Consider the following 56096-nt stretch of genomic DNA (forward strand, 5'->3'; position numbering starts at 1 on the left):
AGGCCAGGAATGGCCCGCCGGATTGGCCGTGCACGACCGGGTAGGGCGTCACTGTCACTTCGCCGAAGCTTTGGCTTTGCCGAGGCGCGAGTTCGACGACGGAGAGCTCGAAACGTTGTTCTGTCTTCGAGGAGTGCTCGAACAGCGCTTCCATCACCTGCGTCAGTCGCATCTCGATGCCTTGCGGGCCCGCAATCGTCAGCGGCCGCGTCCGCCGCGAGAATTGGGCGTCGAGCAGGAAGAATGGCAGCCCGGCGAAATGATCGCCGTGGAAATGCGTGATGAGAATGAGATCGATGTCATTGCGCTCGATCTCCAGCCGTTTCAGGGCCGGCAGAGCCGACGCGCCGCAATCGATCAGGAAATTGGTCTCGCGCCCCGAGATGTGGAAGCAGGTGTTGAGCCTGCCACCGGAGCCGAAGGCGTCACCGCAGCCGACAAAGCGTAGTTGCATCGGCTGCGGGCCCCTAAATCCTTACCTGCCGCGCGGCGCGCCGAACACGCGCGACAGCAGCCAGATCGGAATAACGATGACCGCGCCCAGCAGGAAGTAGCGCCACAGCCAGTTCACGGCATCGAAGCCGAGATCCCACAGCCGCTGGAATAACAGGCGGATGCTGGTGATGATATTCCAGGGGTCGAAGCCGATCGCGGCCAGCACGACGCCGACCAGGATCGAGAGCAGGACCAGCCGAAACGCGACCGCCAGCGGCGTGCCGCCGAGAAAGCGGTTCAGGCCATCGCTGCGGCCAGCCGGCAAATCTCTGACGTCGTGGGCCATCGCAAGAAACTCCTCAACGGGGATTCGCCCCGATTATAGGTCACCGCGGGGCACATGGGGAACCCGCAACGGTGCGTCAATCAGCTTACCGCATTTTAATTCGGGCAGCGCCAGGGCCACGATTTGGGCGCGCCGCCCGCCGCGGGCGCGGTGCAAACCTCTTCCGCTTGCGGGAGAGGTCGGCGCGTAGCACCGGGAGATGGCTCTATCCTCCCAGGCAATCCCAATGCGGAGACACCCTCTCCCCAACCCTCTCCCGCAAGCGCCCGCAAGCGGGAGAGGGAGCGCACCTCTGCCTCGGCGAGAAACGAGCCTCGATTCAGCGCGCTTTCACGCCTCGATCTCCGCCGCCTCCGCCTTCAGCATCCTTTCCAACGTTTCCAGCCGGTCGGCCTCGCGCGGCGGCTTGTCCCAGCGCAAGCGGCTGATGCGGGGAAAGCGCATGGCGACGCCGGATTTGTGCCGCGGCGAGCGCTGGAGCCCTTCGAAAGCGACCTCCAGCACCAGCCCCTTGTCCGGCTCGTGCACGACATGGCGAACGGGGCCGAATTTTTCGGTGGTGTTGCGGCGGACGAAGCGGTCGATCTGCAACAGCTCCTCGTCGGTGAAGCCGAAATAGGCTTTCCCGACCGGCACCAGCTCGTCGCCGCCATCGCCTGCGGTCCAGACGCCAAACGTGTAGTCGGAATAATAGGACGAGCGCTTGCCATGACCGCGCTGCGCATACATCAGCACGGCGTCGATGATGTGCGGGTCGCGCTTCCACTTCCACCATTGTCCCTTCGGCCGCCCCGGCATATAGGGCGCATCGCGCCGCTTCAGCATCACGCCTTCGACCGCGTCCGCATCTTCGCCCGCGCCGGCGCTGGCAGGATCGGCGCGCGCAGCGGTCAGCGCCTCCCAGCTTGCGAACGGAATGGTGGGCGACAGGTCGATGCGGGGATCGTCAAGCTTTGCGATGAAGCTCTCCAGCCGCTCACGCCGTTCCGCGAACGGCAGCTCGCGCAGATCGTTCTCGTCGTCGCCCAACAAATCGTAGGCACGCAAGTGGATCGGAAATTCTTTGATCAACTTCGGCGAGACCACCTTGCGGTTCAGCCGCTGTTGCAGGACGTTGAAACTCTGCACGCGGCCCTCACGCAGGATCAGCAGCTCGCCGTCGATGGCGCCGGGCAAGCGCAGCGCCGGCACGAGGTCGGGAAAACTTCCCGTAATGTCCTCGCCGGTGCGCGAGTAGAGGCGCGCCGTGATGTCGCCGCGATCATCGCGCCCTGCCACCGCCTGCACGCGGATGCCGTCCCATTTCCATTCGGCGATGTAATCGGCGGGATCGAGTGCGGCGAAATCCGTGTCCTCGATCGCATGCGCCAACATCACGGGCCGAAACGGCGCCGGATCGCGATTGACCGGCTTTTCGGCGCGCCCCTCGAGCCACGCGAAGAGGTCGAGATACGGCGGGGCGAGCACCGGCCAGATCAGCTCGATCTCGTGCGGATCCTTGTCACCGAGCGCCGCTACCGCGGTCTTGGCAAGACGCGCGGAGATGCCGATGCGAAGCCCACCGGTGACGAGCTTCAGCAGTGCCCAGCGGCCGGTCTCATCGAGCTCGTCAAGCCAGCGTTCGAGTTGCCTTGGCAGCTCGGTCTTGCCGAGCGTGCGCAGTGTGGTGACGACTTCGGTGAGGCTCGGCGGGGGTGGGTTGTTGTGGGCGGCGAGCGCGGCCTTCGGCCACATCAGCGCCACCGTCTCGGAGAGATCGCCGACGTAATCGTAGCTCAACCCGAACAGCACCTCATCCGTGCGCGAGGCAATCAAATCGCGGATCAGGGCCGGCTTGGCGTGCTTGAAGCTCAGCGCGCCGGTCAGCGCGGCCAGCGCGTAGCCGCGGTCGGGATCGCCGACCTCGCGAAAATAGCCGGTGATCAGCCGCAGCTTGTTGTTGCGGCCGGGCTCGTAGGCGAGACGGTCCAGAAGCTCGGCGAAGCGGTTCATGCCTCCGCCTCGCCTTCAATTGGCGTCTCGCTCTCCTCCTCGTCGCCATAGCCGACGAGATCAAGCGGCCGCGCCTTCAGGCCCTTGCTTTGGCACCAATGCACCAGCGCGTCTTCCTGGCCGTGGGTGACCCAGATCTCGCCGGCACCTGTCGCACCGATCGTGGAGGTGAGGCCATCCCAGTCGGCATGGTCGGAGATCACCAGCGGCAGCTCGACGCCGCGCTGCCGCGCTCGGGCGCGCACGCGCATCCACCCGGAGGCGAAGGCGGTGAGGGGATCGGGGAAGCGCCGTGTCCAGAGATCGGACGTTGCCGACGGCGGTGCCAGCGTGATGGTGCCGGCGAGCGCCGCTTTCTTCACGCCTTTCGCGGGCCTGAGCTCGCCGAGTTCGATGCCGCGGCTCTGATAGTAATGCGTGATCGTCTCCATCGCGCCATGTAGGTAGATCGGCGCGTCGTAGCCGGCTTGGCGCAAGAGCGCGATCACGCGCTGGGCCTTGCCGAGCGAATAGGCGCCGACGAGATGCGCGCGCTCCGGAAACAGTGCGACGGAGGCGAGCAGCTTCTTCACCTCGTCGGCGGCGTCGCCATGACGGAATACCGGCAGCCCGAAGGTCGCCTCAGTAATGAAAACGTCGCAGGGCACGAGCTCGAACGGCGGGCAGGTCGGATCGGGTGCGTCCTTGTAATCGCCGGAGGCGACGATGCAGGTGTCTTTGCAGGTCACCGCGATCTGCGCCGAGCCCAAGACGTGTCCGGCCGGGTGAAATTTGACGGTGACGTCGCCGAGCCGGATCTCCTCGCCATAGCGGATCGCTTGCGTCGAGCCTGCAAATTGATCGCCATAGCGCAGCCGCATCATGTCGAGCGTTTCCTGCGTCGCCAGCACCGCGCCATGGCCGGCGCGGGCATGATCGGAATGGCCGTGGGTGATCACCGCCCGCTCAACCGGGCGCACGGGGTCGATATGGAAGCCGCCGGGCTTGCAGCACAGGCCGGCAGCAACTGGCAGCAGGATGTCTTGCGGGCGCATGGAGACGATATAGGAGGCAGGCGCCCCGAATTCATCTGTCATGCGCGGGCTTGCCGTCTCCGCAAGGCTTCGCCGGCCCGGCGGCGTAAAAGCCCGCCGAAGCCAATGAGCGGAGGCTTGACCCGCGCATCCATCCACTTAAACAGTCTTTTTTTGATGGATTGCCGGGTCCGCCGGCAATGACGAGCCGAGTTCCTATGCCCCTGCGCTTGTTCCTGACCTCCGGCGATCTCATGGCCGACCGCCGCTTCGAGTTCGCGCGCGACCTCCAACTCAAGGGCGATCTGGCCGCGGCCGCGGACCTGCTGGAGCAGGCGATCGAGCTCGCGCCGAACTTCACCTCGGCCTGGTTCACCCTCGGTGAAATCCGTCAGCAGCTCGGCGAGCGCGACAAGGCCATCGCGGCGTTTCGTGAAGCGCTCAGGTCCGATCCCGCGGATCAGCACGGCGCCGGCCTGCATCTGATGCGGCTCGGTGACGCCGAGATGGCGGAGATGCCGAAGGCCTATGTGCAGGCCCTGTTCGATCAATATGCGCCGCGCTTCGAGCACACGCTGATCAACGATCTCGGCTATCGCGCCCCGAGCCTGATCTTCAAGGCGGTGCTGGCCTCACGCGCGGCCGCCAAGAAGCCCGCTTTCTTCAAGCGCACCATCGATCTCGGCTGCGGCACCGGGCTCGCGGCCGCCGCCTTCGCCAAGCAGGTCGATCATTTCGTCGGCATCGATCTGTCGGCCGGCATGATCAAGCAGGCGCGCGCCACCAATCTCTATGCCGAGCTCGAAGTCGCCGACATGATCGAAGGCCTGCGCGGCAAGAGTGATGCGAGCGCGAACCTCGTCGTCGCCGCCGATGCCTTCGTCTATCTCTCTGATCTTGCGCCGGTGCTCACCGAGGCAAAACGCGTGCTCGCAGCCGGCGGCGTGTTGGCCTTCACGCTGGAGACGCATGACGGCAGCGGCATCGTGCTCGGCGAAGGCCTGCGCTATGCCCATTCCGCGGAATATGTGCGCGGCGCCATCGCGAAAGCCGGGCTCAAGCTGCTGACACTGGAGCCGGCCTCGCCGCGCAACGAGAACAACGAGCCGGTGCGCGGCCTCGTTGTCGTTGCCGAGAAAACTTGAGTCTAGGCGCTAATCGCCGGGCGATTTGAGCGTCATTGCGTCGCAAAGCTGCGACTTCCCACTTGCGAGCCGCGCGGCGGTGCCAGCACAATGCGCGCACAGGGAGAAACAAACATGACCAAGAATCCATCGCGGCGCGACTTCAGCGCCGCCGCGCTCGCCACAATCGCCGCATCCACTTTGCCTGCGCCCTATGTCTGGGCCGCGGAGAAGAAATACGATGCGGGCGCCAGCGATACCGAGATCAAGATCGGGCAGACCGTGCCGCATTCCGGCCCCGGCTCGCTCTACGGCGTGCTCGGCCGTATTGGCGAGGCTTATTTCCAGATGCTGAACGAGAAAGGCGGCATCAACGGGCGCAAGATCAAGTTCCTCACCATGGACGATGCCTACAGCGCGCCGAAATGCGTCGAGGCGACGCGGCGCCTGGTCGAGCAGGAGGAGGTGCTGGCGCTCTACGGCTCGCTCGGCACCGCGCCGCAGACCGCCGTGCACAAATACCTGAACTCCAAGGGCGTGCCGCAGCTCCTGCTCAACACCGGCGCGTCGAAATGGAATAACCCGAAAGAGTTCAAATGGACCATGGCGGGCCTGCCGCTCTATCCGACCGAGGCGCGCATCCTGGCCCGGCACGTCGTCAGCGTGAAGCCGAACGCCAAGATCGGCATCCTCTACCAGAACGACGATTTCGGCCGCGACTTCCTGGGTCCCTTCAAGAAGGTGCTGACTGACGCCGGCGGCACCGCGCAGGTGATCATGGAGCAGACCTACGATCTCACCGAGCCGACTGTCGATTCCCAGCTCATCAACCTGTCGAAGTCGGGCGCCGATGTCTTCTACAACATCTCCACTGGCAAGGCGTCGTCGCAGTCGATTCGGAAAGTAGCCGAGCTCGGCTGGAAGCCGCTGCAACTGCTGTCGGCCGGCTCGACCGGCCGCTCCATCCTCAGCGCCGCGGGCCTCGAGAACGCCGCCGGCATCGTCGCCATCCGCTACAACAAGGAGGTCGGTCTGCCGAAATGGGAGAAGGACCCCGACGTGATGGCGTTCGAGGAGCTGCGCAAGAAATACACGCCGGCGATCGATCCCGACAACACCATTGCCTTCGCCGGCTACGGCCAGGCGGTGACCATGGGCGAGATCCTGCGCCGCTGCGGCGACGAGCTCACACGCGCCAACGTGCTGAAGCAGGCATCAAACCTCAACGGTTTCCACTCGCCCTATTTCCTCGACGGCGTCACCTACAGTTACACGCCCGAGAATTACACGCCAATGAAGACGCTGTTCATCTCGACGTTCACCGGCAAGGACTGGGACATCTCCGACAAGCCGATGTCGGAGTAGGTCTGTTTTCTTCCCTTCTCCCCTTGTGGGAGAAGGTGGCGCGAAGCGCCGGATGAGGGGTCCTCTCCGCGTTCTCGAGAGAGAATGACGTGCTGAGAGAAACCCCTCACCCGTCTCGCCGCTAGCGCGGCGATCCACCCTCTCCCACAAGGGGCTACCGTATTCACACATCTCTGTCGGAGCCATTCGCCGATTAAGCCCAAAAAGTGAGTCATCCGAGTCACTTGTCTCGATTCTGCAGCGCGTGAGCGTCCAAAACCTGGCTTTTGCTAACTCATTGAAGATGATTCCATTTTCGAGATGTGTGAATCTGGTAGCCCACAAGGGGAGAGGGGACAGCGGTGTCCCGCCATTGGCAGCACTGCACCCCTCGACGAACCCGCGCGCACGGCTTACCTCTTATGCCGTGCCGCCCCGCATCCTCAAATCCCCGGCCGAGCCGCCTGCGCTGCTGCCGGACCGCTTCAACGCGTGGTTCGCAGCCCGCGGCTGGTCGCCGCGCGCCCATCAATTGGCGCTCTTGGAGAAGGCACGCGAGGACCGCTCGGCGCTGCTGATCGCGCCGACCGGTGCCGGCAAGACGCTGGCGGGATTTCTGCCGACGCTGGTGGAGTTGTCTTCTGATGCAGCTCGGCGGGAGGCTAGCGCGAAGAAGAGCCTCGTCTCCACCGGACGCAGCCTGCAGCGCAGCGGCGGTCTCCACACGCTCTACATCTCGCCGCTGAAAGCGCTCGCCGTCGACATCGCGCGCAATCTGGAGCGGCCGATCGCCGAGATGGCGCTGCCGATCAAAGTCGAGACCCGCACCGGCGACACGCCGGTGTCGCGCCGGCAGCGGCAGCGGCGCTACCCGCCTGACGTTCTGCTGACCACGCCCGAGCAGCTTGCGCTGTTGCTGTCCTCCGACGACGCGCCATTCCTGTTCTCCTCCTTGAATCGCATCGTGCTCGACGAGCTGCATGCGCTGGTGACGTCGAAGCGTGGCGATTTGCTCTCACTCGGGCTGGCGCGGCTATGGCGGCTGGCGCCGCAGCTGCGTGCGATCGGCCTGTCGGCGACTGTCGCCGAACCGGAGCAGCTCGCGCGCTTCCTGGTGCCGCAGCCCGAAGGCAGGGAAGCTGCCGCCGACATCGTCGTCGCCGGTGGCGCCGCGCCGCCTTTGGTCGAGATGCTGGATACGCGCGAGCGATTGCCCTGGGCCGGTCACAGCGCGCGGCACGCGCTCCCTGAGATCTACGAGCTGATCAAGGCGAACAAGACCACGCTGGTTTTCGTCAACACCCGCAGCCAGGCCGAGATGCTGTTCCAGAATCTCTGGAGCATGAACGATGACGGCCTCGCCATCGCCCTGCATCACGGCTCGCTGGACGTCGCCCAGCGCCGCAAGGTCGAGGACGCGATGTCGACGGGCAGGCTGCGTGGCGTGGTCTGCACCTCCTCGCTCGACCTCGGCGTCGACTGGGGCGACGTCGATCTCGTCGTTAATATCGGCGCTCCCAAGGGATCCTCGCGCCTGATGCAGCGCATCGGCCGCGCCAACCACCGCCTCGACGAAGCCTCGCGCGCGGTGCTGGTGCCCGCCAACCGCTTCGAGGTGCTGGAGTGCCGCGTCGCGATCGATGCCATTGCGGAGAATGCGCAGGACACGCCGCCGCTGCGCACTGGCGCGCTCGATGTGCTCGCCCAGCACGTGCTCGGCTGCGCCTGCGCCGAACCGTTCTTCAGCGACGAGCTCTACGGCGAGGTTCGCACCGCCGCGCCCTACGCAAACCTGTCGCGGCAGGATTTCGACGACGTGGTCGATTTCCTCGCTTCCGGCGGCTATGCGCTGAAGACCTATGAGCGCTTCGCCCGTATCAAGCAGGACAAGGAAGGGCGCTGGCGCGTCGCCAACCCAAAAGTGCGGCAGAGCTACCGCATGAATGTCGGCACTATCGTCGAGGACGACATGCTGAAGGTGCGGCTGGTGCGCTCGCGCGGCGGTCAAGGAACAGCAGGCGGCTCGACAGGGGTGATCGCGCGCGGCGGCAGGCTGCTTGGCGAGATTGAGGAAGCCTTCATCGAGGGCTTGAGCCCCGGCGACACCTTCGTGTTCAGCGGCGAGGTGGTGCGCTACGAGACCCTGGTCGAGGACCAGGTTTATGTCTCGCGCGCGCATGACAAGGATCCGAAGGTGCCGTCCTATATGGGCGGCAAATTCCCGCTCTCGACCTATCTCGCCGAGCGCGTGCGCCGGCTGCTCGATGACGGGCGCGCATGGGCTGGCTTGCCCGAGCAGGTGCGCGATTGGCTGTCGCTGCAAAAGGATGTCTCCCGCGTGCCCGCGGTGCGCGAGCTCCTGGTCGAGAGCTTTCCACGCGCCAACAAGCATTATCTCGTCTGTTATCCGTTCGAGGGCCGTCTCGCGCACCAGACCCTCGGCATGCTGCTGACGCGTCGTCTCGAACGCGCCCGCGCCCGGCCGCTCGGCTTCGTTGCCAACGAATATGCGATCGCGGTCTGGGCGCTTGGCGACATGTCGTTCATGATCCGGGACGGCCGGATCGATCTCGATGCCCTGTTCGACCCCGACATGCTCGGCGACGATCTCGAAGCCTGGCTGGCCGAATCGGCGCTCATGAAGCGCACCTTCCGCAATTGCGCGATCATCTCCGGCCTGATCGCGCGACGCCATACCGGCGAAGAGAAAAGCCGCCGCCAGGTGCTGTTCTCCACCGATCTGGTCTACGACGTGCTGCGCAAGCACCAGGCCGATCACGTGCTCTTGCGCGCCGCCCGCGCCGATGCCGCCACCGGCCTGCTCGACCTGCGCCGTCTCAGCGACATGCTGATGCGTATTCAGGGCCGGATCACGCTTCGGGAACTCGACCGCGTTTCTCCGCTCGCCGTCCCCGTGATGCTGGAAATCGGCCGCGAGTCAGTTTATGGCGAAGCTGGCGACGAGCTGTTGGCCGAAGCCGCCGACGAGCTGGTCAAAGAGGCGATGGGATAAGAGCAGGTTCGGACGTGACGGCAGGCGCGCAGGTTTCAGGAGATGTCGAGGACATGCGCGTTTCGAAGGTTACCATCAGCGGTGTGACGTTCGCGGCCGACCTCGCCGGTGCATTGTTCTGGGAGGAGCAGCGCCTGCTCGTCGTCTCCGACCTGCATCTGGAAAAAGGCTCCAGCTTCGCCACCCGCGGCGTGCTGCTGCCGCCCTACGACACGCTGGCGACGCTCAGCCGCCTTGCTGCTGTCATGTCCCGCCATGATCCACGCATTGTCATCGCGCTCGGCGACAGTTTTCACGACCGCACCGCGCATGAGCGTTTGTCGCCGGAAGATCGCGAAGCTGTCGCCGCACTCCAGACCGGCCGCGACTGGATCTGGATCTCGGGCAATCACGATCCCATGCTGCCGCGTGATCTCGGCGGCACCGTCGCCGACGAAGTCGCGATTGGCCCGATCGCCTTCCGCCACGAGCCGACCGGCGCAAGCGGCGAGATTGCCGGCCATCTGCATCCGAAGGCCCGCGTCTCCACCCGCGGCCGCTCGATGGAGCGCCGCTGCTTTGCCAGCGACGGGATGCGCGCCGTGATGCCGGCCTTCGGCGCCTATACCGGCGGCCTCAGCATTCGCGATGCCGCCTTCGCAAAGGTCTTTCCGACCAACGGCTTTGTCGCCCATCTGCTCGGCGACCGCCGCGTCCACGCGATCGCCGCGTCGCGGTGTTATTAGGCCGCCTTCGCCTGCACATCATCGCAGAACTCGGCGAGCCGATCGGCCAGCCGCAGCGTCGCGGGGCTGGCGCCGGGCGCGGCCATCAATGCCACCTCCGTGCGGTTGATCGGCGCAAAGCCGTCCTTGGCGGTCAGCACGCGGTGGTCGGACTGGATGGCCATCTCCGACAGGATGCTCAGCCCCATGCCGGCGGCGACCGCGGCCTGGATGCCGGCGAGACTGGATGACGTGTAGGCGGTGTGCCAGGCGCGGCCCGCGCTTTCCAGCGCGTGGATGGCGCCGGCGCGATAGATGCAGCCGAGCGGAAACCCGATCAGCGGCACCGAGGGCACGTTGACGTCGACCGGATGGCTCTTGCTGGTGACCCAGTGCACCCGCTCGGGCCACACCGCGATGGCGTCCTTGGCGCCGGCCTCGCGCTTGTACAGCGCAAGATCGAGTTCGCCGCGTTCGAGATCGCGGGCCAGATGCTTGCTCTGGTCGGCGCGCACGTCGAGCCGCAGGCGCGGATGCGAGCGTGAGAACGCACCCAGCAGTTTCGCCAGTCGGTACGCCGCGAAATCCTCGGGAATGCCGAGCCGGATCGCGCCTTCGCCCTCGGGCTGGCGCAGCACGTCGCGCGCCTCCTCGGCCAGCGAGAGCAGCCGCCGCGCGTAGGACAGCAGCCGCTCGCCGGCCTCCGTGGGGCGGACATCTTTGCCGTCGCGGTGCAGCAGCACCTGGCCGACGTCCTCCTCCAGCCGCTTGATCTGCTGGCTCACGGTCGACTGCGTGCGGTGAACGCGCTCGCCGGCGCGGGTGAAGCCGCCGGCCTCGACCACCGAGACGAAGCTGCGCAGCAGCTCGAGATCGAGCATGCCGGCCTCCATTCGAAAATCCACTGAATTGAAGTTAATCATTTAATTTCCAAATGGCAAGCTGCGTTCTTAGATCGAGGGCTCAGGAGAATGTCATGTCGCTCGCCCCATCGATCGCCGTCCCCCGCAGCCGTTTCAATCCGCTGCCGCTCTATATCGGCCTGTTCTGCCTGCTCTGGAGCTACGCCTTCGTCGCCGGCAAGATCGGCGTCACCTATTGCCCGCCGCTGATCCTGCTCGCCGCGCGCTTCTCGCTCGCCGGCGTTCTGATCCTGGGCGCGACCTGGATCCGCGGCGACGGCTGGTCGCTGTCCTGGCGCGACGCCGCGATCTTCGCCGTGCTCGGCATCGCCAACAACGCGCTCTATCTCGGCCTCGGCTATACCGGCCTGCAATCGGTCTCCGCCGGCCTCGGCGGGCTGATCGTCTCGGCCAATCCGGTGTTCACGGCTGCGCTCGCCGCGCTGCTGCTCGACGAAGGCATGACCTGGCGCAAGGCGGCGGGCCTGCTGCTCGGCATCATCGGCGTCACCTTCATCGTCTGGCATCGTTTGTCGGTCGGCACCGACAGCCTGCACGGCATCCTGTTCACGCTGGCCTCACTGGCCTCGATCGTCGCCGGCACCATTCTGTTCAAGCTGCTGGCGCCGAAGGGCTCGTTGTGGATCGGCAACGGCATCCAGAATCTCGCCGCCGGCATCGTGCTGGCGCCGGTCGCGCTCACCTTCGCCGACGTTCACGCGATCGTGGTCACCCCGAGCCTGATCGGGGCCTTTGCCTTCCTCGTGCTCGGCGGCTCGATCCTCGCCTACCTGCTCTGGTTTCATCTCCTGAAAGTGTGTGGCGCCACCGCCGCCAGCGCCTATCATTTCCTGATGCCGCCACTGGGCATGCTGTTCGCGTTCCTCGTGCTCGGCGAGCATGTCGAGGCCCGCGATTTGCTCGGGATCATTCCAGTCGCGCTCGGCATCTATCTGGTGACGCGTCCTGCAAAGCCCGTCTCGTAAACAGGAGTTCATCATGCCCGTTTCCATCACCCTGATCGGCGGCCCCACCGCGCTGATCGAGATCGACGGCTTTCGCCTGCTCACCGATCCCACCTTCGATGCGCCCGGTGCCTATCAACTGCCGCATGTGAAGCTGGAGAAGACGATCGGACCTGCCGTCAGGCCTGACGCAATCGGTCCGATCGACGCCGTGTTGCTCAGCCACGACCAACACTCCGACAATCTCGACAATTCCGGCCGTGAATATCTCTTCAAGGTCAAGCGCGTGCTGACGACCGAAGCCGGCGCAAAGCGCCTCGGCGGCCATGTCGAGGGCCTTGCGCCCTGGAGCGCCGCGCATCTCAGGGACGGCGACGGCAATGCGCTGACCATCACCGCAACGCCCGCGCGCCATGGCCCGGCCGGCATCGAGCCCCTGTCCGGCGACGTCATCGGATTCGTGGTGTCGTCGAGCCGGAAGGACACACGTCCGGTCTATATCAGCGGCGACACCACCTGGTTCGACGGCGTCGCCGAAGTCGCGCGCCGCTTCAAATGCGGTGTGGTGCTGCCCTTCGCAGGCGCGGCGCAAACGCGCGGACCGTTCCATCTCACCATGGACACCAACGACACCATCGAGACCGCGCGTGCCTTTCCCGAGGCAACGATCGTGCCGCTGCACACCGAAGGCTGGGCGCATTTCCGCCAGGGCAGCGAGGATCTGCGCAAGACCTTCGACGTGCTCGGCTTCGGGACGCGCTTGCGCCTGCTGGAGCCAGGCGTGCCGACGGTGATCGAGGCGCCGTAGTCTCAAACTGTCATGCCCCGCCACCGGGTCTCGCCTCCGGCGAGCCCGATGACAGGCTCCGGCGGGGCATCCAGTACGCCGCAGCAGTTGTCGTGAGAGCGAGACACCTAACGCCGGTCTCTGGAATACTGGATCGCCGGTCAAGCCGGGCGATGACGAGCGGCGAGAGCGGCGCGCCCAACTGCCCCTCAATCCTTCCGAAACACGATCGACGCCATCCAGCCCGTCATCAGCGCCATCGCTGCGGTGGCGAGGCCATAGAGAAGCCCATGTTGTCGCGCGCTGGTGGCGACGAACTGCTCGAAGCCGACCTTGATGATCTCGAACGCGGTCTCGGTTTTGCCAATGAACGCACCGTTCGCAAACAGCTTGATCTCCACCTCATAGGTGCCGATCGGTACCTCCGCCGGCAGCGGAATGCCGGTGCGGAACAGCGTCGGCGTCAGGAATGTCACCGCGCTCGCATCCTCGCGATAGAGCCCGTCCTGGGTGCGCAGGCGGATGAAGGCGGAGCGGAACGCATCGTTCGGCACCACGTCGGCATAGTCGCCGCTGACCCGCTGGGTCAGCAGCACGTTGTTGAGCCCGATCTGCTGCCGCCGCGCGATTTCGGGCGAGGTGATCACATCGAAGGGGCGGTTGGCGAACAGCGCCAGATAGCTCGGCACCTCCAGGAATTGCCGGTAGTCGGTGTTGATCCAGATGCCGAAGGTGCGCTCCTTGCGCCGCGTCACCATGTCGGCGCGCGGGCCCAGCACGGTGACGACGAGATCGTAACTCGTGCGATCGGCCGGGGTCGTCGCATCCTTTTCGACCGAGCCGAACAGCACCAGCTCCTCGCCTGAATAATTCGGCGTCACGGTGACGCGGTGGTTGGAGACCGACACGATCAGCCGCTCGGCGCGCGCGCCGCCGACGAGCAGCAGGACGAGAAGCAGTGCGACAATCGCGCGCGTCATCCGCTCACTCCCAGCTCACGGATGGTGAAGAGGTCCGCAGGTTGGATCACCAGCTCGATCGCGAAGCGGATGCCGACCGAGAGGATCAAAAGGCCGAGCAGCAGCCGCAGCTGCTCGCCGCGGATCTTCTGGCCGGCGCGGGCGCCGAACTGCGCGCCGGTGACGCCGCCGACCATCAGGATCAGCGCCAGCACGGCGTCGACGAGGTGATTGGTCACCGCGTGCAGCATGGTCGCGAACAGCATCGTGACCAGCGTGAGGACCATCGAGGTGCCGATCACGGTCGAGGTCGGCACCCGCAACAGATAGATCATGATCGGCACCAGGATGAAGCCGCCGCCGATGCCCATGATGGCGCCGATGAAGCCGATCATGATGCCGACGACCACGACGGGAATCACCGAGAGGTAGATCTTCGAGCGCTTGAACCGCATCTTCAGCGGCAGGCCGTGGATCCAGTTGTGCGTCCGGCGTGGCGGCACCGCGCCGCGTCGGGTCCGCATCAGGGCGCGCAGGCCCTCGGAGAACATCAGGCTGCCGACGGTGCTGAGCAGCACGACGTAAGAGAGCGCGATCATCAAGTCGAGCTGGCCGAGCGCACGGAGCTGGGTGAAGGTCCACACGCCGAGCGCCGTGCCGGTCACGCCGCCGCAGAGCAGGACGCTCGCAAGTGCCGGATCAATCGCGCGCCGCCGCCAATAGGACAGTGCGCCGGAAAAGGAGGAGGCCGCGATGTGGCTCGCGACGGAGGCGACCGCGACCGCCGGCGTGATGCCGATGAAGATCAGCAGCGGCGTCATCAGGAAGCCGCCGCCGATCCCGAACATGCCGGACACGAAGCCGACCGCGGCGCCCATCGCGAGCACCAGGAAGACGTTGACCGGAAGATCGGCGATCGGAAGGTAGAGCTGCATTGAACCACGCGCCGGGCGGGACGGATCGATTGCCGCGGAATGCTCGAGGGAAGGTCGGAAACGATTGCCGCGCCCCTCCATAGCGGAATTCGCCGGCGTGCGGGACCGGGAATTTCGCGCGTGGTGAATGGGCATGACGAGAGCGTGGTGATATCCGCGATCGTCGCCATAATGGAGATGCGCTCCCTCCCCCGCCCGCGGGGGAGGGTTGGGGAGAGGGTGTCTCCGCAGTGGGACTCCCCCAGAGGAGAAAACCCTCACCCGGCGCTCGGGGTCGATGCTTCGCATCGCCCGGGAGCGCCGACCTCTCCCGCAAGCGGGAGAGGTGCACCGAGCTCGTGGCTCGCTTGGTCTGATCAAATGCTGCGCGGCTTAATGCGCCGCCGACGCCGACTTCCTGGTCGCGACCGGCTTCGGCGCCGGCTTGGCGCTCGCCTGCGGCGCGCTGTCCCAGCCGCCGGCGGGCGTCGCGACATTGACGGCATCGTCGGGCTGCGGTTCGGCGCTGAAGGTCTGGATTGCGAGCTTGGCGGCGGCGAGCGATTGCGGGTCGAGACGTTTGGCGACGTCATCGCGCTTGCCGGCCGCATCGGCATCGCCCTGGGCGGCGGCCAGGCTGAACCATTTGTAGGATTCGGCGAGGTTCTGTTCGACGCCGATGCCGCGTGCATAGAGAATGCCGAGGTTGAACTGGCTGTCGGCAACGCCGCGGTCGGCCGCTTTGCGGAACCACAGCGCCGCGCTCTTGTAATTGGCGCCACGTCCGCCGCCATCGGCATCGAGCACCGCGAGATTGTGCATCGCCTTGGCGTTGCCGCGCTCGGCGGCCTGGGTGTAGTAGCGGCGGGCAATATCGGCGTCCTTCTTCACGCCAAGGCCCTTCTCGTAGAGCGTGCCGAGACGGAAGGTCGCGGGCACCACGCCGGCCTGCGCCGCGCGGTCGTACCATTTGGCGGCTTCGTCGTAGTTCGCAGCGACACTCTTTCCTTCCGCAAAGCGCACGCCGATCTCGTAGGCCGCGGTCGCATCGCCCTTCATCGCGGCGGTGCGCAGGCCCGGGCCGCCGATGCCGTCGGGCAGCTTCTCGCTCGGCGGCACCTGGATGAGGCCGAGCTTGCCCCGGCTCGTGCCCGACAGCGCGCCGGTGACGTCGCTGGAGACAGGCGGGGCCGCGGCAGGCGCCGGCGGAATATCGACCGAGGCCGAGCTGCCCGGGTTGGCGGCGGGAGCCGGCGCGGCATTGTTCTGGGATTGTCGTCCGATCGGCGTCGGCGAGGTCATCGAGGGTGTGACCTGCTCGGGCGTCGCGGGCTTGGTCTCGACCGAGGGCGGCGGGGCCAGCGGTGTGGGCTGGCTCGACGAATTCTCCATCGTTTGCGGCGCCGGCGGCGCGCTGCCGCCTTCGAGCAGGCCCATCGCCATCTTGAAGGTGCCGAGCACGATCACGACCACGCTCGCGCCGACCAGCAGCGAGCGGATCTTCGACGTGATGGTCGAACCGCCGTCCTTGCCCTTGTCCTTGGAGCGATCGGCCCCCGCCTTGGCGGCGCGGCCGGTCTTTTCCGGCTGCGCGGCGGCGGCCTGGGCGGCGCGGCGCGCCGCGGCGATGAAGCTGGACGATGACACCGGCTCTTTCGGAGCGGTGGGAATTCCGCTGATTGCGCTCTCGGAGGCGGCGATGCGCTCCGACGGCGTGGCGACGCGTCCACCCGGCCGTGTGCCCGGCTCGAGCGGATGATCCGGCGGCAATTCCGGCGCGAGTGCAGCGCGCGCGGGCGCGGTGTGCGGCTCCAGGATTTCGCTGATCGCACGCGGCGGAACGGGCGGTGCCGACGGCACCGGCGGCGCGGCATGGAATTCGCGCGGCGCGGCGGCGAAGGCGGCCTGCGCCTGCGCGGCGGCCGGGTTCGGCAGCTCCGGCTTCAGATCGTATTTCGGCTGCTGCTGCGGCGGCCGCGGCTCGCGCGCCACTGGCGCGGGCTCCATCGGGGCGACCACCATCGGAGCGGCCATGGGCATCAGCGGTGCCGGCGCGGTGCGCACGGCGCGCAGATCGCCCTCGATCATGGAGAGGCGATCGACGACATGGCCGAGCGTGTTGTGAACGGCTTCGAGCGAATCCTGTGTATTCCGGTTGGTCTCGGCCTGGCTGAAGCGGATGTCGGAGAGCTCGCGCTTGACGAGATCGACCACGCCCGAATCGGGCGGCGGCGGCGAATTGCGGCTCTCGGCCAGCGCGGAATAGGTCGCCTGCTGCCGCTCCAGGTGCCGCAGGATGTCGTGCAGCCCATCCTCGACGCGGCTCAGATTGCCGCTGCGTGGATCGGAAGCGGCCTCGATCCGCTCCAGCAGATAGGAGACTCGCTGCTCGAGATGGGCGAAGGTCGAGGCCGAATCGTTGCCGACATGCATGCGATCGAAGCGGTCCGACAGCGCGCGGATCGCAGCTTCCAGATGCTCGGTGCTCTCGGACGGCTGGGGCCGCTCGCGGGTTTCCAGCGCCGCCGTGAGCGCCGCGATGCGCTGCTCCAGCACCGCAAAGCTGTCACTCGGGCCGGTGGCGCGGGTGATCTGGTCGACCTTGGACGACAGCAGCTGCACGTCTTCGGACAAACGCGCCAGCGCTTCGTTGGAGGCCACGTTGGAGACGATGCTGCGCAGCGCCGAGATCGCGTCTTCGAGCTGGCGCACTGTCGAGGGATCGTCATTGGCGCGCAGGATCAGATCGAGCTTGGCGCCGAGATTGCGGATCGCCTCGTCATAGCCGGTGAGTTGCTCGGCCGGCGTCAGCGTGCGCAGCACCTGCTTGATGTCGGACAGCGCGCGCTCGATGCCTGATAGGACCTGGCCGTCGGTGCCGTTGGAGCGGGTCTCGTCGATGCGACGGTGCAGCGAGCGGATCTCGTTCTCGATCGATTCGATCGCGCGCCGCGGCATCGCCTCGGTGATGGCGTGACGGATCTCGGCAAGCTCGCTGCGGAAGGCGGTGATCGCCTGCTCGGTATTGTCGGGGCGCTGGAGCGACTCGATCTGGCTCGTGATCTTGAGCAGATGGCGCTCGAGCGAGGAGAAATCCGGCCCCGACGGTTGCGGCGGCGGCGCGTAGGCGGGGGCGGGTGGCGCCGCCATCGGCGCGATCGGCGGCGCGGCGCGCGGCGGCATTGGCCGCGGTGCAAAGCCATCGAGCTCGCTCTGCCGCGCCGTGATCTCGGCGACCGCGACGTCGAACGACGCCGGGCTCAGGGGAGGCGAGCTGCGATAGACCTGGGCTGCCGCGCGCTCGACCGCATCGGCATGGCGCTGGCGCGTCTCGACCGGTGACGGTGGCGGCCGCTGGGTCTGAGGCTGCTGCTGCGGCTTCGAGATTTGCGACAGCCGTGCATCGAGCCGCGAGATCGCATCATTGAGCTGGCGCGCGACGCCCTGCTCGCGCGAGATGTCCTGCCGCGAAGGGTCCTGGCGCGAAGGGTCCTGGCGCTGGGCGGGTTTTGAAATCCGTTCGATCTGCTGGGTGATCGCGTCGAGCCGCTGGTGGATGTCGGCGACTTCGCGGCTTTCCTGGCTCGGTCCGTGCGGCTGGCTCGGTCCTTGCGGAATGTGCTGCGAACGCTGCTCGTAAGGTGCGCGAAAGTTCGGCGCGGCAGTCTCGCCGAGCGTGGAGTTCAGCCAATCGTTGAGTGACATGCCGGCTCTGCGCGCAGCAGCTTCGGCCCGCTCCCGGACGGATGGATCGATGCCGTCAACACTCCACGATACGCGCGAATTCATGACTCTGTCCGGTTCCGACTCCGGCGCCCCACCCGGCGCCTCCAGCCTTCCCTCGCGTGCCGGTTGCAAACACAACCGAATTTGGCGCGGGTCGTCTGCCTCGAAAACCGACTTTTTCCTGTTACGGTAAATAACGGGTTAAGGAACGCTGGCCTGATGTCCTAAAGTTGGGCGGAGGAGCTCAGCCACGAACGAGGTGCGCTCCCTCCCCCGCTTGCGGGGGAGGGCTGGGGAGAGGGTGCTTCAACAACGAAGACTCCCCAAGAAGAGAAAGCCCTCACCCGGCGCTACGCGCCGACCTCTCCCGCAAGCGGGAGAGGTGACCGGCACTGCCTATGCGTCTCAGCCCTTCTCCCGCTTCCCCTCCTCCAGTGGCACCACACTGGTCTTGCCGCTCATCGCCGAGAGCGCCTCAAGCGCCTCCTCGCAGAAGTCGGCCACCATCCGCTCGTGCCGGGCGCCGAGCTGAAGCAGGAGCAGATTGCCGAGGTCGAGCCGGCCTTCCGCCGTTCCCTCCGGAAAACGCTTCTTCAGGATGCGCTCGTAATTGGCGTGGCGGTCGCGGTGATGCTCCAGGCGGGCCATCAGATCAGTGTGCATGGGCTCGATGTCGATGCTGTCGAGCGCATGCAGCCGCACCAGGAGGTCGTCCTTGATCGAGGGCGGCGTGCTGGGCCGCGCGGCCCAGTGCCGCAGTGCTGTTCGGCCCTCGGGAGTAAGGGTATAGATCAGCTTATTGGGCTTGCCTGACTGCACGACCTCGCGGCCTTGGATGTAGCCGCGGTCGCGCAGCTTGGAAAGTTCGCGGTAGATCTGCTGGTGGTCGGCCTTCCAGAAGAAGCCGATCGATGAATCGAACGTCTTGGCGAGCTCGTAGCCCGTCATCGGACGTTCCGTCAGGCAAGCGAGGATTGCGTCGCCCAATGCCATGACCGGCCTCCCTTCGCGAATTTGACCGACTTACTTGACTTTATGCGCATCGGCGCATATGCGTCAATGTGCATATGAGGCAGCTTGCGCACGGGGCCAAAGACCCCGACGGAAAATCCAGCGGAATCAACCTCCTCGCTACTGTGCATGGGGTTGTTTTCGCACTTTTTGCCCTTGCCCTTAGGGAGGCACCTGAGAATGACCGGTCTCGATTCCTGGTACGCCTACATGAAGTCTCACGACCGCGCCGCGCTCTGGGACCTTCTGCACCCGGATGCCGTGTTCGAAAGCCCCGTCGTGCATTCGCCGCAGCGCGGGCGCGACATCACCTTCAAATACCTCTCCAGCGCCGAGAAGGTGCTCGGCGGCCCGGGCTTCACCTATGTCGGTGAATGGCGCAGCGACACTGGAGCCGTGCTCGAATTCAAGAACGTCATCGACGGTATCGAGATCAACGGTGTCGACATCATCAGTTTCGACAGCGACGGACGCATTACCCATTTCAAGGTGATGGTGCGTCCGCTCAAGGCGATCAACATGCTGCACCGCCTGATGGCGGAGCAGTTGGCCGCCCAATCATGACACTGCCCTGACGTTGCGGAAGCCGCTAAGCTCGCCACTGCGCCGCAGGGACTTCACGAGAAATCCACCACCTCAAGGCCCAACCAATTCGAGGCCCGTGCCGGGAGAACGCCATGCCGATCTATAAAGCCCCCGTCGACGATGTGAACTTCCTGCTCAACGACGTCTTCCAGATCGATCGCTACGACAATCTGCCGGGCTTCTCGGATGCGTCGAGCGACGTGCGCGAGGCGATCCTCGGCGAGGCCGCCAAGCTCGCTGAAGAGGTGCTCCAGCCGCTCAACCGTATCGGCGATCTCGAAGGCTGCAAGCGTGCCGATGACGGCAGCGTCACCACGCCGAAGGGGTTCAAGGAGGCGTTCAAGCAGGTCGCCGAGGGCGGCTGGCTTGGTCTGTCGGCGCCGACCGAATATGGCGGGCAGGGGTTGCCGGTGACGCTCTCCCAGGCGGTCAATGAATTCCAGATCTCCGCCAACATGGCGTTCTCGATGTATGGCGGCCTCACCATGGGCGCGACCGCGGCATTGCTGGTGCACGGCACGCCCGAGCAGAAGCAGACCTACGTGCCGAAGATGGTCGCCGGCGAATGGACCGGCACCATGAACCTGACCGAGCCGCATTGCGGCACCGATCTCGGCATGCTCCGCACCAAGGCGGTGCGCCAGGCCGACGGCAGCTTCAAGATATCAGGCACCAAGATTTTCATCTCGGCCGGCGAGCATGACCTCGCCTCCAACATCATCCACCTCGTGCTCGCCCGCATCGAGGGCGCGCCCGCCGGCATCAAGGGCGTATCGCTGTTCGTGGTGCCGAAATTCCTGGTGAACGCCGATGGTTCGGTCGGGCAGCGCAATGGCGTCGTCTGCGGCTCGATCGAGCACAAGATGGGCATCCACGGCAATTCCACCTGCGTGATGAACTACGACAACGCCACCGGCTGGCTCATCGGCGAAGAGAACAAGGGCATGCAGGGCATGTTCGTGATGATGAACGAGGCTCGCCTCGGCGTCGCCGTGCAGGGCCTCGCGCAATCCGAGGTCGCCTATCAAAACGCGGTTGCTTATGCCCGCGAGCGCATCCAGGGCCGCGCGCTGACAGGCGCCAAGGCGCCGGACAAGCCGGCCGATCCGATCATCGTTCATCCCGACGTGCGCCGCACGCTGCTCTCGATCCGCGCCTTCAACGAAGCCGCGCGCGCCTTCGTGATCTGGACCGCGCTGAAGAGCGACGTCGCGCATCGCTCGGAGGATCCCAGGGATCGCCAGGCCGCCGACGACCACATGGGCCTGATGACGCCGGTGCTGAAGGGCTTCCTTACCGATTACGGCTTTGCCAATGCGGTGCAGGCGCAGCAGATGTATGGCGGCCACGGCTACATCGCCGAGCAGGGCATGGAGCAGTTCGTGCGCGATGCCCGCATCGCGATGATTTATGAAGGCGCCAACGGCATCCAGGCGCTCGACCTCGTCGGCCGCAAGCTGCCGCGGGATGGCGGCCGCGCCATTATGGCCTTCTTCGGCGAGGTCATGGCTTTCGCGAAAGAGAACGGCGGCGACGAGGCGCTAAAACCGTTCATCGCCCCGCTCTCGACCTCACTCGGCCATCTCCAGCAGGCCACCACCTGGCTGATGCAGAACGCGATGGCGAAGCCGGACAATGCCGGCGCCGCCGCAACCGATTACCTGCATCTCTTCGGCTTCGTCGCGCTCGGCTACATGTGGGCGAAGATGGCGAAGGTGACGCTAGGGAAGATTGCCGAGAGCGGGGCCACGCCCTATCTCTCAACCAAGCTCGTCACCGGCCGCTTCTTCATGGAGCGGATGTTGCCGGAGACCGCGGCCAATCTCGCGCGCATCCAGGCCGGCTGCGCCACCATCATGGAACTGCCGGCGGAAGCGTTCTGACCTGCTTCCGCCGCCTGCTCCCAATCGTTGAACATCACATCAGGAGGGCGTCATGCCTGAGGCATTCATCTACGACCACGTTCGCACCCCGCGCGGCCGCGGCAAGGCGGACGGCGCGCTGCACGAAGTCACGGCGCTGGCGCTCGCGACCGTGCCACTGAAGGCGCTGAAGGACCGCAACAACCTGCCCGAGGACTCGGTCGATGACGTCGTGCTCGGCGTGGTCGATCCCGTAGGCGAAGCGGGCAGCGACATCGCGCGCTTCGCAGCGCTGAAGGCTGGTCTCGGCCAAGCCGTGCCCGGCGTGCAGATCAGCCGCTTCTGTGCCTCAGGTCTCGACGCCGTGAACTTCGCCGCCGCCCAGGTGATGAGCGGCCAGCATGAGCTGGTGATCGGCGGCGGCGCTGAATCCATGAGCCGCGTTGGCATCGGCGCCTCCGGTGGCGCCTGGCCGATGGATCCCTCAATCGCGGTGCCGGCCTATTTCATGCCGCAGGGGGTCTCGGCCGATTTGATCGCCACCAAATATGGTTTCTCGCGCGACGACGTCGATGCCTACGCGGTGCAAAGCCAGCAGCGCGCGGCCAAGGCGTGGGACGAGGGCCGCTTCGATAAGTCGGTGGTGCCGGTGAAGGACATCAATGGCCTCACCATCCTCGCCAAGGACGAGCACATGCGGCCCTCGACGACGATGCAGTCGCTGGCCCAGTTGCAGCCGTCGTTCACGATGGTGGCGCAGATGGGCGGCTTCGACGGCGTCGCGGTGCAGTCGCATCCGGAGATCGAGCGCATCAACTACGTGCATCACGCCGGCAACTCCTCGGGCATCGTCGATGGCGCCGGCGCCGTGCTGCTCGGCAGCAAGGAGGCAGGCGCGAAATACGGCCTGAAGCCGCGTGCCAAGATCCGTGCCTTCACCAATATCGGCTCCGAGCCGGCGATGATGCTGACCGGTCCGGTCGACGTTACCGAGAAACTGTTCGCGCGCTCCGGCATGAGGAAGTCCGACATCGACCTGTTCGAGCTGAACGAGGCCTTCGCCTCCGTCGTGCTGCGCTACATCCAGGCCTTCGACATCGACAGTGCCAAGATCAACGTCAATGGCGGTGCGATCGCGCTCGGCCATCCGCTTGGCGCCACCGGTGCGATGATCCTCGGCACCGTGCTCGACGAGCTCGAGCGCACCAACAAGTCCACTGCGCTGGTGACGCTGTGCATCGGCGGCGGCATGGGCACCGCAACCGTCATCGAGCGCGTGTAACGCGCTGCTGTAGGGTGGGCAAAGCGAAGCGTGCCCACGACTGCGGTCTTCGAAAATGATGGTGGGCCCGGCGCAAGAGCGCCTTGGCCCACCCTACGAGATCTCAAGTCAACCGCCAGCGCCTGAGATCGGCAGCCGGCACCGAGGAGCAACCAATATGTCGTACAAGAACTTCAAGGTTGAGACCGACGCAGACGGCATCGTGCTCGTCACCTGGGACATCCCGGCCCGTTCGATGAACGTGCTCGACGAGACCTCGACCAATGAGCTCGACGCGATCGTCAAGGCGACCACGGCTGATGCCGCGGTGAAGGGCGTCGTCATCACCTCAGCGAAAGAAGCGTTTTGCGCCGGCGCAGATCTCTCGATGCTCGAAGGCATGAACCAGGCCTATGCGAAGGTCTTGAAGGAGCAGGGCGAGACCGCGGCGAACCAGATGCTGTTCGAGCAGAGCCGGCGCTTCTCGCAGGTCCTGCGTTCGATCGAGACCTCCGGCAAGCCGTGGGCGGCGGCGATCAACGGCCTCGCGCTCGGTGGCGGTTTCGAGATCACGCTGTGCTGCCACTATCGCGTTGCCGCCGACAATCCCAAGACTCGTCTCGGTCTTCCCGAGGTCAAGGTCGGCCTGTTCCCCGGCGCTGGCGGCACGCAGCGCGTACCGCGTCTGGTGCCGCCGCAGGACGCGATGACGATCCTGCTCAAGGGTGATCCTGTCACGATCGAGAAGGCGAAGGCGCTGAACCTGATCCATGCCATGGTTCCCGCTGCCGACCTCATCAAGGCGGCCAAGGACTGGATCAAGGGCGGTGGCAAGGCGGTCGCACCCTGGGACGAGAAAGGTTTCAAGCTGCCCGGCGGCCCGGTGTTCTCAAAGGCCGGCATGATGATGTTCCCGGCCGGCAACGCAATCTATCGCCGCGAGACCTACGACAATTATCCGGCCGCGCGCGCGATCATGAGCTGCGTCTATGAGGGCCTGCAGCTGCCGATCGACGCCGCCTTGCGCGTCGAATCGCGCTATTTCACCTCGGTGCTGCGCTCGAAGGAGGCGGCCGCGATGATCCGCAGCCTGTTCCTGTCGATGCAGGAGCTCAATAAGGGCGCGCGCCGTCCGAAGCACGTGCCGCCGACCAAGGTGAAGAAGATTGCCGTGATCGGCGCCGGCTTCATGGGCGCGAGCGTCGGCTACGTCTCGGCTCGTGCCGGTCTCGATGTCGTCCTGATCGATCGCGACCAGGAGAGCGCCGACAAGGGCAAGGCGCATGCGCAGAAGGTGATCGAGGAGCAGATCAAGAAGGGCCGCGCGAAGCCTGGCGATGCCGAGGCGCTGCTCGCCCGCATCACCGCGACGGCGGACTACGCCGCGCTGAAGGACGTCGACCTCGTCATCGAGGCTGTGTTCGAGGACCGCAAGGTCAAGGCGGAGACCTTTGCCAGGGCGCAGGAGTACCTGAAGTCTGACGTGATCTTCGCGTCCAACACCTCGACGCTGCCGATCACCTCGCTGGCCGAGAGCTTCAACGACCAGGGCAAGTTCGTCGGCATCCACTTCTTCTCCCCGGTCGAGAAGATGATGCTGGTCGAGATCATCCTGGGCAAGAACACCGGCGATGTCGCGCTTGCCACCGCGCTGGATTACGTCCGGCAAATCGGCAAGACGCCGATCGTCGTCAACGACAGCCGCGGCTTCTTCGCCAACCGCTGCGTCGGCCGCTACGTCGCCGAGGGCAACGAGATGTTCCTGGAAGGCGTGCCGCCGGCGATGATCGAGAACTGCGCCAAGATGGCCGGCATGCCGGTCGGCCCGCTCTCGCTGTCGGATGAAGTCGCGCTCGACCTCGGTCTCAAGATCATGAAGGCGACGGAAGCCGATCTCGGCCCCAACGCCATCAATCCCGAGCAGAAGAAGCTGATGGTCGAGATGGTCGAGAAGCAGGGCCGGCTTGGCCGCAAGAACAGCAAGGGCTTCTACGACTATCCCGAGAAGGGCAAAGGCCAGAAGAGCCTGTGGCCGGGTCTCTCGGCCTTGCAGCCGAAGCAGCTTGACCCTGACACGCTCGACGCCGAAGAGCTGAAGCAGCGCTTCCTGGTGGTGCAGGCAGTGGAAGCCGCGCGCACGGTGGAAGATCACGTCATCACCGATCCGCGCGAGGCCGATGTCGGCTCGATCCTCGGCTTCGGCTTCGCGCCGTTCACCGGCGGTACGCTGTCCTACATCGATTTCATGGGTACGAAGAAGTTCGTCGAACTCTGCCACAAGCTGGAGGCCAAATACGGCTCACGCTTCACGCCGCCGAAATTGCTCGAGGAGATGGCCGCAAACGGCGAGACCTTCTACGGCCGCTTCGCGCCGAAGAAGGCGGCGGCCTGATACAAAGTCGTCAGTCCGGGCAGTCCGCAACGCGGACTGATCCGGAATCTCGATTGGCGTCGCGCGGTCATGCAACAACTGCGAGATTCCGGGGTCGCCGCGTCGCGGCGCCCCGGAATGACGAACAATCACTTCGCCTGGACCAATCCTTCCTTCCTCAATGCCTCCTGCACCTGCGGGCGCGCCGCGACGCGGGCCTTATAGGCGGTCAGGTTAGGCATCGCCGAGAGGTCGAACTTCATGCGGTCGGCCCAGGTCAGCATCGTGAACAGGTAGCCGTCGGCGACCGTGAACTGCCTGCCCATGAGGTAGTCGCGGCCGGCAAGCTGGCTGTCGATATATTTCAGCTTGCCCATGACGCGGTCCTTGAAGAAGGCCTTGGCCTCCTCGTTCAGCGCCGGGGCGAACAGGGGGCCAAAGCTCTTGTGCACCTCCGAGGTGAGGAAGTTGAGCCATTCGAGCAGCTTGTAGCGCTCGGAACTGTCGCGGGCGGGGACCAGCGCCTTGCTTGATGCCTGATCGGCGATCATCTGGACAATCACCGGGCCTTCGGTCACGATCTCACCGCTGTCCAGGCCTAGCGCAGGCACCTGGCCCTTGGGGTTCAGCTTCAGATAATCCTCACCATTTTCGAGCTTCTTGGCCCGGATATCGACCTTGACCAGCTCATAGGGCAGGCCGGCTTCCAGGAGCGCGATGTGGGGGGACAGGGAGCAGGCGCCGGGCGAATAATACAGTTTCATGGAATTTCCTCCTCATGATGCTTGGTTCGAGCGAAAGAACGACTACATGCGCTTGCATGAAATAGTCAAGATTGATGCAGGTGCATCGAATGAGGTAAAGAGCGGGCGACGAGCTTGAGCGGGACCATGAAGCGCAAACCATCAACCGAGGCAACTTCGGCCTGGATCCGCCTGATGCGGGTGCAGAGCCGCGTGCTCGATTGCGTCGAGCAGGATCTGAAAAAGGCCGGGTTCCCGCCGCTCGCCTGGTATGACGCGCTGCTCGAACTGTCCCGCGCCCCCTCTGGCGAGTTGCGGCCGGTGGAGCTTGAACGTCAGATGTTGATCCCGCAATACTCGACCTCGCGGCTGATCGACCGCCTGGTCGACGAAGGTCTCGCCTTGCGGCGCGAATGCAAGATCGACAAGCGCGGCCAGTTCGTCGAGATCACGGAAGCCGGCCGCGAGTTGCAGAAGCGGATGTGGGGCGCCTATTCGGCCGCAATCGAGAAATATGTCGGTTCGAAACTATCGGATGCCGACGCCGTCAAGCTCAGCGGTCTGCTCGATCGCCTGGGCTGCTCGTGCGGCGAGATGAAACTGCCGCCCGTCGCCAACGCCAACGAAAGCACACCGTCGCGATGATCGCGCGGCAAACCAGCACGTCCGCGCGCCCGGCGGGTTCGCGGACGCTCCCCGTCACCCGCGCGTTCGGTCGAAGCGCTTTTTGATTAGAGTTTGATATGGCGCGAGACCAGATCGACATGACGCCACTGCAATCGCGCGACGAGCTCGTTGCGTGGTTCGAGGCCGGCTGCAAGGATCCGTCCGAATTCCGCATGGGGACCGAGCACGAGAAGACGCCGTTCACGCTCGAAGGCCACCGACCGGTGCCTTATGAGGGGGCGCGGGGCATCGGCGCGCTGCTCGAGGGCATGAAGCTCCTGCTCGGCTGGGAGCCGATCATGGAACAGGGCAATATCATCGGCCTCTACGACGTCACTGGCGGCGGTGCCATCTCGCTCGAGCCCGGCGGACAGTTCGAGCTCTCCGGCGCGCCGGTCGAGAACGTGCACCAGACCCAGAGCGAGCTGATGGCGCATCTGGCGCAAGTGCGCGAGATCGCAACCCCGCTCGGCATCGGCTTTCTCGGGCTCGGCATGACGCCGTCCTGGTCGCGCGCGGACATCCCGGTGATGCCCAAGGGCCGCTACAAGATCATGACCAATTACATGCCGAAGGTCGGTCAATATGGCCTCGACATGATGTACCGGACTTGCACCGTGCAGACCAATCTCGACTTCTCCTCGGAAGCCGACATGGTCAAGAAGCTGCGCGTCTCGCTCGCGCTCCAGCCGGTCGCGACCGCGCTGTTCGCCAATTCGCCGTTTACCGAAGGCAAGCCGAACGGCTTTCTCTCCTTCCGCTCCGAGATCTGGCGCGACACCGACAACGCGCGTTCGGGCATGATGCCGTGGGCGTTCGAGGACGGCATGGGCTTCGAGCGCTATGTCGACTACGCGCTCGACGTGCCCATGTATTTCGTCAAGCGCGGCGAGCAGTACATCGACGTATCGGGCTCCTCGTTCCGCGCCTTCTTCGACGGCCGCAACAACAATCTCCCCGGCGAGCGACCGACGCTGTCGGACTGGGCCAATCACCTCTCGACGATCTTCCCGGAAGTCCGGCTCAAGCGCTATCTCGAGATGCGCGGCTCCGACGGTGGTCCGTGGGGCCGGTTGCCGGCGCTGCCGGCGTTCTGGGTCGGGCTGCTCTACGACGATGTCTCGCTCGACGCCGCTTGGGAAATCGTGAAGCACTGGAGCGCGCCTGAACGTCAGGCCTTGCGCGACGACGTGCCGCGCTTCGGCTTCAAGTCGCGGATCAGGGATCGCTATCTCTTCGAGGTCGCCAAGGAGTGCCTGGTTCTGGCACATGCCGGCCTGCGCCGGCGTGGCCGGCTCGACCAACTCGGCCGCGATGAGACGAGGCATTTGGAGCCGCTCGATCGCATCATCGAGTTCGGCCGGACGCCGGCTGAGGAGATGCTGGACAAGTTTAATGGTCCCTGGAAGGGCTCGGTGGAACCTGCCTACGCGGAATACGCTTTCTAGACCAGGCTAATAGCAGGCAATTGAGCCGTTCATCGCCCGTACAGGTTTGCGGCGATCAAATGATCGGCTGGAAAAACCTGTGCATCGTCAATAACTCGAAAGCTGTTCCGATGGGAAAGGGCCGCCTGCCTGGGGTCGTCATGGCCCGCGTCCTGGCTTGCGTCGCGCTGCTCTCGCTCCTGTTTGCGAGCGCGCCGGCGCCGGCGCAGACGGCGTTCGACCGCCCAGGCGGCGACTATTTCAACACGCCGGTCACCTCAGGCGACCCTGAGGATTGCGCGCTGCTGTGCGAGCGTGACCGCCGTTGCCGCTCCTGGAGCTTCAACTATCCCGACGTCGAAGGCGGCTCGGCGGTGTGCTGGCTCAAGAACACGGTGCCGACGCGGGTGCCGGGCAATTGCTGCATCTCCGGGGTGCGCGGCGCCGGCGTGATCGAGCCGCGCATCGAGGGTGTGGAAACGTCGATCGATCGCCCGGGCGGCGACCTGCGCAATTTCGAGCTCAAGGTCGGCGAGGGCGAGGAGACCTGCAAGGCCGCCTGCACCGCCGACAACAAATGCCGCGCCTTCACCTATGCCCGTCCCGGCTACACCGGGCGCGAGGCGCGCTGTTTCCTGAAGAAGGAAATCAAGCCGCCGCGGCGGAAGGCTGGGTTCACGTCGGGCGTTGTGAGATAGGCCTGTCTTGTCCGGGACACGAGAAGGTTACGCGCCCGCTGCAATCACGGTAAGCTCCGGCCACAGCGCCTTCCATCGCGCGGATTTTGCCTCGTAATTGGCGGCGGAAAAACTCAGCGCCCGATTGGGCCGTACGATCAGCCTCGCGACGTCGTCGAACCCGTGCGGCGCATAGACATCGAAACCGTCGCCCGCGCGTCTCCCTCCGATTTGCGTGTTCTGCGTCAGGAAGCGGTCGATGCCGTCGGTCGAGCATGTCAGCGGTGGATAGGGCAGACCGTGCTTGTCGGGGTACCACAGATGCACGCGCGCCTGGTTACGAATCGCGACCTTGGCGGCGAGATGCGCGAGCCGCGCATGCAGCGTGCGGATCACCGCATCCTCCGCCTCCCAGGAGGTATCGGAATCGAAATGGAACACGTCGTAATCGGCGATACCGTGATCGATCGGGCGGCTCGTGAGCGCGTTCCACACCGATTGCACCAGGCAGCCTGCGACCAGCCACGCATCCGGCAGCGCGAGTCGGCCGAGCTCATCGACGATCGCGGCGTTGACAGGGTTTTGCAGAGCGAGAGCGAGGAATTCGTCTTTGCTCATGGCAAACCGTAGGAATCGTAAGGTGGGCAAAGGCGCGCGCTCCTTCGCGCGTCGTGCCCACCATCACTTACGATAGAAGTGGTGGGCACTTTGCCCACTCTCCGATCTACACTCTACTCAATGCACGGCGGTGAAGAACCGTGCGAGCCTGAAGCCGGAGAGCCAGGTCCACACCGGCTGGCCGCGGATGCCGAGATCCCAGGAGCCGAGCACCGCGTCCGCGCGGCCGACCAGATTGTCGATCGGCAACAGGCCGACGCCGCCGGAGCGCAAAGGTACGCGGCTGTCGGCGGAATTGTCACGGTTGTCGCCGAGCACGAAGAGATGGCCTGCTGGCACCGTCACCTCCGGCGTGTTGTCGAGCGGGCCGTTGTCGCGCATCTTGAAGATCAGGTGCGACACGCCGTTCGGCAACGTCTCGACATAGCGGTAGGCTGGCTCGCTGCCGCCCTTGTCGTCCTCGGCAGCGCCAACGCCATCGGGCTTCAGCTCGGCGGGACGGTCGTTGATGAAGAGCTGGCCCTGCCGCATCTGGATGCGGTTGCCAGGCAAGCCGACGACGCGTTTGACCCAGGCCTGCGAGCGATCACCTGGCCAGCGGAACACGACGACGTCGCCGAGTTTCGGCGTCTCCGCGAACACGCGGCCAGTCTCCGGCAGGTTGATCTGAATCGGTAGCGACGAGGTGCCGTAGCCATAGGGGAATTTCGAGGCGAGCAGCGCATCGCCGATCAGCAGCGTCGGCTCCATCGAGCCCGACGGCACGTAGAACGGTTCGGCGAGCGCGCCCTTGGCAATGAACACGGCGGCGACGATGCCGGCGAGCTGCATCAGCTGTCCGCCCCAGCCACTGCTCTTCCGCTTGGTGGTGACAGTGACCTTTTCTTCAACGCTCATGCGCCCGTCCCACCTACCGTGATGCGTTCCATCAGAAGCGACGGCTGGCCGACGCCGACAGGCACGCCCTGGCCGTTCTTGCCGCACGTGCCGATGCCGGTGTCGAGCGCGAGGTCGTTGCCGATCATGCGGATGCGGTGCAAGTCGGTCGGCCCGTTGCCGATCAGCATGGCGCCCTTCAGGGGCGCCCCCAGCCTGCCGTTTTCGATCTTATAGGCCTCGGTGCACTGGAACACGTATTTGCCCGAGGTGATGTCGACCTGGCCACCGCCGAAATTCGCGGCGAACACGCCGTTCTTCACGGAGGAGAGGATCTCGGCGGGATCGCGGTCGCCCGCGAGCATGTAGGTGTTGGTCATGCGCGGCATCGGCACATGGGCGTAGCCCTGGCGGCGGCCGTTGCCGGTCGGCTTCATGTTCATCAGGCGCGCGTTCTGGCGGTCCTGCATGTAGCCGACCAGGATGCCGTCCTCGATCAGCACGGTGCGATTGGTCGGCGTGCCCTCGTCGTCGATGGAGAGCGAGCCGCGGCGCGAGGCGATGGTGCCGTCGTCGACCACGGTGACGCCCTTGGCCGCGACCTGCTGGCCCATCAGGCCGGCAAAGGCCGAGGTCTTCTTGCGGTTGAAGTCGCCCTCAAGGCCGTGGCCAACCGCTTCATGCAGCATCACGCCGGGCCAGCCGGCGCCCAGCACCACATCCATCTCGCCGGCGGGAGCCGGAATCGATTCCAGATTGACCAGCGCCTCGCGCAGCGCGCCGTCGGCGGCTTCCCGCCAGGACCTGCTCTCGATGAATTCGCCATAGCCGGCGCGGCCGCCATAACCCTTGCTGCCGCTCTCCTGGCGGTCGCCCTGGCCGGCGACGACGGAGATGTTGACGCGCACGAGCGGGCGGACGTCGCGATAGCTCTCGCCATCAGGGCGCAGGATCTCGACCACCTGCCAGGTCGCGCCCAGGCTGACGCTGACCTGCCGCACCCGCGGATCCTTGTCGCGCAAGTAGGCATCGATCTCGGCGAGCAGCTTGACCTTGGTCTCGAAGCCCGGCGCATCCAGCGGATTGTCGTCGCCATAGAGCCGCACATTGGTGTGCGGGGGCGGAGCCGCAAAACTGCCGGAATAGCCGCCGCGCACGGCCGCGACCGCATCTGCGGCGCGAATCAGCGCCGGCAGCGACACGTCGGAGGAATGCGCATAGCCGACCGCGTCGTCCTTGACGGCGCGCAGGCCAAAGCCTTGCGAGGTGTCATAGGTCGCCTGCTTCAGCCGCCCATTGTCGAACATCAGCGCTTCGGTCTGGCTGTATTCCAGGAACAATTCGCCGTCGTCGGCACCGGCCAGCCCGCGCGCAACCTCGTTGCGAACCTGGTCGCGGTCGAGATTGGCGCGGTCGAGCAGGGAGGTTGTGGCAGGGTTGGTCATGCGTCCGTCCATTATCGGGAGGTGTGGGGCAAGATAATGTTTTCGGAACGGTTCCGCGAGGGCACGAAGCCTCACATTACGGAAACAATAGGATCGCCCTCGATCTCACACCTTACGGCAGCTTGTCATATCCCTCACCCAGCCCATTCAGGCTGAGCGGGAAGCCGATGCCCTCTTCCGGGGTCTCGAAGATGATGAAGGTGGCGGTCTTGGCGCCGCGGAGCTGACCCAGCAGCTTGTCGTCCATCACCACCTCGGCCACGCAGCCATTGGGCAGACATCTGACAAAACCGGCGCGGCCGACGTCCTGGTTGTCGAGCTTGAGGCCGAGGCCCGAGGGCAAGAGCACGCCGAGCGGGGCGACCACCCGCATCAGCCGGCTCTTCTGGTCGGCGGTCTTGAGCACGATCACGGTCAGTCCGGCATTGGAGCGGTCTTCCGCCACCACGCTCTGGATCAGGGCGCATTGCTCGGTCTGGGCGCCGGGCGGGGTGTCACAGCGGATCTGCCAATCGCCATGGACGGAGCGCACCGCGCCCTGCGCATGGGCCAGGCCGGGCAGCGCGAGGACGGCGACCGCCGCCAGCAGGGCGGCCAGCATCGTGGGCCCGCCAGCCTGCCTTGCCATGCTTCTCGAAAGCCCCATCGGGTCGGTCCCTCTGCTCGCCTGGTTCGCTCGCACCTGGCGGACTGATACGGGAATGACGGCGTCTTGAAGGCAATTCCCAAGCAAATATCGCGCCGCCGCGCGCCACCATCGCCCGCACGAATCAGGTTCCTGCGCGGCCGTCTGTCAGTGCCTACCGCGGGCAATCTCGCTGTCAAGCCGCAGCATACCGGGAAACGGTAATTTTGTCTGATGTTACTAGGAAATATCTTGCGGGTGATGCCTGGCAAATGAGGCCCAAGACTGCATTGCGATAGATCAAGAATTATGGTTTGAGAGGCTTGATTTCGGCGTTCTAGCGATCTGGCCCCAATTCCTCTTAGAGGTATTCTTGCGCGGCGGTTTGTCAGACGGGCGGATGGAATAAGCGTTTCCCGGAAATAGGGAAATGCACGTGGGGTGATTTCGTAAGGGGAGCGCGAACGGCATGAGGATGTCGATGGGCCGGATGGGCCGGCAGTTGCTGGGATTGGCCGTGGCGGGTCTGACGCTGGCGACGGGCGGTGTGGCATTCGCCGAGCTCGGGCAACCGGCGCCGTGGGAGTGGACGCTCCAGCAATCCGGCTCGCCGGTGATGGACAACATCGTCTGGTTCCACAACTTCCTGTTCGTGCTGATCACCCTGATCACGCTGTTCGTCCTGGCGCTGCTCGTGGTGGTGGTCGTCAAGTTCAATGCGAGGGCCAACCCGGTGCCGTCGCGGACCACCCACAACACGCTGATCGAGGTGGCCTGGACGCTCGTTCCGGTGCTGATCCTGGTCGGCATCTCGGTGCCGTCGTTCCGGCTGCTGTTCCTCGAGCTCGACGTGCCGAAGGCGGATCTGACGATCAAGGCGACCGGCAAGCAGTGGTATTGGTCGTATGCCTATCCTGATAACGGCAAGTTCGAGTTCGACTCGTTGATGGCCCAGGACAAGCAGCCCCGCCTGCTCGGCGTAGACAACGAGATGGTAGTGCCCGTCAACAAGGTGGTTCGGGTCCAGGTCACCGGCGCGGACGTCATCCACGCCTTCGCGCTGCCGGCTTTCGGCGTCAAGATCGACGCCATTCCAGGCCGGCTGAACGAGACCTGGTTCAAGGCGGCCAAGACCGGCATGTTCTACGGCCAGTGCTCGGAGCTGTGCGGCAAGGATCACGCCTTCATGCCGATCGCGATCCGCGTGGTCGACGACCAGGAGTTCGCCTCCTGGGTCGAGACGGCAAAGAAGAAATTCGCGAGCGGCGGCACCAGCACCTACGCCTCCGCGGCCGGCCCGACGCAGTAAGCGCCGGGCGGAAGCTCGAGGGACTGAAAGCGATATGAAGGGCGGGACCGCATACGGTCCGAATGGGACGCAAGGCAGGATTTGAATATGGCAACGAGCGCAGCGGCACATAGCGATCACGCGCATCATGACGAGCACGCCCATCCGACCGGATGGCGGCGCTACGTCTATTCGACCAACCACAAGGACATCGGCACGATGTACCTGATTTTCGCGGTCGTCGCCGGCGTCATCGGCGCCGCGATGTCGATCGCGATCCGGGCCGAGCTGATGTATCCGGGTGTGCAGATCTTTCACGAGACGCACACCTATAATGTGTTCGTGACCTCTCACGGCCTGATCATGATCTTCTTCATGGTCATGCCCGCGATGATCGGCGGGTTCGGCAATTGGTTCGTGCCGCTGATGATCGGCGCGCCCGACATGGCGTTCCCGCGCATGAACAACATCTCGTTCTGGCTGCTGCCGGCCTCCTTCGCGCTGCTGCTGATGTCGACCTTCGTCGAGGGCGAGCCGGGTGCCAACGGCGTCGGCGCCGGCTGGACCATGTATGCGCCGCTGTCGAGCTCCGGTCACCCCGGCCCCGCCGTCGACTTCGCGATCCTGTCGCTGCATCTGGCGGGCGCCTCGTCGATTCTCGGCGCCATCAATTTCATCACCACGATCTTCAACATGCGCGCACCGGGCATGACTCTGCACAAGATGCCACTGTTCGTGTGGTCGATCCTGGTGACAGTGTTCCTGCTGCTGTTATCGCTGCCGGTGCTCGCCGGTGCGATCACCATGCTGCTCACCGACCGCAATTTCCACACGACGTTCTTCGCGCCCGAGGGCGGCGGCGATCCCGTGCTGTTCCAGCACCTGTTCTGGTTCTTCGGTCACCCCGAGGTGTACATCCTGATCCTGCCCGGCTTCGGTATGATCAGCCAGATCGTCTCGACCTTCTCGCGCAAGCCCGTGTTCGGCTATCTCGGCATGGCCTACGCCATGGTCGCGATCGGCGGCATCGGCTTCGTGGTGTGGGCGCACCACATGTACACGGTGGGCATGTCCTCGGCGACGCAGGCCTATTTCGTCGCCGCCACCATGGTCATTGCGGTTCCGACCGGCGTGAAGATCTTCTCCTGGATCGCCACGATGTGGGGCGGCTCGATCGAATTCCGCGCGCCGATGATCTGGGCGGTAGGCTTCATCTTCCTGTTCACGGTTGGTGGCGTCACCGGCGTCGTGCTGGCGAACGCGGGCGTCGACCGCGTGCTCCAGGAGACCTATTACGTCGTCGCGCACTTCCACTACGTGCTGTCGCTCGGCGCCGTGTTCGCGATCTTTGCGGGCTGGTACTACTGGTTCCCGAAAATGTCGGGTTACATGTACAATGAGTGGCTGGCCAAGCTGCACTTCTGGGTGACCTTCATCGGCGTCAACCTGGTGTTCTTCCCGCAGCACTTCCTCGGCCTGTCGGGGATGCCGCGCCGCTACGTCGACTATCCCGACGCGTTCGCGGGCTGGAACCTGATCTCGTCCCTCGGCTCCTACATCTCCGGGTTCGGCGTGCTGATCTTCCTCTACTGCGTCCTCGACGCCTACATGAAGAAGGTGCCTGCCGGTAACAATCCCTGGGGTGCGGGCGCAACCACGCTGGAGTGGACGCTGCCCTCGCCGCCGCCATTCCACCAGTTCGAAGTGCTGCCTCGCGTGCAGTAAGCCATCGCCCGCGGCGCCCGTGACGGGCGCCGCGGCTCTTTCAGGAAGCGAGCTGAATTAAGTGTCCGTCCTCGACCACAATGCCGTCGACATCAATCCTCGCATCTCCGAAGCGGAGGTCGGCGATTACATCGCGCTGCTCAAGCCGCGCGTGATGTCGCTGGTGATCTTCACCGCGCTGGTCGGGATGGCGATGGCACCCGGGCATTTCCATCCCGTGCTGGCGATCACCTCGCTACTCTGCATCGCCGTCGGTGCCGGCGCCTCCGGCGCGCTCAACATGGCGCTCGAGGGCGACATCGACGCCAAGATGTCGCGCACGGCGAACCGGCCAATCCCGCGCGGCCGCGTCACCCGCCCCGAAGCGATGGCGTTCGGCATGACGCTCGCCTTCTTCTCGGTGATGACGCTCGGCATCCTCGTCAACTGGATCGCGGGCGCGCTGCTCGCCTTCACCATCTTCTTCTACGTCGTGATCTATACGATGGGTCTGAAGCGTTGGACCGCGCAGAACATCGTGATCGGCGGCGCTGCCGGCGCGCTGCCTCCGGTGGTGGCCTGGGCCGCCGTGACGGGCACGGTCGACGTCGAGCCACTGCTGCTGTTCGCCATCATCTTCTTCTGGACGCCGCCGCACTTCTGGGCGCTGGCGTTGTTCCGCTCCGACGATTATGCGCGCGCCGGCATTCCGATGCTACCCAACGTCGCCGGTCCCGATGCGACGCGGCTCCAGATCCTGCTCTACACGATCGTGCTGATCGCGGTCGCCGCCGCACCCTGGGCGCTCGGCTATTTCGACGCCGTCTACGGCATCGTTTCGCTGATCCTCGGCGCCGGCATGCTGGTGCTCGCCATCAACGTCTACATGCGTCGCGAGCGCAGCGAGTCGCTGCGTGCCACCCGCAAGCTGTTTGCATTCTCCATCCTTTATCTGTTTGCGCTGTTCGCCACCCTGCTGGCCCAGGTTGTATTCCGGGCGCTTGCTCCGATGGCATGGGGCGCATGAGGCGGGGATGGCCGACAAACCCGAGCCAGATGGAATCGTCCTCACCGAGGCGCAGAAGAAGAGCCGTCGTCAGCGCTCCATTGCCATTGCTTTGGCGCTCGGCGTGCTCGTGGTGCTGTTCTTCGCCGTCACCATGGTCAAGGGGCCGGCGGTTCTAGTGCGGCCGATGTAGGAAACATGGATCACGAGCCGACCATATCGCAGGATCAGAGCCGGACGGCGGGCAAGGGCCGCATCGGTGGTCTTGGCCGCGACGCGCTGGTCGCCTCGATCTGCGGCGGCGTAGTGGCGCTGATGGTGGGGGCATCCTACGCGGCGGTGCCGTTCTACAACTGGTTCTGCCGCGCCACCGGCTTCAACGGCACGACCCAGGTCGCGACCTCCGCACCGGCCACCGGCCCGATCGCCCGAAAGATCTCGGTGCGGTTCGATTCCAACGTCGCGCCGGGCCTGCCCTGGAAGTTCGAGCCCGAGCAGAGCGAGATCGAGGTCAATATCGGTCAGGTGACGACGGTCTACTACACCGTGACGAACCAGGCCGCGCGCACCACCGCGGGCCAAGCCGCCTATAACGTCGCGCCGCTGACGGTTGGGTCATATTTCCAGAAGATCAACTGCTTCTGCTTCACCGAGCAGACCATGGCGCCCGGCGAGAAGCGGGAGATGCCGGTCGTGTTCTATGTCGATCCGTCGATTGCCGAGGATCGCGAGAACGACGGGCTGAACACGATCACGCTGTCCTACACGTTCTATCCGGTGAAGGATCCCGTGGTGAAGCCGCTGGCATCGGGTGACGACGACAAACGCAAGGGAAATCTCTGATCGCCGGGCGCACGCTCGGGGGATTGGACGCAAGGGGATAAGTGCCTGACAGGCACGGGATTGAGGAGAGAGACCGCAAATGGCAACGGCGCACACCAAGCATCACGACTACCATCTGGTCGATCCCTCTCCCTGGCCGGCCGTCGGTTCGCTGTCGGCCTTCATCATGGCGGTTGGCGCGATCGCCTGGATGCACCACATGTTCTCGGCTGCGCCGATCGTGTTCGGTGTGGGCACCGTCGGCGTGCTCTACACCATGGCGAGCTGGTGGGGCGACGTGATCAAGGAAGCCCAGTACAAGGGCGACCACACCCGCGTCGTGCAGCTCCATCACCGCTACGGCATGATCCTGTTCATCGCCTCCGAGGTGATGTTCTTCGTGGCCTGGTTCTGGGCCTATTTCAACGCCGCGCTGTTCCCGGCTGACGCCGTCCATGCCACGCGTGATGCGGTGTTCGGCTGCGGCCTTGGCACGCAGGCCGGCGCCTGCTCCGTTCCCGGCACCTGGCCGCCGAAGGGCATCGAGACCTTCGATCCCTGGCATCTGCCGCTCCTGAACACGTTGATCCTGCTCACCTCCGGCACCACGGTAACCTGGGCGCACCATGCGCTGCTCGAGAATGACCGCCAGGGTCTGAAATACGGCCTGATCCTCACCGTCGTGCTGGGTGCGCTCTTCACCTGCGTGCAGGCCTATGAGTACAGCCACGCGGCGTTCTCGTTCGGCGGCAACGTCTATGGTGCGACCTTCTTCATGGCGACCGGCTTCCATGGCTTCCACGTGCTGGTCGGCACCATCTTCCTGCTGGTCTGCCTGTTTCGCGCCTATGCCGGCCACTTCACGCCGACCCAGCATCTCGGCTTCGAGTTCGCCGCCTGGTACTGGCACTTCGTCGACGTGGTCTGGCTGTTCCTGTTCCTTTGCATCTATGTCTGGGGACACGGCGCCGAGACCATGGCTCACGGCGCGCACTGAGCTGCGAGGCAGATGATTCAGAAAGGGCGGCCGCAGGGCCGCCCTTTCGCTTTCCGGCCGCCGGAAGCCTTGGCCGAAACTGTGATAGAGTTTGCCATCATGAACGACATCGCCGGCCCATCGGAGTCTCAAACCACGGTCCTGCAAAGCGCGCTGCGCGGGCTCGCCTGCAAATGTCCGCGCTGCGGCGAGGGCAAGCTCTATGCGGGCTTCCTGACACTCGCGCCTCGCTGCGAGCGCTGCGGTCTCGACTATGCTTTCATCGATACCGGTGACGGTCCGGCGATCTTCATCATCATGCTGGCCGGCGCGATCGTGGTCGGCTGCGCGCTCGTCGTCGAGGTCAAGTATCAGCCGCCGTTCTGGCTGCACGCGGTGCTCTGGCTGCCGCTGATTCTCGCCACCACGCTTTTGCCGCTGCGCGCGATGAAGTCGCTGCTGATCGCGCTGCAATTCCACCACAAGGCGGCGCCGGGCCGACTCATCGACCGCGCGAAATGAACCGGACCGTGCGCAAGCCTCGCGTGGCCGGCTTTGCGCTGTTCACGCTGCTCCTGACGGCAGTGTTCGTCGGGCTTGGCTTCTGGCAATTGCAGCGCCGGACAGCCAAGCACGAGCTGATCGCTGCTCTCACCGAACGGCTTGCGACCGCGCCGGTCGCGCTGCCGGCGCCCGCGCAATGGGCGGCGCTCAATCGCGCGCGCGACGAATTCCGCCGCGTCAGCTTCTCTGCAACTTACGTCCCGCTGCCCGATGCGATGGTCTATTCCTCCGGCTCGGCCGTGCGCAAGGACGCCTCCGGTCCCGGCACCTGGGCGTTCCTGCCGGCGCGGCTTCCGAGCGGCGAGATGGTCGTGATCGATGCCGGCTTCGTCGAGAACACGATGCAGGATCGCGGCGTCGAGGATCGCGCGGTGAAGCAGCTCGTCACGGGCCAGCCGGTCGTGCTCACCGGCTATCTCAGGTTCCCGGAAGCACCGGGCTGGCTGACACCTGCGGAGAACCGCGAGAAGCGGCTCTGGTTCGTGCGCGATCATCTGGCAATCGCGAGCGCGCTCGGCTGGGGAACGGTTGCGCCGTTCTATGTCGACCTCGAGCAGCCGGTGCCCGAGAACGGCGTTCCACGTCCCGGTCCGCTCGACGTGCATCTGAAAGACGATCACCTGCAATACGCGATCACCTGGTTCACGCTCGCGGGCGCCCTGCTGATCGCCTTCGCGGTGTGGGCGAGGGGGCGGCAAGACCGAACTCATCCGTAGATCAACCGAGGGAACCCGGTATCGTCCGGGCTTTACCGTTCAGCGCACATTCACGAGTGTGGTCCTAAGCCGCCACTGGTGTCCGCGGCAGAACAGGATTGCAGCGTGAGCGATTTCGACCAGATGGGAATTGTCGTTGACTGGGTAGATGCCTGCCGCAAGGGCGACCTCGCGGCGCTGCTCGATCTATATGCGGACGACGCCGAGCTTGAATGTATCTGCAACGGAACGCAGCGCCATCGCGGCCGAAGCGAGCTCGAAAGCTATTGGAGGCCGCGACTTGGCGCCTTGTCGTCGGCGGGCTTCAGGCTGGAAGAGATCGATCCAGTGTCCAACGGCGTCGATCTCGAATATTCCATCGCTGGCGCGCTGCGCATTCGCGCCTCGTTTCGCTTCAGCACGGAAGGCAAGATCCGCAGCACGCTGTGCGAGCCGGCGCGACAGAACGCGCATGTTGGCTGCGCGTGCTAGCTAGGGCATGATCCGGAAAAGTGTGTAGCGGTTTTCCGAAAAGATCATGCTCAGCTAGACCGGCGCCTCCCGGGTTGGCGCAGCCGGAAGACGGCATCGGACATAGGTTCGTTCATTCGCGCGCAGCAGTGACAGCGATCCGCTGAGCGCGCGAACGCGCTCATGCATGCCGGTCAGGCCCCGGCCAAAGACGTTGTCGGCGGGAAAGCCGCCGCCATCGTCGGAGATCTCGATGACGAGCGTCTCACCGGTGATGGTCGTCTGCACATGGGCGTTGCTCGCTTTGGCATGGCGCAGCACGTTGGTCAGCGCCTCCTGGATCAACCGATAGACGGTCCGCGCCAGCGGCCCGTCTAGTCCGTTGAGACCGGGGTCAATCGTGTCCGTCAGACCGATATGCGGTGCCTGCTTGCGAAAGTTTTGAAGCAGTGTCTGGACGCTGCTTGCGAGGCCCAGTTCCTCAACATAGAGCGGCCGCAGCCGGTCGAGAATACGGCGGTTGGCCTGCTGGAGCGCCTCGACCGATTGCAGCACCTCCTGCACCGAATTGCCGAGATTTCCCACGGCAGGCGCGGCCTCGATCAGCGCGACCGCGCCGGCGCGGATGCCGAACAGAAGCGGGCCGAGTTCGTCGTGCAATTCGCGGGCGAGGTCGCGCCGCTCATCGTCCTGAAGCGACACCAGCCGATGCAACAGGTCGCGATTGTCCTGGCTTAGTTGCGCCAACGTCCCCGCCAGCGCGTTCGCCGCCGCGCAGCTCTGCCGGATCTCCGGCGGCCCTGCCACCGGGATCGGCTTTGTGTAGTCGCCGCGTCGCATCCGCGTCAGTCCTTCGCCGAGCTGTTGTAGGGGGCGTAGCGCCGACGCCGCCAGGACGTAGGCGATGGTTCCGGTAAGCGCCATCAGCCCGGCGATCAGGCCGGTGAGCGCGAGGAAGCCGATCCATTTCTCGAACAGCTCGGCGGACAGGTCGGGCACGAAGACGATATCGCCGACACGCTCGCCGTCGATCGTCACCGGGGATGCCGCGTCCATCTCGGGGATGGTGATCAGGTCGATGAACCATTGCGGCACGCTATGCGGCGTGCGCGGGTCGTCCTTCGGGGAGCGCGCGGGACCCGCTTCCACGGAACGGAATTGGATATCAGAGGAGGTGTCCAACGATTGGACAAACGCATCGAGCGTCCGCCGTGGATTGTCGGAAGCGCGCAGCGTGTTGTTGAGCGCGGTGGCGATGGCCCGGGTCGAACGCCGGCCCGGCTCATTCTCCTCAACGAGCTGGCCCCCTGCGAAGGTCTGAAGCAGCACGCCGCCCAGGATCAGTGCCGCGAGAAGGCTCGCGCCGAGCGGAAGAAACAGTTGCGTCCTGAACGAGAGTCGTTGCCACATTAGGTCAATTCTAACGTGTTTTGACGGAATTCTCTCTTTCCATTTGTTCCCGCCGGTCTATGAGTCGAGAAAGCAAGTGAGCCTGCGATGCAAGATACCGCCAAGCCGGCAACCAAGGTCCTGATCGTCGACGACCACCCTGTGGTGCTGTCCGGTTGCCGCACCCTGTTCGCGTCCGACCAGTCGATCCGTATCGACGAGGCGAACGATGCCAAATCCGGGCACCGCGCCTATGTCAGCAAGCGGCCCGATGTTACCGTGATCGACATCAGCCTGCCTGATGTCTCGGGCTTCGAGCTGATGCGACGCATTCGGAAGGACGATCCGGACGCCAAGATCATCATGTTCAGCATGAACGATGATCCGGCCTTCGTGGTGCGGGCGGTCGAGCTTGGGGCCCAGGGCTATGTCTCCAAGGGTGACGATCCCAGGATACTGCTGAAAGCGGTGCGCAAAGTGGTCGCGGGCGACAATTTCATTTCTCCGCAGCTTGCGGAAGCCGTGACGTTTTCCGGTGCCGCAATCAAGGCCAATCCAGCCTCGCAGATGACGCCGCGGGAGCTCGAGATTCTTCGCCTGCTCGGACGCGGCGACAAAATCGTCGAGGTCGCCAAGGCGCTCGGCATCTCCTACAAGACCGTGGCGAACACGACGTCCCTGCTCAAGCAGAAGTTAGGGGCCAAGAACCATTCCGACCTGATCCGGATCGCAGTGGAAATCGGGATGAATTGACCTGTCGCCAACGACCGAACCGGCTGCTCCAGGAGGCAGCGGTTCGGTCGACGGATCGGCGTCGCCATCAGCCGGGCAATGCATGGGCGATGGCCGGCACCGTCCGCCGACCCAATCGGTCGCCACGGCATTCGTTCCCCAGGGCAGGCCAAAGGTTCGGGAAAAGACGGCAATATCACGCAAGTCATTGCTCATATCCGCGAAAGAAGGCCCTGAGCACGGCGGGAAAAACAGGAACATTTTCCGCCGCCTGCCGTTTTGGCTCTTGACGATTTGACGACAGCTGACGAAAGCTTGGGTGAACAGTTTAGCGGGTCGAACGACCCGACGAGGCAATCGGTCTGCACACAACGACAGACCTTCCAAGAGAAGGGCTGCGGCAATGCCGCAGCCCTTTTTCATTGGGCTGCGGGGCGAGCGGAAGCGGTTTCCCGATGCCGCAAAACACTTTATGGTGGCTCAACGCCTCTGGCTGTTAACAAGTAATTTCGTAAAATCAAAGGCTTAACGAGCGAGCTCAGACTCGGTTGGCCTTTGGAGGGCAGTTTGACTCGTTATATCTCGACCCGGGGCGAAGCCCCCGAACTCGGCTTCTGCGACGTGATGCTGACCGGGCTAGCCCGCGATGGCGGCCTGTACGTGCCGGCCGTTTGGCCGCAGCTTTCGGCGCAGACCATCGCCGGCTTCTTCGGCCGCGCCTATTGGGAGGTCGCGGTCGACGTGATTCGCCCCTTCGCGGGCGGCGAGATCACGGACGCCGAGCTTGGCCGCATGGCCAACGAGGCCTATGCCACCTTCCGCCATCCCGCGGTGGTGCCGCTGCGCCAGATGTCGCCGCACCAGTTCGTGCTCGAGCTGTTCCACGGCCCGACGCTCGCCTTCAAGGACGTGGCGATGCAGCTGATCTCGCGGCTGATGGACCATGTGCTCGCCAAGCGCGGCCAGCGCACCACCATCGTGGTCGCAACCTCCGGCGATACCGGCGGCGCCGCGGTCGAAGCCTTTGCGGGTCTGGAGAATGTCGACCTGATCGTGCTGTTCCCGCATGGCCGCATCTCCGAGGTCCAGCAGCGGATGATGACGACGACTGGTGCGGCCAATGTGCATGCGCTCGCCGTCGAAGGCACTTTCGACGACTGCCAGGCGCTCGTGAAGGGAATGTTCAACAACCATCGCTTTCGCGATGCGACGTCGCTGTCCGGCGTCAACTCGATCAACTGGGCGCGTATCGTCGCCCAGGTGGTCTACTATTTCACGTCGGCCGTTGCCGTCGGTGCACCGGCGCGCGCGGTGGATTTCGTCGTGCCGACCGGCAATTTCGGCGACATCTTTGCCGGCTACGTCGCCAAGCGCATGGGGCTGTCGGTGCGCACGCTGCACATCGCCGCCAACGTCAACGACATCCTGGCCCGCACGCTCAAGACCGGGATCTACGAGGTGCGCGAAGTGCACGCCACGGCCTCGCCGTCGATGGACATCCAGATCTCCTCGAATTTCGAGCGGCTGCTGTTCGAGGCCGGCCGGCGCGATGCGGCGGGCGTGCGCCGCCTGATGGATTCACTGAAGCAGTCGGGGCGTTTCGTGCTGCCCGATGCCACGCTGGCCGCGATCCGCGAGGTGTTCGACGCAGGCCGTGCCGACGAGACCGAAACCGCGGCCGCAATCCGCGCCGCCTGGCGCGAGGCGGGCGAGCTGGTCGATCCCCATACCGCGGTGGCGCTGGCGGTCGCGGACCGCGACACCACCGACACGACGGTCCCGAGCATCGTGCTCTCTACGGCCCATCCGGCCAAATTCCCCGACGCGGTCGAGGCGGCCTGCGGCCAGCGGCCGCAACTGCCCGCCTGGCTCGACGGATTGATGACTAAATCCGAACACGTGAAGGTGATGAAGAACGATCAGGCCGAGGTCGAGCGGTTCGTGCTGTCGATCAGCCGCGCCGCAAAGCAAGGAGTTGCCGGATGAGCGTCGAGATTTCCAAGCTTGCTTCCGGCCTCACCGTCGTCACCGACAAAATGCCACATCTCGAGACTGCGGCGCTCGGCGTCTGGGCCGGGGTCGGCGGGCGCGACGAGAAGCCGAACGAGCATGGCATCTCGCATCTCCTGGAGCACATGGCGTTCAAGGGTACGACCAAGCGCTCCTCGCGCGAGATCGTCGAGGAGATCGAGGCGGTCGGCGGTGATCTCAATGCCGGCACCTCGACCGAGACCACGTCCTACTACGCGCGGGTGCTGAAGGCCGACGTGCCGCTCGCGCTCGACGTGCTCGCCGACATTCTCGCCAATCCTGCCTTCGAGCCGGACGAGCTGGAGCGCGAGAAGAACGTCATCGTGCAGGAGATCGGGGCTGCGCAGGACACACCCGACGACGTCGTGTTCGAGCATCTCAACGAGCTCTGCTATCCCGACCAGCCGATGGGTCGCTCGCTGCTCGGCACCGCCAAGACGCTGCGCGGCTTCAACCGCGACATGCTCCGCGGCTATCTGTCGACGCATTATCGCGGGCCCGACATGGTGGTGGCCGCCGCCGGCGCGGTCGATCACAAGCAGGTGGTCGCCGAGGTCGAGCAGCGCTTCGCGAGCTTCGAGGCGACACCGGGACCGAAGCCGCAATCCGCCCAGTTCGGCAAGGGCGGCGCCAAGGTGGTCCACCGCGAGCTCGAGCAGGCGCATCTGACGTTGGCGCTCGAAGGGGTGCCGCAGACCGACCTCTCGCTGTTCTCGCTCCAGGTCTTCACCAACATTCTCGGCGGTGGGATGTCGTCGCGGCTGTTCCAGGAGGTGCGCGAGAAGCGCGGCCTCTGCTACTCCATCTACAGCTTCCACGCGCCCTACACCGACACCGGCTTCTTCGGCCTCTACACCGGCACCGATCCCGCCGACGCGCCGGAGATGATGGAGGTCGTGGTCGATGTCATGAATGATTCGGTGGAGACCCTGACCGAGGCCGAGATCGCGCGTGCCAAGGCGCAGATGAAGGCGGGCCTGCTGATGGCATTGGAGAGCTGCTCCTCCCGCGCCGAACAGCTCGCCCGGCATGTGCTGGCTTATGGCCGGCCGCAGACGGTGCAGGAGCTGGTGGCCCGGATCGACGCCGTCAGCGTCGAATCGACCCGGGATGCCGCGCGTGCGCTGCTTTCGCGCAGCCGCCCTGCGGTTGTTGCATTGGGCAGTGGCAGGGGTCTGGACACCGCGGTATCTTTTGCGGAAGGATTGACGCGGGCGCGTGCCAAGGCGCGGCTGCATTAAGAGCCGTCGCCCAGGGGCGCCCGCTCCGGGAAGCATCACCATGGCCCTGTTCCGCCTCCCATCCAGTGGACCCGCCGCCCTCGCGCCGCGCGGCAACGGGCTGTTGCTGCGCGCCCCGCAGATGTCGGACTTCCTGCAATGGGCTCACTTGCGCGAAAGTAGCCGCGACTACCTCACCCCCTGGGAGCCGATCTGGCCGTCGGACGATCTCACCCGGTCCGGCTTTCGCCGCCGCTTGCGCCGCTATTCCGAGGACATTGCCGCGGACCGGTCTTATCCCTTTCTGATCTTCCGCGAACTCGACGGCGCCATGGTCGGCGGCATCACGCTGGCCAATGTCCGGCGCGGCATCGTGCAGGCCGGCACCATCGGCTACTGGGTTGGGCAGCCCTACGCCCATCGCGGCTACATGACCGCTGCGCTGCGGGTGCTGCTGCCGACGCTGTTCGGCGAGCTCAACCTGCACCGCGTCGAGGCCGCCTGCATCCCCACCAATGCACCATCGATCCGGGTGCTGGAGAAGTGCGGCTTCTCGCGGGAGGGGCTGGCGCGCCGCTATCTCTGCATCAACGGGATCTGGCAGGACCACCTGCTGTTCGGCCTGCTGCATGAGGATTTTCGCGGTTGAGCCGCCACGTCCTGCGGCCAAAGTCTTGATCGTCTCGCCTTGTTTGCTGCCGTAATTTGCCTGCCTTGGGTTCGCCGATTTTGGCGATATAACGGCGCGGGCTGGCCAGCGATCGGCCGGAGTGCTGTCATGGAGTATGGGTGTTGATGGTGAAGGAGCTTCGGTCGTCGCGAAATGCGTTGCGGCGGGGGACGGTGGTAGCTTTGACGTTGTCGGTTGCGCTCGCGTCTGTCTCGCCGGTGGCGGCCCAGTCCTTGAGCGACCGCTTCAAGAGCCTGTTCGGCGGCAAGTCCGACGAACCGGCCCAGCCCAAGCCGCCGCCCGCGCCCGGCCAGCCGGCCGACGACGACGTTGATTGCCCGCAGGTCACGGTGCGCGCCGGCGCCTCGACTTATGCGGTCGGCGCGAGCGGCAAGCAGGCTGTCGGCAACGACATCCGCTTCCAGGCCACAATCACCAAGATGGCGCGCGAATGCGCCCGGAGCGGCGGCGATATCACCGCGCGGATCGGAATCCAGGGCCGTGTCATCGCCGGTCCCGCCGGCGCGCCTGCGACGGTCGAGGTCCCCTTGCGTGTTGCCGTGGTGCAGGGCGGCGTCGGCGAGAAGGTGATCGCCTCAAAGGCCTACCGGACCACGGTCGAGATGTCGGAGGGCGGCAGCGTGCCCTTCACGTTCGTGGCCGAAGATCTGGCCTACCCGATGCCCTCGGCCGCGGCCGCCGATTCCTACATCTTCTATGTCGGCTTCGACCCGCAGGCGCTCGCGCCCGAGCCGAAGGGACGGAAGAAGAAGTAGGGTTCAAGGTCGGCTGTCACTACAATTACGGCTGTCATCACCCGCAAAGGCGGGCGATCCAGTATTCCAGAGAGGTGAGTGATCTATCGAGAGGTCGCGGCGTACTGGTTGCCTCGCCTGCGCGGGGCATGACACCGGACTTGTGGCTATAGATCGGCCAACAAAAAAGCCGGCGCTCATCGCGCCGGCTTTTGAGTGGTGAAGGCAGAGTTCTCAGTTCAGCTTCTGCCCGACTTCGTTGATGCCCCTGGCGAGCAGGTCGTCGGCGACCTGGCCCTTGACCGACTGCGACAGGATCGTGGAAGCGGCCTGAACGGCGGCTTCCGCGGCTGCGGCTCGGACATCGGCCAGCGCCTGGGCCTCGGCGAGCGCGATCTTGCTCTCCGCGGTCTTGGTCCGGCGGGCGACGAAGTCTTCCATCTTCGCCTTGGCGTCGGCTGCGATTCGCTCGGCTTCGGCCCTGGCATTGGCGATGATGTCGGCAGCCTCGCGCTCGGCCATGGCGCTGCGCGCCTTGTAGTCGGCGAGCACCTTGGCCGCCTCCTGCTTGAGGCGCGCCGCGTCGTCGAGCTCGGCCTTGATGCGATCGGCGCGATGGTCAAGCGCGGTCATCGCCGTCTTGAAGATCCCGAGATAGCCGAACACGACCATCAGGATCACGAAGGCGACGGCGACCCAAAATTCAGGTTCGAAGAACATCTCAACTAACCCTTCAAGGACGCGTCGACCGCGGCATTGACCGACGCTGCATCGGGAACGACGCCCGTGAGCTGCTGCACGATCTGGCCTGCCGCATCCGCCGCGATGCCGCGGACGTTGCTCATGGCGGCGGCGCGGGTCGAGGCGATGGTCTTCTCCGCCCCGGCCAGCTTGGCCGCCAATTGCTCTTCCAGCGCCTTGCGCTCGGCATCCGCCTGCGCATTCGCCTTGTCGCGGGATTCGTTGCCGATCGCCTGTGCCCGCATGCGCGCCGAAGCGAGCTCGCTTTCATAGGCCTTCAGCGCCGCGTCGGACTGGTCCCTCAGCTTCTGCGCTTCGGCGAGGTCGCCCTCGATTTTGTTCTGCCGCGCCTCAATCACACCGCCGACGCGCGGCAGAGCGAGCTTGGACACGATCACGTAAAGCAGGACGAAGAAGATCGCGAGCGACACCAGCTGCGAAGCAAAGCTGCTGCTCTCGAACGGCGGAAAACCGCCACCGTGGTGACCACCGTCAGCCTCGGTGTGAGCGCTCGCCGGACCTTTCGCGCCGCCATGACTCTCAGCCATGGAGTTCTCCTGTTGCTGTCACGCGCGCCGTCCCAGAGGCTGGAACGGCGCGAAAAAACGTCGTTCTCAGAGCGGAACGAACAGCAGCAGCAGCGCGATCAGCAGCGAGAAGATGCCGAGCGCTTCGGTCACGGCGAAGCCGAAGATCAGGTTACCGAACTGGCCCTGAGCCGCCGACGGATTGCGAACGGCTGCGGCGAGGTAATTGCCGAAGATCACGCCCACGCCGACGCCCGCACCGCCCATGCCGATGCACGCGATGCCCGCGCCGATAAGTTTTGCTGCTGCCGGATCCATTTTAGTCTCCTTGGAAGAAAGATGGGTTGTGGGTGGAAATTCCCCGGACCGCTCAGTGTCCTGGATGAATGGCGTCGTTGAGATAGATGCAGGTCAGGATCGCGAACACATAGGCCTGAAGGAACGCGACCAGGATCTCGAGCGAGGTCAGCGCGACCGTGAGCGCCAGCGGCAGCACGCCGCCGACCCAGCCGAGGGCGCCGAGCGAGAAGCCGAGCATGGCGACGAAGCCGGCGAACACCTTCAGCGCGATGTGGCCGGCCAACATGTTGGCGAAGAGGCGGACGCTGTGGGAGACCGGCCGCAGGAAGAACGACAGGACCTCGATGAACATGACCAGCGGCAGGATGTAGATGGGGACGCCGTGGGGAACGAAAATCTTGAAGAATTTCAGGCCGTTCTTGTAGAGGCCGTAGATCAGGACGGTGAAGAACACCAGGAGCGCGAGCGCCGCGGTGACGATCAGGTGGCTCGACACCGTGAAGGTGTAGGGGATGATGCCCACCAGATTCGAGACGCAGATGAACATGAACAGCGAGAAGATCAGCGGGAAGAACTTCATGCCTTCCGCGCCGGCCGTCGAACGGATGGTCGAGGCGACGAATTCGTAGGAGATTTCAGCGACGGACTGGAGGCGTCCGGGAACCAGCTGCGTGCCGCTGGCGAGCATCAGGATCGAGATGATCGCGACCGCCACCAGCATGTAAAGCGACGAATTGGTGAAGGCGATCGTATGATTGCCGATATGGCCCAGGGTGAAGAGAGGCTCGATGTTGAACTGGTGGATCGGGTCGATTTTCATCAGCGCGGCATCTCTTGGTCTGCCGGCAATGCCGGCGGGTCTCGGTCTGCCGGCCGGGCCGGCCCGTACCGGCAAAGCCGGCACGATCATTCCTCTGCTGGGCGGATCGCTTAAGAACCACCGCGCCTGTTTTGACCCGCGCCCGCCGTTCTCACCACATTCACCACGCCGGCGACGAAGCCCAGCAGCAGGAACACGATAAATCCGAAAGGCGACGTCGACAGCAAGCGGTCGAACCCCCAGCCAATCCCCGCTCCGACAACGACGCCGGCGATCAACTCCGAGGATAACCGGAAACCAAGCGCCATCGCCGAGGCTCTGGCCGCTCCGTCTTCACCGTCACCTGCGGGTTGCTCGGTCTTGCTCCGCCGGTCCCGAAGTTCGGACAAGCGTTGATCAAGATTTCCGAGCCGTTCGGAAAGCGCAGCTTCCTCGGACGATCTATCGCGATCTCCATTCCCGCCGTGCTCCGTGCCCTGTGTCATGCAACGAAGACCCGAAACGCCGCGGCTGAATGGAAATTACGCCCGCCACCCTCAAAAGCCGCGCGGACCATACTGATGGCCTATTATCAAGTCAAGCCAAGTCACGATTGCGTCGCTTTCCGTTATGTGTCTGATTTCTTTGCTGATATTGGCGCGCACAGCAGTGCTGCACACAGCGTGACGCCGCACCGCAGCAGCTCTCCGCATGATCGACGAATGCAGCCGCCATTTCGCCGCGCTGCCGGGATCAAGGGACGGTCGCGGTCGTTGATATCGGTGGTGCGTTTTGGGCGGCGGATTGCCTCGGCGGGGTGTAGAATTGCGAAAGTGCCACCTGCACGTCGTGGCGGAGCGCAAGATGAGACCTGTGACGTCATCCACAACATCATGGTTTGCGGTAGCGACGTTCGCCGTGGTGATGGTCGTCAGCGGCGGCTTCGTCGCCGCGCAATCCGCTCCTGACAGCGAAAACGGCCGCTACAGCATGACGCCGATCCCGGAGGGCGTGTTGCGGCTCGACACCCGCACCGGCACCATGTCGACCTGCACCAAGAACGGCGCCGGCTGGGCCTGCTACGCCTTGCCGGACGAACGGGCCGCGCTCGATACCGAAATCGGCCGGCTTCAGGCCGAAGTCGAGAAGCTGAAGGGCCAGCTCGCGGCTGGGCCGACCGTATCGGGCAAGGTCGACGAGCCGCTGCCGAAATCCGATCCGCTCAAGAAGGCGGAGCCGAAGGCCGCCGAGGGCGAGCGCAAGATCGAGATCCCGCTGCCGAGCGACCAGGATGTCGACCGCGTGATGTCGTTCCTGGAAAGGGCCTGGCGCCGGCTGATCGACATGGCCAACCGCGTGCAGAAGGACGTGTCGGGGAAGATTTGATTCGGCTCCTTCGAGGTCGTCCTGAAGCCGTGCCGCAGCCTCTCTGTTTTTCTCGACGCGAATTGCCACTTTTCGCCATCACGAGCATTCGGGGTAATGGGTCCTGGCTTTCGCCGGCCTTCGCCAGGACGACGAGAGGCTCTTGATGACATCAGGCAAATCCGTAACGCGTTCGGCGCCATCATTCGTGCAAACCACCACGCTCGCATCGTCGCTGCTCACCGTGCAGACGCCCGGCCGCGGCTTCACCGATCTGACCAGCGAGGCAGCCAGGTTCATCGCCGAAGCGCACGCGCGTGAGGGCGCGCTGACATTGTTCATCCGCCACACCTCGGCCTCGCTGACGATTCAGGAGAACGCCGATCCGTCCGTGCTCGTCGATCTCACCACGGCGCTGTCCCGGCTTGCACCGGAGAATGCCGGGTGGACGCATGACACCGAGGGGCCGGACGACATGCCGGCGCACGTCAAGACGATGCTGACGGGGACCTCGCTTCAGGTGCCAGTCCTGAAAGGCAAGCTCGCGCTCGGCACCTGGCAGGCGATCTACCTGATCGAACATCGCAGCCGGCCGCATCGGCGCGAGATCGTGCTGCAATTCGTCGGCAGCCATCAGTAGGGACAAAACAAAACCGGCCGCGGAGACCGCGGCCGGTTCGTGTTGTCGACTGTGCTTTCGATCAGGTCGCCTTGATATCGACGTCCTTGGTCTCGGGCAGGAACAGGAAGCCGATCACCACGGTGATGGACGCGAAGATGACCGGATACCAGAGACCTGCATAGATATCGCCCGTCGAGGCCACGATGGCGAAGGCGGTCGCGGGCAGGAGGCCGCCGAACCAGCCGTTGCCGATGTGGTAGGGCAGCGACATCGAGGTGTAGCGGATGCGGGTCGGGAATAGTTCGACCAGCATCGCCGCGATCGGGCCGTACACCATGGTGACGAACACCACCAGAATGAACAACAGCCCGACGACTGCCGCCACCTGCGGGCGGAAGATGTCGAACGGGTGCGCCATCTTCACGATACCCGCATCGCCCGCCTTCGGGTAACCGGCGGCCTGCACGGCGGCGAGGACGGCCGGGTTGCTGTCCTTGGCGTTCGTGTACGGAACCTCCTTGCCGTTCACCATGACCTTCACGCCGGAGCCGGCCGGGCCTGGTGTGGTCGAGTACTTGACCGACGACTGCGACAGGAAGGCGCGTGCGGTGTCGCAAGGCGCGGTGAAGACGCGGGTGCCGACCGGGTTGAACAGGTCGCCGCAGCCTTTTGGATCTGCCACCACCTCGACCTTGGTCTGCTCGATGGCCTTTTCCAGCGCCGGATTGGCGTTGGTGGTGATCATCTTGAAGATGGGGAAGAAGGTCAGCGCCGCGATCAGGCAGCCGCCGAGGATAATCGGCTTGCGGCCGATCTTGTCGGAGAGGATGCCGAACACGATGAAGAAGCCGGTACCGAGCAGCAGCGACCAGGCGATCAGGAGGTTGGCGGTGTAGCCGTCGACCTTCAGGATCGATTGCAGGAAGAACAGCGCATAGAATTGGCCGGTGTACCAGACCACGCCCTGGCCCATCACGCCGCCGAGCAGGGCGAGCAGCACGAGCTTGCCGTTCTGCCAGTTGCCGAAGGCCTCCGTCAGCGGCGCCTTCGAGCTCTTCCCCTCGTCCTTCATCTTCTGGAAGATCGGCGACTCATTGAGACGCAGCCGGATCCAGACCGAGATGCCAAGCAGCAGCACGGAGACCAGGAACGGGATGCGCCAGCCCCAGGTCGCAAAATCGGCTTCGCCGGTCGCGGTACGGGTGAACAGGATCACCAGCAGCGACAGGAACAGGCCGAGCGTCGCCGTGGTCTGGATGAAGGAGGTGTAGTAGCCGCGCTTGCCGTTCGGGGCGTGCTCCGCGACATAAGTCGCCGCACCGCCATACTCGCCGCCGAGCGCCAGACCCTGGGCGAGGCGCAGCGCGATCAGGATGATCGGAGCCGCGATGCCGATGGTCGCCGCGTTGGGCAGCAGGCCGACGATGAAGGTCGACAGACCCATGATCAGGATGGTGACGAGGAAGGTGTATTTGCGGCCGACGATGTCGCCGATGCGGCCGAACACGATCGCGCCGAACGGGCGCACCAGGAAGCCGGCGGCGAAGGCCAGCAGCGCGAAGATGTCGCGGGTTGCGGGCGGATAGGCCGAGAAGAACTGGGCGCCGATGATGCTCGCCAACGAACCGTAGAGGTAGAAGTCGTACCATTCGAAGACGGTACCGAGCGAGGAGGCGAGAATGACGAACCGTTCGTCCTTCGTCATCCCTCCCGCGCCCGTCTGAGACACTGCCATTGTCGACATGTTGAGTCGCTCCCCGAAATGCGTTTCCTCGCGCCCCAGATGCCCGGACGTGCCGGATCAATCCAGGTCTTGCTTGCAAGGTAACATCGGCGTGAAACCCGCCCCAATACGACTTTCGGCTTTGCGCACTGACCCGCGCCTGACGCTCCGGTCTCGGGCGCCGGTGCGCAACCGTAAAGGCTGGGATTAACCCCTTTGCGACAAAGGGATAATGTGCACTTGCATGCCATGGCCGCTCGGGGAAGAATTGACCGCCGCGGCGTTGACACGCCTCCCGCCGCGAACGACAGCAAGAGAACGATGAACGCTCCCTCAACCCATCTCGTCATTGCCGATGATCATCCGCTGTTCCGCGACGCGCTGCGGCAGGCGGTGGCGGGCGTCCTGACTTCGGCCAGGATCGACGAGGCCGGATCGTTCGAGGAGCTGACCAAGCTGCTGGAACAGGCCTCCGACGTGGATCTGGTCCTACTCGACCTCTCGATGCCTGGGATCTCCGGCTTTTCCGGCCTTATCTATCTACGGGCGCAATACCCGGCGATTCCGGTCGTGATCGTCTCGGCTTCCGACGACAGCGCCACGATTCGCCGCTCGCTCGATTTTGGCGCCTCCGGCTTCATCCCCAAGCGTTTCGGCGTCGAGACGCTGCGCGACGCCATTCTCAAGGTGATGGAGGGCGACGTCTGGGTTCCCGCGGACACCGATCTGTCGGCCGCCGCCGACCCCGACATGACGCGCCTGCGCGACCGTCTGGTGACGCTGACGCCGCAACAGGTCCGGGTCCTGATGATGCTGTCGGAGGGCCTCCTCAACAAGCAGATCGCCTATGAGCTCGGCGTCTCCGAGGCCACCATCAAGGCGCACGTCTCGGCCATCCTGCAAAAGCTCGGGGTCGAGAGCCGCACTCAAGCCGTCATCGCCGCCGCGAAGATCGCCGGTGGCCAGTGGAAGCAGGGCACGCCGACGGGGTGAAGCGTCCCCGGGGGTGCGCACAGTCCGGCCTACATCATCGCCAGCAGCCTGTTAGCGGCGGTGATATCCGTCGTCTCGGAGCCCTTGGCGAAGCCATCGAGCGCTGATTGAAGCAGGCGTTTCGCGTGCTCTCGCCGGCCCCGTTCCGCAAGGATCTCGGCGAGATCGATGGCCGCCCGCAGCTCCCAGGCTTTTGCACCTCTGTGGCGGCTCAAATCCAGCGACTGCATGAAATGGGCTTCTGCTTGCTCAGCGTTGGGCTCTGGCAGCGACAACAGGACTCTGCCCTTCATGCGCAGCAGCTCAGGCATGTAGAGGTGGTCGCCGCCTCGCTCGACAAGGCGAATCGCCTCGTCGACCAGGCGCGCACCCTGCTCGATCTGTCCGATTGCCAAGAAGCCCTGAACCATCGCGGCGTTGAAGGTCGTAGTGAGCAGCTCGTAGCGGGCATCGTGGAGCTCGTGCAGACAAGCCCTGATCGTCTCGAGGCCGTCAGCGGCGTTTCCCCGCCGGATTGCCAGCTCGCCTTTGACGCCGCGGCCGACCGCGAGATACGGGCCCATCGAGCGCGATTCGGCGTGTGCGATGAAGCGGTCGATGTTCGCTTCCGCGTCGTCGAGGTCTCCGTTCCAGAGGTCGATCGAAACCGCCCAGATCAGCGCGATGCAGAGCGTGATCGGATGATCCATTTGCGCGGCTTCGGTGACCGTCTGTCGCGCCAGCTGCTGCGCCTGCGCCGGCCGGCCCTGCAACCAAAGCTCTCGTGCAAGCGAAATGCCGGCCCGGTTGCGATGATCGAAGCCGTAGACCGTGCTGATCCGTTCCGTGCCTGGCCCCAGCCAGGCAGCCTCCAGCATGGTCAGCGCATCGTGATGCTCGCCGGCCAGATGCAGCGAGACGCCCAGAAGCGAATGGGCAAGTGCGGTCGAAGCCGCATCGCCGAGCGCCTCGGCAACGGTGAGGCTCTGCTGGGCGTAACGGAGTGCGGCATCGAACTCTCCCATCCGCTCGTGGAAGATATGCATGCGGCCGAGCAGTTGGAGCTGGTTGATCTCGTCGCAACGGCCCTCGGCGATCGCAAGGCTCCGGCTCAAGGCGGCGCGCGCCGCTTCGCTGCCGCCCCGCGTGAACATCAAGGTGAGGCCGAGGGCAGCCTGGATGTGCATTTCCTCGGCGCTACCGCGCGAGGAGGGATCGATCGCAAGCAGCGCCCGCTCCGACCAGCGCCGGCATTCGATCAAGAGCGACATTGCGAGGAAGATCGGTGCCGCCGCAGCGACGAGCGCCATGCCGATGCCGACGTTGCCGTCCGTGCCGAAGCACCAATCCAGCGCGGCGCGCACGTTGTGAAGTGCGGAGAGGTGGATCGCCCGTTCGTCGGCGCTCGGCACGGTGGCCCAGGTCGAGCCTGCCTGCTCCAGCCATTGCCGGTAGTAGGTGGCATGGCGTCCGGCGAGCCCCGCGTCGTTCGGCTCGATCTCGAGCAAATAGGCGCGCGTGGTGTCGAGCAGCCGGTAGCGCATCATGGCGCCAATCGGTCGCGGCGCCACCATGGACTTGGCGACGAGGCTGTCGATGGCGTCGAACAGGTGGGAGCGATCGACGCGTTCGTCCGGGACGACCTCGAGCGCCGCGTCGATGGTGAAGTGCCCGGCGAACACCGCAAGTCGGCGCAGCACCAGGCGCTCGGTGTCGGTCAGGAGCCCGTAGCTCCAGTCCAGGGTCGCCTGCAACGTCTTCTGCCGCGGCGGCGCGGTGCGCTGGCCCTGCCAGAGCAGATTGAGGCGTTCGTCTAGCAGCGTAGCCGTCTGCTCCAGGCCATAGGCCTCGACCCGGCCGGCGGCGAGCTCGATCGCCAGGGCCATGCCGTCGAGCGTGCGGCAAATCCTTGCGATGATCGCGGCATTGGCATCGTCGAGCGCGATCTGCGCGCCGCTGGCCGTGGCACGTTCGAGGAAGAGTTGAAGTGCGGGATAGGTCCGCGCCGCAGCGACTGTTAGTCTTGAGCCATCCGGCGGAACAGCGAGCGGCGCCAATCGATAGACTTGCTCGCCCTCGACGCGTAGGGCTTCGCGGCTCGTGGCCAGGATATGGACATGCGGCGCGGCGTGGAAGATCTCCGCAGCCAGCGGGGCCACAGCAGCGATGACGTGCTCGCAATTGTCGAGGATCAGCAGCATCCTCTTGTTACCGAGGTGCGCGAGCAGCGCGGGTAAAGGATCGTCGGTCTGCGCCGGCAAGCCCAGCATCAGCAGGATCGAGGTGATCACGAGATCGGGATCGCTGAGCGCGGCAAGATCGACGAAGTGTGC

The 56096-nt window shown here is 65.0% G+C and carries 52 protein-coding genes (2 of these 52 only partly in view); 30 read left to right on the plus strand and 22 right to left on the minus strand.

The window, feature by feature from the left end:
• The 4 genes from IVB12_RS37065 to IVB12_RS37080 form a co-directional block, all read right to left on the minus strand.
• Positions 1-454, minus strand: partial view of an MBL fold metallo-hydrolase gene (locus IVB12_RS37065; protein ID WP_247307827.1) — the 5' portion only. Its footprint begins 281 nt before the window's first position; the window shows 454 of its 735 coding nt (coding positions 1-454); it begins with the start codon at positions 452-454; its stop codon lies beyond the left edge, outside the window.
• A 21-nt stretch (positions 455-475) separates the two neighbouring features.
• A complete protein-coding gene (locus tag IVB12_RS37070) occupies positions 476-781 on the minus strand; it encodes a DUF6460 domain-containing protein (protein ID WP_247307829.1) in 306 nt (101 codons plus the stop codon).
• A 330-nt stretch (positions 782-1111) separates the two neighbouring features.
• Positions 1112-2773 (minus strand): cisplatin damage response ATP-dependent DNA ligase, encoded by a 1662-nt coding sequence (locus IVB12_RS37075; RefSeq protein WP_247307831.1) that lies wholly within the window; start codon positions 2771-2773, stop codon positions 1112-1114.
• Positions 2770-3807, minus strand: a complete 1038-nt coding sequence (locus IVB12_RS37080) for a ligase-associated DNA damage response exonuclease (RefSeq protein ID WP_247308157.1) — start codon at positions 3805-3807, stop codon at positions 2770-2772. The genes IVB12_RS37075 and IVB12_RS37080 overlap by 4 nt, the downstream gene beginning before the upstream one ends.
• A gap of 197 nt (positions 3808-4004) precedes the next feature.
• Here IVB12_RS37080 and IVB12_RS37085 point away from each other — a divergent pair, with 197 nt between their 5' ends.
• The 4 genes from IVB12_RS37085 to pdeM all read left to right on the plus strand — a co-directional run bounded on the left by IVB12_RS37085 (position 4005) and on the right by pdeM (position 9992).
• Positions 4005-4931, plus strand: coding sequence for a methyltransferase domain-containing protein (locus IVB12_RS37085; RefSeq protein WP_247307834.1), 927 nt, complete (start codon positions 4005-4007; stop codon positions 4929-4931).
• A gap of 114 nt (positions 4932-5045) precedes the next feature.
• Positions 5046-6275, plus strand: coding sequence for an ABC transporter substrate-binding protein (locus tag IVB12_RS37090; protein ID WP_247307835.1), 1230 nt, complete (start codon positions 5046-5048; stop codon positions 6273-6275).
• A gap of 406 nt (positions 6276-6681) precedes the next feature.
• Positions 6682-9267 carry a ligase-associated DNA damage response DEXH box helicase gene (locus IVB12_RS37095; protein ID WP_247308160.1) on the plus strand — a complete coding sequence of 862 codons (2586 nt, stop codon included), beginning with the start codon at positions 6682-6684 and terminating at the stop codon, positions 9265-9267.
• 53 nt (positions 9268-9320) lie between these two features.
• Entirely contained in the window at positions 9321-9992 is a 672-nt protein-coding gene (gene pdeM / locus IVB12_RS37100; RefSeq protein ID WP_247307838.1) for a ligase-associated DNA damage response endonuclease PdeM, read from the plus strand.
• On the opposite strand, the gene IVB12_RS37105 is transcribed toward pdeM, so the two are convergent.
• The gene (locus IVB12_RS37105; RefSeq protein ID WP_247307839.1) at positions 9989-10852 is read right to left on the minus strand and encodes a LysR substrate-binding domain-containing protein; all 864 of its coding nucleotides are present in this window, start codon (positions 10850-10852) and stop codon (positions 9989-9991) included. The two genes, pdeM and IVB12_RS37105, sit on opposite strands and share 4 nt — an antisense overlap.
• A 95-nt stretch (positions 10853-10947) precedes the next feature.
• On the opposite strand from IVB12_RS37105, the gene IVB12_RS37110 reads away from it, so the two are divergent.
• Both IVB12_RS37110 and IVB12_RS37115 read left to right on the plus strand, forming a co-directional pair.
• On the plus strand, positions 10948-11859 hold the full coding sequence (locus IVB12_RS37110; RefSeq protein ID WP_247307842.1) for a DMT family transporter: 912 nt from the start codon (positions 10948-10950) through the stop codon (positions 11857-11859).
• Positions 11860-11872: 13 nt separating this feature from the next.
• Positions 11873-12646, plus strand: coding sequence for an MBL fold metallo-hydrolase (locus IVB12_RS37115; protein WP_247307845.1), 774 nt, complete (start codon positions 11873-11875; stop codon positions 12644-12646).
• 188 nt (positions 12647-12834) lie between these two features.
• On the opposite strand, the gene IVB12_RS37120 is transcribed toward IVB12_RS37115, so the two are convergent.
• From IVB12_RS37120 to IVB12_RS37135, 4 genes are all read right to left on the minus strand, one after another.
• On the minus strand, positions 12835-13605 hold the full coding sequence (locus IVB12_RS37120; RefSeq protein WP_247307848.1) for a TIGR02186 family protein: 771 nt from the start codon (positions 13603-13605) through the stop codon (positions 12835-12837).
• A complete protein-coding gene (locus tag IVB12_RS37125) occupies positions 13602-14519 on the minus strand; it encodes a sulfite exporter TauE/SafE family protein (RefSeq protein ID WP_247307851.1) in 918 nt (305 codons plus the stop codon). The genes IVB12_RS37120 and IVB12_RS37125 overlap by 4 nt, the downstream gene beginning before the upstream one ends.
• A 372-nt stretch (positions 14520-14891) precedes the next feature.
• Positions 14892-18287, minus strand: coding sequence for a tetratricopeptide repeat protein (locus IVB12_RS37130; RefSeq protein ID WP_247307855.1), 3396 nt, complete (start codon positions 18285-18287; stop codon positions 14892-14894).
• 342 nt (positions 18288-18629) lie between these two features.
• Complete coding sequence (locus IVB12_RS37135; protein WP_247307858.1) at positions 18630-19217, minus strand: PadR family transcriptional regulator; 588 nt, start codon at positions 19215-19217, stop codon at positions 18630-18632.
• Positions 19218-19415: 198 nt separating this feature from the next.
• On the opposite strand from IVB12_RS37135, the gene IVB12_RS37140 reads away from it, so the two are divergent.
• From IVB12_RS37140 to IVB12_RS37155, 4 genes are all read left to right on the plus strand, one after another.
• Positions 19416-19799: a nuclear transport factor 2 family protein gene (locus tag IVB12_RS37140; RefSeq protein ID WP_247307861.1), complete on the plus strand. Its 384-nt coding sequence runs from the start codon at positions 19416-19418 to the stop codon at positions 19797-19799.
• A gap of 113 nt (positions 19800-19912) precedes the next feature.
• On the plus strand, positions 19913-21703 hold the full coding sequence (locus tag IVB12_RS37145) for an acyl-CoA dehydrogenase C-terminal domain-containing protein (RefSeq protein ID WP_247307864.1): 1791 nt from the start codon (positions 19913-19915) through the stop codon (positions 21701-21703).
• Positions 21704-21755: 52 nt separating this feature from the next.
• Complete coding sequence (locus IVB12_RS37150; protein ID WP_247307865.1) at positions 21756-22964, plus strand: acetyl-CoA C-acetyltransferase; 1209 nt, start codon at positions 21756-21758, stop codon at positions 22962-22964.
• Between the two features lie 157 nt (positions 22965-23121).
• A complete protein-coding gene (locus IVB12_RS37155; RefSeq protein ID WP_247307867.1) occupies positions 23122-25335 on the plus strand; it encodes an FAD-dependent oxidoreductase in 2214 nt (737 codons plus the stop codon).
• Positions 25336-25463: 128 nt separating this feature from the next.
• Here the strand turns inward: IVB12_RS37155 and gstA are convergent, their stop codons facing one another.
• On the minus strand, positions 25464-26078 hold the full coding sequence (gene gstA, locus IVB12_RS37160) for a glutathione transferase GstA (protein ID WP_247307870.1): 615 nt from the start codon (positions 26076-26078) through the stop codon (positions 25464-25466).
• 126 nt (positions 26079-26204) lie between these two features.
• On the opposite strand from gstA, the gene IVB12_RS37165 reads away from it, so the two are divergent.
• The 3 genes from IVB12_RS37165 (at position 26205) to IVB12_RS37175 (ending at position 28848) form a co-directional block, all read left to right on the plus strand.
• Positions 26205-26702, plus strand: a complete 498-nt coding sequence (locus tag IVB12_RS37165; protein ID WP_247307871.1) for a MarR family winged helix-turn-helix transcriptional regulator — start codon at positions 26205-26207, stop codon at positions 26700-26702.
• Positions 26703-26800: 98 nt separating this feature from the next.
• Positions 26801-28171: a glutamate--cysteine ligase gene (locus IVB12_RS37170; protein WP_247281770.1), complete on the plus strand. Its 1371-nt coding sequence runs from the start codon at positions 26801-26803 to the stop codon at positions 28169-28171.
• Positions 28172-28281: 110 nt separating this feature from the next.
• Positions 28282-28848 carry a PAN domain-containing protein gene (locus IVB12_RS37175; RefSeq protein ID WP_247282045.1) on the plus strand — a complete coding sequence of 189 codons (567 nt, stop codon included), beginning with the start codon at positions 28282-28284 and terminating at the stop codon, positions 28846-28848.
• A 27-nt stretch (positions 28849-28875) separates the two neighbouring features.
• On the opposite strand, the gene IVB12_RS37180 is transcribed toward IVB12_RS37175, so the two are convergent.
• From IVB12_RS37180 to IVB12_RS37195, 4 genes are all read right to left on the minus strand, one after another.
• Positions 28876-29445 (minus strand): nucleotidyltransferase family protein, encoded by a 570-nt coding sequence (locus IVB12_RS37180; protein WP_247307872.1) that lies wholly within the window; start codon positions 29443-29445, stop codon positions 28876-28878.
• 117 nt (positions 29446-29562) lie between these two features.
• Positions 29563-30342, minus strand: coding sequence for a signal peptidase I (gene lepB, locus IVB12_RS37185; RefSeq protein WP_247307873.1), 780 nt, complete (start codon positions 30340-30342; stop codon positions 29563-29565).
• Positions 30339-31766, minus strand: a complete 1428-nt coding sequence (gene tldD, locus IVB12_RS37190; RefSeq protein ID WP_247307874.1) for a metalloprotease TldD — start codon at positions 31764-31766, stop codon at positions 30339-30341. Before tldD ends, lepB begins: the two co-directional genes overlap by 4 nt.
• 112 nt (positions 31767-31878) lie before the next feature.
• The gene (locus IVB12_RS37195; protein WP_247307875.1) at positions 31879-32412 is read right to left on the minus strand and encodes an invasion associated locus B family protein; all 534 of its coding nucleotides are present in this window, start codon (positions 32410-32412) and stop codon (positions 31879-31881) included.
• Between the two features lie 448 nt (positions 32413-32860).
• On the opposite strand from IVB12_RS37195, the gene coxB reads away from it, so the two are divergent.
• The 9 genes from coxB (at position 32861) to IVB12_RS37240 (ending at position 39938) form a co-directional block, all read left to right on the plus strand.
• Positions 32861-33700, plus strand: coding sequence for a cytochrome c oxidase subunit II (coxB, locus tag IVB12_RS37200; RefSeq protein WP_247307877.1), 840 nt, complete (start codon positions 32861-32863; stop codon positions 33698-33700).
• 87 nt (positions 33701-33787) lie between these two features.
• On the plus strand, positions 33788-35404 hold the full coding sequence (gene ctaD, locus IVB12_RS37205; RefSeq protein ID WP_247281764.1) for a cytochrome c oxidase subunit I: 1617 nt from the start codon (positions 33788-33790) through the stop codon (positions 35402-35404).
• Between the two features lie 61 nt (positions 35405-35465).
• On the plus strand, positions 35466-36410 hold the full coding sequence (locus tag IVB12_RS37210) for a heme o synthase (RefSeq protein ID WP_247307879.1): 945 nt from the start codon (positions 35466-35468) through the stop codon (positions 36408-36410).
• Positions 36411-36417: 7 nt separating this feature from the next.
• Complete coding sequence (locus IVB12_RS37215) at positions 36418-36582, plus strand: hypothetical protein (protein WP_018644977.1); 165 nt, start codon at positions 36418-36420, stop codon at positions 36580-36582.
• Between the two features lie 5 nt (positions 36583-36587).
• Positions 36588-37232 carry a cytochrome c oxidase assembly protein gene (locus IVB12_RS37220; RefSeq protein ID WP_247307881.1) on the plus strand — a complete coding sequence of 215 codons (645 nt, stop codon included), beginning with the start codon at positions 36588-36590 and terminating at the stop codon, positions 37230-37232.
• 79 nt (positions 37233-37311) lie between these two features.
• On the plus strand, positions 37312-38208 hold the full coding sequence (locus IVB12_RS37225) for a cytochrome c oxidase subunit 3 (RefSeq protein ID WP_247281760.1): 897 nt from the start codon (positions 37312-37314) through the stop codon (positions 38206-38208).
• A gap of 99 nt (positions 38209-38307) precedes the next feature.
• Positions 38308-38709, plus strand: coding sequence for a DUF983 domain-containing protein (locus IVB12_RS37230; protein ID WP_247307906.1), 402 nt, complete (start codon positions 38308-38310; stop codon positions 38707-38709).
• The gene (locus IVB12_RS37235) at positions 38706-39467 is read left to right on the plus strand and encodes an SURF1 family cytochrome oxidase biogenesis protein (protein WP_247307909.1); all 762 of its coding nucleotides are present in this window, start codon (positions 38706-38708) and stop codon (positions 39465-39467) included. The genes IVB12_RS37230 and IVB12_RS37235 overlap by 4 nt, the downstream gene beginning before the upstream one ends.
• A 105-nt stretch (positions 39468-39572) precedes the next feature.
• Complete coding sequence (locus IVB12_RS37240) at positions 39573-39938, plus strand: nuclear transport factor 2 family protein (RefSeq protein WP_247307911.1); 366 nt, start codon at positions 39573-39575, stop codon at positions 39936-39938.
• Positions 39939-39992: 54 nt separating this feature from the next.
• Here IVB12_RS37240 and IVB12_RS37245 read toward each other — a convergent pair whose 3' ends face one another.
• Positions 39993-41327 carry a histidine kinase gene (locus IVB12_RS37245; protein WP_247307914.1) on the minus strand — a complete coding sequence of 445 codons (1335 nt, stop codon included), beginning with the start codon at positions 41325-41327 and terminating at the stop codon, positions 39993-39995.
• 87 nt (positions 41328-41414) lie between these two features.
• Here IVB12_RS37245 and IVB12_RS37250 point away from each other — a divergent pair, with 87 nt between their 5' ends.
• The 5 genes from IVB12_RS37250 to IVB12_RS37270 all read left to right on the plus strand — a co-directional run bounded on the left by IVB12_RS37250 (position 41415) and on the right by IVB12_RS37270 (position 46735).
• Positions 41415-42059 carry a response regulator transcription factor gene (locus IVB12_RS37250; protein WP_247307918.1) on the plus strand — a complete coding sequence of 215 codons (645 nt, stop codon included), beginning with the start codon at positions 41415-41417 and terminating at the stop codon, positions 42057-42059.
• Positions 42060-42605: 546 nt separating this feature from the next.
• On the plus strand, positions 42606-44024 hold the full coding sequence (thrC, locus tag IVB12_RS37255) for a threonine synthase (protein ID WP_247307919.1): 1419 nt from the start codon (positions 42606-42608) through the stop codon (positions 44022-44024).
• Positions 44021-45310 (plus strand): pitrilysin family protein, encoded by a 1290-nt coding sequence (locus IVB12_RS37260; RefSeq protein WP_247281753.1) that lies wholly within the window; start codon positions 44021-44023, stop codon positions 45308-45310. The genes thrC and IVB12_RS37260 overlap by 4 nt, the downstream gene beginning before the upstream one ends.
• 40 nt (positions 45311-45350) lie before the next feature.
• Complete coding sequence (locus IVB12_RS37265) at positions 45351-45938, plus strand: GNAT family protein (protein WP_247281752.1); 588 nt, start codon at positions 45351-45353, stop codon at positions 45936-45938.
• A 146-nt stretch (positions 45939-46084) separates the two neighbouring features.
• On the plus strand, positions 46085-46735 hold the full coding sequence (locus IVB12_RS37270) for a hypothetical protein (protein WP_247307942.1): 651 nt from the start codon (positions 46085-46087) through the stop codon (positions 46733-46735).
• 213 nt (positions 46736-46948) lie between these two features.
• On the opposite strand, the gene IVB12_RS37275 is transcribed toward IVB12_RS37270, so the two are convergent.
• From IVB12_RS37275 to IVB12_RS37295, 5 genes are all read right to left on the minus strand, one after another.
• Entirely contained in the window at positions 46949-47434 is a 486-nt protein-coding gene (locus IVB12_RS37275; RefSeq protein ID WP_247307945.1) for an ATP F0F1 synthase subunit B, read from the minus strand.
• A gap of 5 nt (positions 47435-47439) precedes the next feature.
• Positions 47440-48003, minus strand: a complete 564-nt coding sequence (locus IVB12_RS37280; protein WP_247307948.1) for a F0F1 ATP synthase subunit B — start codon at positions 48001-48003, stop codon at positions 47440-47442.
• Positions 48004-48069: 66 nt separating this feature from the next.
• Positions 48070-48300, minus strand: a complete 231-nt coding sequence (locus tag IVB12_RS37285) for a F0F1 ATP synthase subunit C (RefSeq protein ID WP_007599451.1) — start codon at positions 48298-48300, stop codon at positions 48070-48072.
• Positions 48301-48352: 52 nt separating this feature from the next.
• Positions 48353-49102, minus strand: a complete 750-nt coding sequence (locus IVB12_RS37290) for a F0F1 ATP synthase subunit A (RefSeq protein ID WP_247307951.1) — start codon at positions 49100-49102, stop codon at positions 48353-48355.
• A 110-nt stretch (positions 49103-49212) separates the two neighbouring features.
• Positions 49213-49587: an AtpZ/AtpI family protein gene (locus IVB12_RS37295; RefSeq protein WP_247281747.1), complete on the minus strand. Its 375-nt coding sequence runs from the start codon at positions 49585-49587 to the stop codon at positions 49213-49215.
• Positions 49588-49945: 358 nt separating this feature from the next.
• On the opposite strand from IVB12_RS37295, the gene IVB12_RS37300 reads away from it, so the two are divergent.
• Positions 49946-50467 (plus strand): hypothetical protein, encoded by a 522-nt coding sequence (locus IVB12_RS37300; protein WP_247307956.1) that lies wholly within the window; start codon positions 49946-49948, stop codon positions 50465-50467.
• Positions 50468-50612: 145 nt separating this feature from the next.
• A complete protein-coding gene (locus IVB12_RS37305) occupies positions 50613-51086 on the plus strand; it encodes a secondary thiamine-phosphate synthase enzyme YjbQ (RefSeq protein ID WP_247307959.1) in 474 nt (157 codons plus the stop codon).
• A gap of 61 nt (positions 51087-51147) precedes the next feature.
• On the opposite strand, the gene IVB12_RS37310 is transcribed toward IVB12_RS37305, so the two are convergent.
• Positions 51148-52773 (minus strand): MFS transporter, encoded by a 1626-nt coding sequence (locus IVB12_RS37310; RefSeq protein WP_247307962.1) that lies wholly within the window; start codon positions 52771-52773, stop codon positions 51148-51150.
• Between the two features lie 339 nt (positions 52774-53112).
• Here IVB12_RS37310 and IVB12_RS37315 point away from each other — a divergent pair, with 339 nt between their 5' ends.
• The gene (locus IVB12_RS37315; RefSeq protein WP_247307965.1) at positions 53113-53784 is read left to right on the plus strand and encodes a response regulator transcription factor; all 672 of its coding nucleotides are present in this window, start codon (positions 53113-53115) and stop codon (positions 53782-53784) included.
• Positions 53785-53813: 29 nt separating this feature from the next.
• Here the strand turns inward: IVB12_RS37315 and IVB12_RS37320 are convergent, their stop codons facing one another.
• Positions 53814-56096, minus strand: the 3' portion of a protein-coding gene (locus IVB12_RS37320) for a tetratricopeptide repeat protein (RefSeq protein WP_247307966.1). 558 nt of this gene lie beyond the right edge of the window; 2283 of the gene's 2841 nt are visible here — the last part of the coding sequence; its start codon lies off the right edge, out of view; its stop codon occupies positions 53814-53816.

The organism is Bradyrhizobium sp. 179 (genome assembly GCF_023073535.1).
Lineage (GTDB): Bacteria > Pseudomonadota > Alphaproteobacteria > Rhizobiales > Xanthobacteraceae > Bradyrhizobium.

Excerpts from the sequence above, each read along its gene's own strand:
- tldD (WP_247307874.1), bottom strand. The coding sequence starts at position 31,766 with ATGACCAACCCTGCCACAACCTCCCTGCTCGACCGCGCCAATCTCGAC.
- IVB12_RS37090 (WP_247307835.1), top strand. The coding sequence starts at position 5,046 with ATGACCAAGAATCCATCGCGGCGCGACTTCAGCGCCGCCGCGCTCGCC.
- IVB12_RS37105 (WP_247307839.1), bottom strand. The coding sequence starts at position 10,852 with ATGCTCGATCTCGAGCTGCTGCGCAGCTTCGTCTCGGTGGTCGAGGCC.
- gstA (WP_247307870.1), bottom strand. The coding sequence starts at position 26,078 with ATGAAACTGTATTATTCGCCCGGCGCCTGCTCCCTGTCCCCCCACATC.
- IVB12_RS37230 (WP_247307906.1), top strand. The coding sequence starts at position 38,308 with ATGAACGACATCGCCGGCCCATCGGAGTCTCAAACCACGGTCCTGCAA.
- IVB12_RS37085 (WP_247307834.1), top strand. The coding sequence starts at position 4,005 with ATGCCCCTGCGCTTGTTCCTGACCTCCGGCGATCTCATGGCCGACCGC.
- IVB12_RS37285 (WP_007599451.1), bottom strand. The coding sequence starts at position 48,300 with ATGGATCCGGCAGCAGCAAAACTTATCGGCGCGGGCATCGCGTGCATC.
- IVB12_RS37135 (WP_247307858.1), bottom strand. The coding sequence starts at position 19,217 with ATGGCATTGGGCGACGCAATCCTCGCTTGCCTGACGGAACGTCCGATG.
- IVB12_RS37075 (WP_247307831.1), bottom strand. The coding sequence starts at position 2,773 with ATGAACCGCTTCGCCGAGCTTCTGGACCGTCTCGCCTACGAGCCCGGC.
- IVB12_RS37155 (WP_247307867.1), top strand. The coding sequence starts at position 23,122 with ATGTCGTACAAGAACTTCAAGGTTGAGACCGACGCAGACGGCATCGTG.
- coxB (WP_247307877.1), top strand. The coding sequence starts at position 32,861 with ATGAGGATGTCGATGGGCCGGATGGGCCGGCAGTTGCTGGGATTGGCC.
- IVB12_RS37140 (WP_247307861.1), top strand. The coding sequence starts at position 19,416 with ATGACCGGTCTCGATTCCTGGTACGCCTACATGAAGTCTCACGACCGC.
- IVB12_RS37290 (WP_247307951.1), bottom strand. The coding sequence starts at position 49,102 with ATGAAAATCGACCCGATCCACCAGTTCAACATCGAGCCTCTCTTCACC.
- IVB12_RS37225 (WP_247281760.1), top strand. The coding sequence starts at position 37,312 with ATGGCAACGGCGCACACCAAGCATCACGACTACCATCTGGTCGATCCC.
- IVB12_RS37180 (WP_247307872.1), bottom strand. The coding sequence starts at position 29,445 with ATGAGCAAAGACGAATTCCTCGCTCTCGCTCTGCAAAACCCTGTCAAC.
- IVB12_RS37125 (WP_247307851.1), bottom strand. The coding sequence starts at position 14,519 with ATGCAGCTCTACCTTCCGATCGCCGATCTTCCGGTCAACGTCTTCCTG.
- IVB12_RS37315 (WP_247307965.1), top strand. The coding sequence starts at position 53,113 with ATGAACGCTCCCTCAACCCATCTCGTCATTGCCGATGATCATCCGCTG.
- IVB12_RS37300 (WP_247307956.1), top strand. The coding sequence starts at position 49,946 with ATGAGACCTGTGACGTCATCCACAACATCATGGTTTGCGGTAGCGACG.
- IVB12_RS37165 (WP_247307871.1), top strand. The coding sequence starts at position 26,205 with ATGAAGCGCAAACCATCAACCGAGGCAACTTCGGCCTGGATCCGCCTG.
- IVB12_RS37270 (WP_247307942.1), top strand. The coding sequence starts at position 46,085 with ATGGTGAAGGAGCTTCGGTCGTCGCGAAATGCGTTGCGGCGGGGGACG.
- IVB12_RS37235 (WP_247307909.1), top strand. The coding sequence starts at position 38,706 with ATGAACCGGACCGTGCGCAAGCCTCGCGTGGCCGGCTTTGCGCTGTTC.
- IVB12_RS37150 (WP_247307865.1), top strand. The coding sequence starts at position 21,756 with ATGCCTGAGGCATTCATCTACGACCACGTTCGCACCCCGCGCGGCCGC.
- IVB12_RS37175 (WP_247282045.1), top strand. The coding sequence starts at position 28,282 with ATGGGAAAGGGCCGCCTGCCTGGGGTCGTCATGGCCCGCGTCCTGGCT.
- IVB12_RS37305 (WP_247307959.1), top strand. The coding sequence starts at position 50,613 with ATGACATCAGGCAAATCCGTAACGCGTTCGGCGCCATCATTCGTGCAA.
- IVB12_RS37145 (WP_247307864.1), top strand. The coding sequence starts at position 19,913 with ATGCCGATCTATAAAGCCCCCGTCGACGATGTGAACTTCCTGCTCAAC.
- IVB12_RS37170 (WP_247281770.1), top strand. The coding sequence starts at position 26,801 with ATGGCGCGAGACCAGATCGACATGACGCCACTGCAATCGCGCGACGAG.
- IVB12_RS37120 (WP_247307848.1), bottom strand. The coding sequence starts at position 13,605 with ATGACGCGCGCGATTGTCGCACTGCTTCTCGTCCTGCTGCTCGTCGGC.
- IVB12_RS37295 (WP_247281747.1), bottom strand. The coding sequence starts at position 49,587 with ATGACACAGGGCACGGAGCACGGCGGGAATGGAGATCGCGATAGATCG.
- IVB12_RS37115 (WP_247307845.1), top strand. The coding sequence starts at position 11,873 with ATGCCCGTTTCCATCACCCTGATCGGCGGCCCCACCGCGCTGATCGAG.
- IVB12_RS37215 (WP_018644977.1), top strand. The coding sequence starts at position 36,418 with ATGGCCGACAAACCCGAGCCAGATGGAATCGTCCTCACCGAGGCGCAG.
- pdeM (WP_247307838.1), top strand. The coding sequence starts at position 9,321 with ATGCGCGTTTCGAAGGTTACCATCAGCGGTGTGACGTTCGCGGCCGAC.
- IVB12_RS37110 (WP_247307842.1), top strand. The coding sequence starts at position 10,948 with ATGTCGCTCGCCCCATCGATCGCCGTCCCCCGCAGCCGTTTCAATCCG.
- IVB12_RS37245 (WP_247307914.1), bottom strand. The coding sequence starts at position 41,327 with ATGTGGCAACGACTCTCGTTCAGGACGCAACTGTTTCTTCCGCTCGGC.
- IVB12_RS37070 (WP_247307829.1), bottom strand. The coding sequence starts at position 781 with ATGGCCCACGACGTCAGAGATTTGCCGGCTGGCCGCAGCGATGGCCTG.
- IVB12_RS37265 (WP_247281752.1), top strand. The coding sequence starts at position 45,351 with ATGGCCCTGTTCCGCCTCCCATCCAGTGGACCCGCCGCCCTCGCGCCG.
- IVB12_RS37130 (WP_247307855.1), bottom strand. The coding sequence starts at position 18,287 with ATGAATTCGCGCGTATCGTGGAGTGTTGACGGCATCGATCCATCCGTC.
- lepB (WP_247307873.1), bottom strand. The coding sequence starts at position 30,342 with ATGAGCGTTGAAGAAAAGGTCACTGTCACCACCAAGCGGAAGAGCAGT.
- IVB12_RS37195 (WP_247307875.1), bottom strand. The coding sequence starts at position 32,412 with ATGGGGCTTTCGAGAAGCATGGCAAGGCAGGCTGGCGGGCCCACGATG.
- IVB12_RS37080 (WP_247308157.1), bottom strand. The coding sequence starts at position 3,807 with ATGCGCCCGCAAGACATCCTGCTGCCAGTTGCTGCCGGCCTGTGCTGC.
- IVB12_RS37275 (WP_247307945.1), bottom strand. The coding sequence starts at position 47,434 with ATGTTCTTCGAACCTGAATTTTGGGTCGCCGTCGCCTTCGTGATCCTG.
- ctaD (WP_247281764.1), top strand. The coding sequence starts at position 33,788 with ATGGCAACGAGCGCAGCGGCACATAGCGATCACGCGCATCATGACGAG.
- IVB12_RS37280 (WP_247307948.1), bottom strand. The coding sequence starts at position 48,003 with ATGGCTGAGAGTCATGGCGGCGCGAAAGGTCCGGCGAGCGCTCACACC.
- IVB12_RS37310 (WP_247307962.1), bottom strand. The coding sequence starts at position 52,773 with ATGACGAAGGACGAACGGTTCGTCATTCTCGCCTCCTCGCTCGGTACC.
- IVB12_RS37250 (WP_247307918.1), top strand. The coding sequence starts at position 41,415 with ATGCAAGATACCGCCAAGCCGGCAACCAAGGTCCTGATCGTCGACGAC.
- IVB12_RS37220 (WP_247307881.1), top strand. The coding sequence starts at position 36,588 with ATGGATCACGAGCCGACCATATCGCAGGATCAGAGCCGGACGGCGGGC.
- IVB12_RS37260 (WP_247281753.1), top strand. The coding sequence starts at position 44,021 with ATGAGCGTCGAGATTTCCAAGCTTGCTTCCGGCCTCACCGTCGTCACC.